49 protein-coding genes, 14 tRNA genes and 1 rRNA gene (1 of these 64 running past the window's edge) are annotated in these 57,671 nt (G+C 46.8%); 46 read left to right on the forward strand and 18 right to left on the reverse strand.

Going from position 1 to position 57,671, the window contains the following annotated elements; genetic code table 11:
* Positions 1-10 precede the first annotated feature (10 nt).
* From rrf to E4665_RS04795, 18 genes are all read left to right on the forward strand, one after another.
* A 5S ribosomal RNA gene (rrf, locus tag E4665_RS04710) occupies positions 11-127 on the forward strand.
* Between the two features lie 115 nt (positions 128-242).
* Positions 243-334: transfer RNA gene (locus E4665_RS04715), tRNA-Ser, on the forward strand.
* 15 nt (positions 335-349) lie between these two features.
* Positions 350-424, forward strand: a tRNA-Glu gene (locus tag E4665_RS04720).
* 74 nt (positions 425-498) lie between these two features.
* A tRNA-Val gene (locus E4665_RS04725) sits at positions 499-574 on the forward strand.
* 19 nt (positions 575-593) lie between these two features.
* Positions 594-670 (forward strand) — tRNA-Met (locus E4665_RS04730).
* A gap of 4 nt (positions 671-674) precedes the next feature.
* Positions 675-750 (forward strand) — tRNA-Asp (locus E4665_RS04735).
* 76 nt (positions 751-826) lie between these two features.
* Positions 827-902 (forward strand) — tRNA-Phe (locus E4665_RS04740).
* A 9-nt stretch (positions 903-911) separates the two neighbouring features.
* Positions 912-987 (forward strand) — tRNA-Thr (locus tag E4665_RS04745).
* Between the two features lie 40 nt (positions 988-1,027).
* Positions 1,028-1,109: transfer RNA gene (locus E4665_RS04750), tRNA-Tyr, on the forward strand.
* A gap of 11 nt (positions 1,110-1,120) precedes the next feature.
* Positions 1,121-1,191, forward strand: a tRNA-Trp gene (locus tag E4665_RS04755).
* Positions 1,192-1,205: 14 nt separating this feature from the next.
* Positions 1,206-1,281: transfer RNA gene (locus E4665_RS04760), tRNA-His, on the forward strand.
* 5 nt (positions 1,282-1,286) lie between these two features.
* Positions 1,287-1,358: transfer RNA gene (locus E4665_RS04765), tRNA-Gln, on the forward strand.
* Between the two features lie 6 nt (positions 1,359-1,364).
* A tRNA-Gly gene (locus E4665_RS04770) sits at positions 1,365-1,439 on the forward strand.
* Between the two features lie 7 nt (positions 1,440-1,446).
* Positions 1,447-1,520: transfer RNA gene (locus tag E4665_RS04775), tRNA-Cys, on the forward strand.
* Positions 1,521-1,537: 17 nt separating this feature from the next.
* Positions 1,538-1,619, forward strand: a tRNA-Leu gene (locus E4665_RS04780).
* Positions 1,620-1,992: 373 nt separating this feature from the next.
* Complete coding sequence (locus tag E4665_RS04785; protein WP_135347662.1) at positions 1,993-3,405, forward strand: FAD-binding oxidoreductase; 1,413 nt, start codon at positions 1,993-1,995, stop codon at positions 3,403-3,405.
* Positions 3,402-4,697, forward strand: coding sequence for a (Fe-S)-binding protein (locus E4665_RS04790; RefSeq protein ID WP_135347844.1), 1,296 nt, complete (start codon positions 3,402-3,404; stop codon positions 4,695-4,697). The genes E4665_RS04785 and E4665_RS04790 overlap by 4 nt, the downstream gene beginning before the upstream one ends.
* Positions 4,698-4,865: 168 nt before the next feature.
* Positions 4,866-6,056, forward strand: coding sequence for an MFS transporter (locus tag E4665_RS04795; RefSeq protein ID WP_167815116.1), 1,191 nt, complete (start codon positions 4,866-4,868; stop codon positions 6,054-6,056).
* 454 nt (positions 6,057-6,510) lie between these two features.
* Here the strand turns inward: E4665_RS04795 and E4665_RS04805 are convergent, their stop codons facing one another.
* On the reverse strand, positions 6,511-8,493 hold the full coding sequence (locus E4665_RS04805) for an ABC transporter ATP-binding protein/permease (protein ID WP_135347664.1): 1,983 nt from the start codon (positions 8,491-8,493) through the stop codon (positions 6,511-6,513).
* Between the two features lie 350 nt (positions 8,494-8,843).
* Between E4665_RS04805 and E4665_RS04810 the strand changes: the two genes are divergently transcribed.
* The 7 genes from E4665_RS04810 (at position 8,844) to E4665_RS04840 (ending at position 16,604) form a co-directional block, all read left to right on the forward strand.
* Entirely contained in the window at positions 8,844-9,641 is a 798-nt protein-coding gene (locus E4665_RS04810; protein WP_135347665.1) for a sulfite exporter TauE/SafE family protein, read from the forward strand.
* 208 nt (positions 9,642-9,849) lie between these two features.
* Positions 9,850-10,317: a MarR family winged helix-turn-helix transcriptional regulator gene (locus tag E4665_RS04815; RefSeq protein ID WP_135347666.1), complete on the forward strand. Its 468-nt coding sequence runs from the start codon at positions 9,850-9,852 to the stop codon at positions 10,315-10,317.
* Positions 10,314-11,561, forward strand: a complete 1,248-nt coding sequence (locus tag E4665_RS04820) for an MFS transporter (RefSeq protein ID WP_135347667.1) — start codon at positions 10,314-10,316, stop codon at positions 11,559-11,561. The genes E4665_RS04815 and E4665_RS04820 overlap by 4 nt, the downstream gene beginning before the upstream one ends.
* A 368-nt stretch (positions 11,562-11,929) precedes the next feature.
* Positions 11,930-12,922 (forward strand): Gfo/Idh/MocA family protein, encoded by a 993-nt coding sequence (locus E4665_RS04825; RefSeq protein WP_135347668.1) that lies wholly within the window; start codon positions 11,930-11,932, stop codon positions 12,920-12,922.
* 255 nt (positions 12,923-13,177) lie between these two features.
* Positions 13,178-15,100 (forward strand): PTS fructose transporter subunit IIABC, encoded by a 1,923-nt coding sequence (locus tag E4665_RS04830; protein ID WP_135347669.1) that lies wholly within the window; start codon positions 13,178-13,180, stop codon positions 15,098-15,100.
* A gap of 437 nt (positions 15,101-15,537) precedes the next feature.
* Positions 15,538-15,741: a hypothetical protein gene (locus tag E4665_RS04835; protein WP_241654685.1), complete on the forward strand. Its 204-nt coding sequence runs from the start codon at positions 15,538-15,540 to the stop codon at positions 15,739-15,741.
* Positions 15,742-16,088: 347 nt separating this feature from the next.
* A complete protein-coding gene (locus tag E4665_RS04840) occupies positions 16,089-16,604 on the forward strand; it encodes a YcxB family protein (protein WP_167815117.1) in 516 nt (171 codons plus the stop codon).
* 82 nt (positions 16,605-16,686) lie between these two features.
* Here the strand turns inward: E4665_RS04840 and E4665_RS04845 are convergent, their stop codons facing one another.
* From E4665_RS04845 to E4665_RS04860, 4 genes are all read right to left on the reverse strand, one after another.
* On the reverse strand, positions 16,687-17,625 hold the full coding sequence (locus E4665_RS04845; RefSeq protein WP_135347672.1) for a sensor histidine kinase: 939 nt from the start codon (positions 17,623-17,625) through the stop codon (positions 16,687-16,689).
* Complete coding sequence (locus E4665_RS04850) at positions 17,612-18,262, reverse strand: response regulator transcription factor (protein WP_135347673.1); 651 nt, start codon at positions 18,260-18,262, stop codon at positions 17,612-17,614. The genes E4665_RS04845 and E4665_RS04850 overlap by 14 nt, the downstream gene beginning before the upstream one ends.
* A 103-nt stretch (positions 18,263-18,365) precedes the next feature.
* On the reverse strand, positions 18,366-20,264 hold the full coding sequence (locus tag E4665_RS04855) for an FtsX-like permease family protein (protein WP_241654686.1): 1,899 nt from the start codon (positions 20,262-20,264) through the stop codon (positions 18,366-18,368).
* Positions 20,265-20,355: 91 nt separating this feature from the next.
* Entirely contained in the window at positions 20,356-21,114 is a 759-nt protein-coding gene (locus E4665_RS04860; RefSeq protein ID WP_135347675.1) for an ABC transporter ATP-binding protein, read from the reverse strand.
* Positions 21,115-21,350: 236 nt separating this feature from the next.
* Between E4665_RS04860 and E4665_RS04865 the strand changes: the two genes are divergently transcribed.
* Positions 21,351-21,587 (forward strand): hypothetical protein, encoded by a 237-nt coding sequence (locus E4665_RS04865; RefSeq protein ID WP_135347676.1) that lies wholly within the window; start codon positions 21,351-21,353, stop codon positions 21,585-21,587.
* Positions 21,588-21,687: 100 nt separating this feature from the next.
* Here the strand turns inward: E4665_RS04865 and trpA are convergent, their stop codons facing one another.
* Genes trpA through trpD form a run of 5 tightly spaced genes read right to left on the reverse strand, consistent with a single transcriptional unit; the run spans position 21,688 to position 26,192 of the window.
* Positions 21,688-22,518: a tryptophan synthase subunit alpha gene (gene trpA, locus E4665_RS04870; protein ID WP_135347677.1), complete on the reverse strand. Its 831-nt coding sequence runs from the start codon at positions 22,516-22,518 to the stop codon at positions 21,688-21,690.
* Positions 22,515-23,750 carry a tryptophan synthase subunit beta gene (trpB, locus tag E4665_RS04875; RefSeq protein WP_135347678.1) on the reverse strand — a complete coding sequence of 412 codons (1,236 nt, stop codon included), beginning with the start codon at positions 23,748-23,750 and terminating at the stop codon, positions 22,515-22,517. Before trpB ends, trpA begins: the two co-directional genes overlap by 4 nt.
* Entirely contained in the window at positions 23,722-24,393 is a 672-nt protein-coding gene (locus tag E4665_RS04880; protein WP_174845453.1) for a phosphoribosylanthranilate isomerase, read from the reverse strand. Before E4665_RS04880 ends, trpB begins: the two co-directional genes overlap by 29 nt.
* Complete coding sequence (trpC, locus tag E4665_RS04885; protein WP_135347680.1) at positions 24,377-25,174, reverse strand: indole-3-glycerol phosphate synthase TrpC; 798 nt, start codon at positions 25,172-25,174, stop codon at positions 24,377-24,379. The genes E4665_RS04880 and trpC overlap by 17 nt, the downstream gene beginning before the upstream one ends.
* On the reverse strand, positions 25,167-26,192 hold the full coding sequence (gene trpD / locus E4665_RS04890; RefSeq protein ID WP_135347681.1) for an anthranilate phosphoribosyltransferase: 1,026 nt from the start codon (positions 26,190-26,192) through the stop codon (positions 25,167-25,169). The genes trpC and trpD overlap by 8 nt, the downstream gene beginning before the upstream one ends.
* A gap of 467 nt (positions 26,193-26,659) precedes the next feature.
* Between trpD and E4665_RS04895 the strand changes: the two genes are divergently transcribed.
* A complete protein-coding gene (locus tag E4665_RS04895; RefSeq protein WP_135347682.1) occupies positions 26,660-27,052 on the forward strand; it encodes a hypothetical protein in 393 nt (130 codons plus the stop codon).
* A 20-nt stretch (positions 27,053-27,072) separates the two neighbouring features.
* Positions 27,073-27,636 carry a hypothetical protein gene (locus E4665_RS04900; protein WP_135347683.1) on the forward strand — a complete coding sequence of 188 codons (564 nt, stop codon included), beginning with the start codon at positions 27,073-27,075 and terminating at the stop codon, positions 27,634-27,636.
* Positions 27,637-27,687: 51 nt separating this feature from the next.
* On the opposite strand, the gene E4665_RS04905 is transcribed toward E4665_RS04900, so the two are convergent.
* Together E4665_RS04905 and E4665_RS04910 are read right to left on the reverse strand one after the other, a co-directional pair.
* Positions 27,688-28,563, reverse strand: a complete 876-nt coding sequence (locus E4665_RS04905) for a polysaccharide deacetylase family protein (RefSeq protein ID WP_135347684.1) — start codon at positions 28,561-28,563, stop codon at positions 27,688-27,690.
* Positions 28,564-28,602: 39 nt separating this feature from the next.
* Positions 28,603-28,791, reverse strand: coding sequence for a hypothetical protein (locus E4665_RS04910; RefSeq protein ID WP_135347685.1), 189 nt, complete (start codon positions 28,789-28,791; stop codon positions 28,603-28,605).
* Between the two features lie 213 nt (positions 28,792-29,004).
* Here E4665_RS04910 and E4665_RS04915 point away from each other — a divergent pair, with 213 nt between their 5' ends.
* On the forward strand, positions 29,005-29,919 hold the full coding sequence (locus E4665_RS04915) for a class I SAM-dependent methyltransferase (RefSeq protein WP_135347686.1): 915 nt from the start codon (positions 29,005-29,007) through the stop codon (positions 29,917-29,919).
* A 338-nt stretch (positions 29,920-30,257) separates the two neighbouring features.
* Here E4665_RS04915 and rpiB read toward each other — a convergent pair whose 3' ends face one another.
* Positions 30,258-30,728, reverse strand: coding sequence for a ribose 5-phosphate isomerase B (gene rpiB, locus E4665_RS04920; RefSeq protein ID WP_135347687.1), 471 nt, complete (start codon positions 30,726-30,728; stop codon positions 30,258-30,260).
* Positions 30,729-30,955: 227 nt separating this feature from the next.
* Between rpiB and E4665_RS04925 the strand changes: the two genes are divergently transcribed.
* The 3 genes from E4665_RS04925 (at position 30,956) to E4665_RS04935 (ending at position 33,682) form a co-directional block, all read left to right on the forward strand.
* Positions 30,956-31,858, forward strand: a complete 903-nt coding sequence (locus tag E4665_RS04925; RefSeq protein WP_135347688.1) for a metal ABC transporter solute-binding protein — start codon at positions 30,956-30,958, stop codon at positions 31,856-31,858.
* Between the two features lie 166 nt (positions 31,859-32,024).
* The gene (locus E4665_RS04930) at positions 32,025-32,795 is read left to right on the forward strand and encodes a metal ABC transporter ATP-binding protein (RefSeq protein WP_135347689.1); all 771 of its coding nucleotides are present in this window, start codon (positions 32,025-32,027) and stop codon (positions 32,793-32,795) included.
* Between the two features lie 71 nt (positions 32,796-32,866).
* A complete protein-coding gene (locus tag E4665_RS04935; RefSeq protein WP_135347690.1) occupies positions 32,867-33,682 on the forward strand; it encodes a metal ABC transporter permease in 816 nt (271 codons plus the stop codon).
* A 61-nt stretch (positions 33,683-33,743) separates the two neighbouring features.
* Here the strand turns inward: E4665_RS04935 and E4665_RS04940 are convergent, their stop codons facing one another.
* A complete protein-coding gene (locus E4665_RS04940) occupies positions 33,744-34,610 on the reverse strand; it encodes a CvfB family protein (RefSeq protein ID WP_135347691.1) in 867 nt (288 codons plus the stop codon).
* Between the two features lie 314 nt (positions 34,611-34,924).
* Here E4665_RS04940 and E4665_RS04945 point away from each other — a divergent pair, with 314 nt between their 5' ends.
* The 3 genes from E4665_RS04945 (at position 34,925) to E4665_RS04955 (ending at position 39,994) form a co-directional block, all read left to right on the forward strand.
* Positions 34,925-37,822 (forward strand): 2-oxoglutarate dehydrogenase E1 component, encoded by a 2,898-nt coding sequence (locus E4665_RS04945; protein WP_135347692.1) that lies wholly within the window; start codon positions 34,925-34,927, stop codon positions 37,820-37,822.
* Between the two features lie 34 nt (positions 37,823-37,856).
* Positions 37,857-39,080, forward strand: coding sequence for a 2-oxoglutarate dehydrogenase complex dihydrolipoyllysine-residue succinyltransferase (gene odhB, locus E4665_RS04950; RefSeq protein WP_135347693.1), 1,224 nt, complete (start codon positions 37,857-37,859; stop codon positions 39,078-39,080).
* Between the two features lie 191 nt (positions 39,081-39,271).
* Positions 39,272-39,994 carry a Crp/Fnr family transcriptional regulator gene (locus tag E4665_RS04955; RefSeq protein WP_241654688.1) on the forward strand — a complete coding sequence of 241 codons (723 nt, stop codon included), beginning with the start codon at positions 39,272-39,274 and terminating at the stop codon, positions 39,992-39,994.
* 274 nt (positions 39,995-40,268) lie between these two features.
* Here E4665_RS04955 and yvfG read toward each other — a convergent pair whose 3' ends face one another.
* Both yvfG and E4665_RS04965 read right to left on the reverse strand, forming a co-directional pair.
* Positions 40,269-40,514, reverse strand: a complete 246-nt coding sequence (gene yvfG / locus E4665_RS04960; RefSeq protein ID WP_135347694.1) for a protein YvfG — start codon at positions 40,512-40,514, stop codon at positions 40,269-40,271.
* A 42-nt stretch (positions 40,515-40,556) separates the two neighbouring features.
* Entirely contained in the window at positions 40,557-41,225 is a 669-nt protein-coding gene (locus tag E4665_RS04965; protein WP_135347695.1) for a B3/B4 domain-containing protein, read from the reverse strand.
* Positions 41,226-41,396: 171 nt separating this feature from the next.
* On the opposite strand from E4665_RS04965, the gene E4665_RS04970 reads away from it, so the two are divergent.
* The 6 genes from E4665_RS04970 to lepB (E4665_RS04995) all read left to right on the forward strand — a co-directional run bounded on the left by E4665_RS04970 (position 41,397) and on the right by lepB (E4665_RS04995) (position 47,007).
* Positions 41,397-41,927, forward strand: a complete 531-nt coding sequence (locus E4665_RS04970; protein WP_135347696.1) for a methylated-DNA--[protein]-cysteine S-methyltransferase — start codon at positions 41,397-41,399, stop codon at positions 41,925-41,927.
* Between the two features lie 99 nt (positions 41,928-42,026).
* Positions 42,027-42,929: an amidase domain-containing protein gene (locus E4665_RS04975; RefSeq protein WP_135347697.1), complete on the forward strand. Its 903-nt coding sequence runs from the start codon at positions 42,027-42,029 to the stop codon at positions 42,927-42,929.
* Between the two features lie 160 nt (positions 42,930-43,089).
* The gene (trmL, locus tag E4665_RS04980; RefSeq protein ID WP_135347698.1) at positions 43,090-43,563 is read left to right on the forward strand and encodes a tRNA (uridine(34)/cytosine(34)/5-carboxymethylaminomethyluridine(34)-2'-O)-methyltransferase TrmL; all 474 of its coding nucleotides are present in this window, start codon (positions 43,090-43,092) and stop codon (positions 43,561-43,563) included.
* Between the two features lie 177 nt (positions 43,564-43,740).
* Positions 43,741-45,636: a PrkA family serine protein kinase gene (locus E4665_RS04985; RefSeq protein ID WP_135347699.1), complete on the forward strand. Its 1,896-nt coding sequence runs from the start codon at positions 43,741-43,743 to the stop codon at positions 45,634-45,636.
* A gap of 87 nt (positions 45,637-45,723) precedes the next feature.
* Positions 45,724-46,284, forward strand: coding sequence for a signal peptidase I (lepB, locus tag E4665_RS04990; RefSeq protein WP_135347846.1), 561 nt, complete (start codon positions 45,724-45,726; stop codon positions 46,282-46,284).
* A 156-nt stretch (positions 46,285-46,440) separates the two neighbouring features.
* A complete protein-coding gene (gene lepB, locus E4665_RS04995) occupies positions 46,441-47,007 on the forward strand; it encodes a signal peptidase I (RefSeq protein ID WP_135347700.1) in 567 nt (188 codons plus the stop codon).
* Between the two features lie 47 nt (positions 47,008-47,054).
* Here the strand turns inward: lepB (E4665_RS04995) and yhbH are convergent, their stop codons facing one another.
* Complete coding sequence (gene yhbH, locus E4665_RS05000; RefSeq protein ID WP_135347701.1) at positions 47,055-48,218, reverse strand: sporulation protein YhbH; 1,164 nt, start codon at positions 48,216-48,218, stop codon at positions 47,055-47,057.
* A 236-nt stretch (positions 48,219-48,454) separates the two neighbouring features.
* Here yhbH and E4665_RS05005 point away from each other — a divergent pair, with 236 nt between their 5' ends.
* From E4665_RS05005 to E4665_RS05025, 5 genes are all read left to right on the forward strand, one after another.
* A complete protein-coding gene (locus E4665_RS05005; protein ID WP_135347702.1) occupies positions 48,455-49,123 on the forward strand; it encodes an HAD family hydrolase in 669 nt (222 codons plus the stop codon).
* A gap of 105 nt (positions 49,124-49,228) precedes the next feature.
* The gene (locus E4665_RS05010; protein WP_135347703.1) at positions 49,229-50,971 is read left to right on the forward strand and encodes a phospho-sugar mutase; all 1,743 of its coding nucleotides are present in this window, start codon (positions 49,229-49,231) and stop codon (positions 50,969-50,971) included.
* Between the two features lie 217 nt (positions 50,972-51,188).
* Positions 51,189-52,766 carry a peptide chain release factor 3 gene (locus tag E4665_RS05015; protein ID WP_135347704.1) on the forward strand — a complete coding sequence of 526 codons (1,578 nt, stop codon included), beginning with the start codon at positions 51,189-51,191 and terminating at the stop codon, positions 52,764-52,766.
* 204 nt (positions 52,767-52,970) lie between these two features.
* Entirely contained in the window at positions 52,971-53,951 is a 981-nt protein-coding gene (locus tag E4665_RS05020; RefSeq protein ID WP_135347705.1) for a LacI family DNA-binding transcriptional regulator, read from the forward strand.
* 648 nt (positions 53,952-54,599) lie between these two features.
* Complete coding sequence (locus E4665_RS05025; protein ID WP_135347706.1) at positions 54,600-56,033, forward strand: glycoside hydrolase family 68 protein; 1,434 nt, start codon at positions 54,600-54,602, stop codon at positions 56,031-56,033.
* A gap of 629 nt (positions 56,034-56,662) precedes the next feature.
* Here E4665_RS05025 and metE read toward each other — a convergent pair.
* Positions 56,663-57,671, reverse strand: the end of a protein-coding gene (gene metE, locus E4665_RS05030) for a 5-methyltetrahydropteroyltriglutamate--homocysteine S-methyltransferase (RefSeq protein ID WP_135347707.1). It continues 1,298 nt past the right edge of the window; the window shows 1,009 of its 2,307 coding nt (coding positions 1,299-2,307); its start codon lies beyond the right edge, outside the window; its stop codon occupies positions 56,663-56,665.

A 57,671-nucleotide genomic window follows, 5' to 3' on the forward strand; every position in this document is an offset into this window, starting at 1 on the left:
CGGGTTTTAGTCTGGCGGTCATAGCGAAGAGGTCACACCCGTTCCCATCCCGAACACGGCCGTTAAGCTCTTCTGTGCCGATGGTAGTTGGGGGCTGTCCCCCTGTGAGAGTAGGTCACTGCCAGGCAATAGACAAATAAATACTGTGCTTCATAAGCAGTTTATCAGACTTTCAGCTGCATCCGGTTTAAAGAATGATGGAACAGGCTGAAGCGGTCTGGGAAGCCGCCGCGAAGCCTTTTGGAGAGCTGTCCGAGAGGCCGAAGGAGCACGATTGGAAATCGTGTAGACGGTTAAGGCCGTCTCGAGGGTTCGAATCCCTCGCTCTCCGCCATTATTTTTCTTTTATGGCCCGTTCGTCAAGCGGTTAAGACACCACCCTTTCACGGTGGGTTCATGGGTTCGAATCCCGTACGGGTCACCATTTTATCTTGATTTTTTGTTTTTCATATAATAAAATATAATGGTGTTTCTGACCAGTATGTTTTTATTATGTATGGAGGATTAGCTCAGCTGGGAGAGCGTCTGCCTTACAAGCAGAGGGTCATAGGTTCGAGCCCTATATCCTCCACCATTATTGTTTTTTATATTATCGCGGGGTGGAGCAGTCTGGTAGCTCGTCGGGCTCATAACCCGAAGGCCGCAGGTTCAAATCCTGCCCCCGCAACCAATATGGGTCCGTGGTGTAGTGGTTAACATGCCTGCCTGTCACGCAGGAGATCGGCGGTTCAAGTCCGCTCGGACCCGCCATTATTTTTAATTTGTATATAATCAGTGTGTTTTAATTACATAAGGAATCACAAGCATACTGTTTTTATTATATTATGGCTCGATAGCTCAGTCGGTAGAGCAGAGGACTGAAAATCCTCGTGTCGGTGGTTCGATTCCGCCTCGAGCCACCATTATGGTGTGCCGGTCTAGCTCAATTGGTAGAGCAACTGACTTGTAATCAGTAGGTTGGGGGTTCAAGTCCTCTGGCCGGCACCATTTTTTTATAGTTTGTTATCTATCCCAAACTTATTACTATGGAGGGATAGCGAAGAGGCTAAACGCGGCGGACTGTAAATCCGCTCCCATCGGGTTCGAAGGTTCGAAACCTTCTCCCTCCATTTATTATTATAGGGGTATAGTTTAAAGGTAGAACTGAGGTCTCCAAAACCTCCAGTGTGGGTTCAATTCCTACTACCCCTGTTTTTCTTATTATGGCGGTTATGGTGAAGTGGTTAACACACCGGATTGTGGTTCCGGCACGCGTGGGTTCGATCCCCACTAACCGCCCCATGTTTTGGCCCATAGCCAAGCGGTAAGGCAACGGTTTTTGGTGCCGTCATGCGCTGGTTCGAATCCAGCTGGGCCAATTTTTTGCGGAAGTAGTTCAGTGGTAGAACATCACCTTGCCATGGTGGGGGTCGCGGGTTCGAATCCCGTCTTCCGCTCCATTATGGTGGCGGCATAGCCAAGCGGTAAGGCGCGGGTCTGCAAAACCCTTATCCCCGGTTCGATTCCGGGTGTCGCCTCCATTTTTTATGTTTATTGTGCCGGTGTGGCGGAATTGGCAGACGCGCACGACTCAAAATCGTGTTCCGCAAGGAGTGTCGGTTCGACCCCGACCACCGGTATTTTGAGATGAATTTTGGTGAAGTTATAAACTTCCGATAAGCTTGTAAATCCTTGATTTAATGGGATTTGCAAGCTTTTTTCGCTTTGGGAGAATTTGATGAAAACGATATAGAGATAGGGAATTTGTTAAGTAGACTAACACATTTAGTTTAAGAGCAGGAGGGATGTTGAAGTGAACTTTCAAAAGTATTTGAAGCGTCATTTCCAAAAAGGAAAATCATTGCCGCACATTCCTGAGCATCAAGTCATATCATTTGCATGACGAGCATAAATTGGATAAAAGTATAATTAAACAAATAAAAAATTACCGCAAAATGTAAACGGTTCCATATTTGTGTTAAGCAAATAGGTAATCTGAGGAGAGGGGACAAAATGGTGCAGAAAGAAAAAATCACAGAGCCATTACATCGGATTGTTTCTGATCCTGGAAGAATTCTGACCAAAGAGACAGATCTTGTCAGCTATGGTTATGATGCATCGTTTGGTTTCTACAAACCGGATGTTGTGGTGCAGGTTAAATCTGAGGAGGAAGTTGCCGGTATCCTGAAGATGGCGAATAAATTGCGTGTTCCGGTTACACCGCGTGGACAGGCGTCAAGTCTGAGCGGGGGACCGCTTCCCGTAGAGGGAGGTATCGTGCTCGATTTTTCACAGTGGAGGGAGAAGCTGGTGATCGACAGTGAAGACATGGTCGCCGTGGTTTCTCCCGGCGTCATTACGGCGGATCTCGATCAGGAAGCAGCAAAATATGGGCTGCTTTACGCTCCGGATCCGGGCAGCTCACATTTTTCAACGATCGGTGGGAATCTGGCAGAGAATTCCGGTGGACCGAGATGTCTGAAATACGGGGTTACCAAAGATTATGTGCTCGGTCTTCGGGTGGTGAGTCCTCAGGGAGAGATCATCCGTACCGGCGGCCGGACAGTGAAAAACGTCACCGGCTATGATCTGACGAAACTGATCGTTGGCTCGGAAGGGACACTTGGCGTGATTACCGAAGCGACGCTGAGGTTGATCCCCCGACCGCTTTCCTCCCATACCGTAATGCTCATTTTTGACCATTTTGTTGAAGCCGCAGAAACGGTAACGAAAATTCTAACCTCAAGAATCCAGCCAGCCAAGATTGAAATGATGGATCAGGCATCCATTCAGGCCGTTGAAGCTTTTAAGCCGCAGGGATTGCCCGTGGATGCGGAAGCGATCCTTCTTGTTGGACTTGACGGTCACCCAGCGGCGGTTGCCGACGACACAGCTCGAATCAGCGAAATCGCAAGCCAGATGCATGTCCGTTCCGTCAGGGTCGACCATTCCGAATCCGAGGCCCGTGAACTCTGGATGGCGCGTAAACTGGTTTCACCGGCAATCGCCGCCAAGAAACCGACAAAAATATCTGAGGATGCCACCGTACCGAGAAGTAAAATTCCTGCTTTTTGTAAGAAGCTTCAGGATATCAAGAAGAAATATCAGATCGACCTGGTCGTGTTCGGGCATATCGGTGATGGAAATCTTCACCCGAATATCATTTGTGATAAACGGGACCGTGAAGAAATGAAAAGGGTTTGGCAGGCGGTCGAAGCGATTTTCAAGGCAGCGATCGAATTGGGTGGAACACTTTCCGGTGAGCATGGGATTGGCACCATGAAACGTGCTTATATGCCGTGGGAACTGACCCCTCAGGAACTGGATCTGATGAAGCGGATCAAGACGGCATGGGATCCGAACAACATCCTGAATCCATCGAAAATCTTTCCCTCAGTCCGGCCGAAGCTGGTGCACTCGCGATGAATGAGGATCCGAGAGAGAAGCTGAATTATGACGCGACCTTCAGCTGTATCCAGTGCGGGAGCTGCCTGCCGGCCTGTCCGACATACAAAACGATGGGGACCGAAACACAGTCACCGAGAGGAAGGATCAATCTGGTAAAAATGGCGGCAGAAGGCAAGATCACGCTTGATGAATTGAAAGAACCAATTGACCTTTGTCTCGGATGCCGGGCCTGTGAAAGGGTCTGCCCGACTAATGTTGCTTATGGTAAAATTCTTGACTCTGCCAAAGTGGCACTCAATGAACACGAGCAAGTGTCGGTGAAAAAGTTTCAGGAAGATATCTATTACAATCAGGTCTTCTCGAAGAAAAACGTAATGGGTGCAGGCGCCAATCTCTTGTGGTTTTATCAGAAGTCGGGTCTGAGAAGTCTTGCAGAAAAAACCCATTTGAACCACTTACTTCCGGAAAGCATAGCGACTTTCGAAGAAATTCTTCCTTCCGTCTCCAGTCCCTTGCACCGCCACCATCGTCCGGACAGAATAGAGCCGAAGCAGACACCACGTTATAAAGTCGGCTTTTTCAAAGGCTGCATCATGGATGCGCTTTTCGACCGGATCAATGATCTCGGTATGCGCCTGCTCGCGGCAGGGGGATGCACGGTTGTGGCTGTGGACGGGCAGACATGCTGCGGCGCTCTCCATCATCATGGCGGTCGGACGCAGCAGGCAAAGGAACTGGCGAAACAGAATATCGAAGCGTTTGAGACTGAAGCGTTTGACTACGTGATCAACACGGCGGGGGGCTGCGGTGCGATGCTGCATGAATATCCCGAACTGTTCGCGGATGATCCTTCATGGGAAAAGCGTGCGGAGGCTTTCGCCGCCCGTTCCATCGACATCAGTGAACTTCTGGCCCGGCTTGACCTGCCGGTGGAAAAAGAAATTCGCAAGCGTGTGACCTATCAGCCTTCCTGTCACATGACCAATGTCCAGAAAGTGGTGGATGAACCGAAGCAGTTGATCCACAGCGTCAGAGGGATTGATTTCCGGGAGCTGGACAATCCCGATTTCTGCTGCGGGTCCGCCGGCATCTATAATGTCGTCCATTTTGACGAATCGATGAAGATCCTTGACGTGAAAATGGGCGATGTGAAGGCACGGAACCCTGAACTCATCGTCACAACCAATCCCGGCTGCCTGCTGCAGATGAAAGCGGGTATAGAGCGCGAAGGCCTTCAGGACCATGTCCGAGCCATTCATCTGGTTGAACTGCTGGCGGCTGCCTGCGGATTGGAGGATGAGGATAAGTAGGTGAACGTACTGACGCACCATTTTTTTAAAGATCAGAGGATTTGATCGATTCACCATTTGACTGTAATGGTGGTCAAGGATATGTGTTGCTGTGTGACCGACCTGCTGCTTTATCCTATTTTGATTAAGGCAGAATATCTTTTACTGCCCGAAAGGAGATTAGCCCACATGCATGTATTCCAAAGTCACAACAGACACATCACGCTTGCCGTTCTTTTTATTGCCTGGTTTGTCGGCTACTTTGACCGAATGGCTATTAATATTGCGATCATCCCTATAGGGAAAGAATTTTCTCTGACAGATTCTGAAGAAGGTTTGATACTGAGCAGCTTTTTTATCGGTTACGCGATTATCCAGCTTTTCGGAGGATGGTTTGCCGATAAATTTGGCTCAAAAGCAGTCCTGATCACTTGTGTTCTCGCCTGGTCGGTATTTACCGGCTTAACAGGTTTTGCGTTCGGATTTCTTGCGCTGTTTCTTGTCCGTTTTCTGTTCGGTCTTGGAGAAGGAAGTTTTTCTCCGGCAAGTTCGGTTACTGTTGCTGAAAATTTCGCACTGGAGAATCGTGCCCGAGCAAAATCGGTTCTGCTGTCTTCGTACCAGCTGGCAGGCATTGTCGGGGCATTTGGTGTCGCCTCATTGATGGCGATCTATAACTGGCGATTACCTTTCCACGTTCTGGCAGTACTCGGTTTGATCATCACGTTGCTGCTCGCCCTGTTCCTTCCTCAGAGGCGTACGAAAAGTGAAGATAGGAAAAGAAGGAAAATTCCCATCAAAGATCTTCTCAAAGATGATCATATATGGAAAGTTTTCATTATCTGGTTCGGCATCAGTATTGTGAATTGGGGCCTAGCAACGTGGATGCCATCCTATCTCGTCGACATTCGTCACTTGAATCTGATTAACATGGGCCTCTTATCCTCAGTTCCTGCGGCAGCAGGCTTTGTCTGTACCCTTCTGACCGGATGGTTGCTTGATAAAATGACTGGTTATGAAAAACATTTCATGGTCATTGGATCAATCCTGACGGCATTGTTTTTATATATGATGTTCACGGCTCCGACAACGGCACTTGCAATTGTTTTCTGGTCGCTTTGCCAGGCATCCTATTGCGTCGTCTTTGTCACGGTTTTTGCTATTCCGTTAAAGAATTTCCCGAAACATTTGATTGGCACTGCCACCGGTTTTATTAATTTCGGTGGCCAGATTGCCGGAATTGTGGCACCTTCCCTGATTGGCATCATGGTCAGCCTGTTTCACGGTTCTTTTAATGCAGCCTTCTGGGCTCTGGTCATTGCAGCGCTCATTTCTGTAGCCGTCGGTACGACACTGACGCTGAGGAAAAGGATCGTTTGAGAAATGAAACGAAAACAATTCCTTCAAGTAAGAGAAGGCCATGCTCAGGAAGCCGCGTCACCGGCAGAGGGTATGGCGTACGCCGCAGAAATGATTAATTGCTGAACAAAGTAATCGGATCAACGACACAGCGTGAGCGCCGGCGTGTTGGAAACACGATCTGCGGTCACGCTGACCGTCTGACAAGGGGACAAACTTGTTTCACTGCTGACAATATCTATCTCAACGAATTGGACAAGCGGTATACAGCCAGACATTCTGTTACGCCCTGACTAATGAAAAACTGGAGCGCCTTGGATTGATTAATCTTTCCAAGACACTCCAGCGTATTCAAAATGCTTAAGTTATTGAACCGCAGTATACGAATTTGTACGTACGGTGGTAGGGAGAACGGAAATCAAAGATTTCCTCCTACTCGATCTGATCTCGGGACAGCTTCGTTGTTTTGGGCAGTTTATTCGGAAGCTAATGCATCAATAGGGTTCAGTCCAGCCGCACGCCGCGCCGGTAACAGGGCAGCGATAAAAGCAATAATCAGAGCGATGATAAAGGCAAATAGCACATTGTTAAACGTGACTTGCACAAGGTTATATTTGGCCAAGTGATAGAGTACACGGTTAAGAGCACTGCCGACTCCGTAGGCGAGCGCTGTGGCAAACACAGAACTTAACAAACCAATGAGGATCGATTCGCTCGTAAAGAGCCGGCGAATATCGCGTTTGCTTTCACCCATTGCACGTAAAATACCGATTTCTTTTACTCGGTCATTCACGGACATAAACATGGTGACGATGATCATCAGCGCCGAGACCAGCAGTGAAATTCCAGCAATAGCAGACAGTACATTGGATGCCAGATTGATAAATGTGTTGATGGTATCCAATGTATCAGAAATGACGATCGCGTTGAATATACGCTTGCTGTTTGTTTTTATCTTATTAATTGTATTTCCCAGGGCTTTAACGTGGGTCATTTTATCGACATTAACCGTGGCAAATGTGGCTTGAGTCGAAGCATTTGCATTCTTTAATGAATCATACATAGTGGTATAATTCATAGCATTGATCCCGCCGTTCTGGGCGGCGGTGCTGTTCGTAATTCCGGAAACGGTTAGTTTCTTTTGAATCTGGATCGGTTTGCCATGAGAATTATAGGCTGTGTAAGTCACAGTGACTTTCTTACCGATGATGTTCTTCCAGTTTGTGGATGACCATTCTTTTGCGACTGCTGTTTCATCAACCATAATCTCGTTATTCCTAGCCGCGTGCCCAGCTTTAATAATTGAACTTTGCAGACTGTGCGTCCATGTTTGAATGGACGACAGAGTCAGTGTTTTGCTGTCAATCGTCATTGTGGGATTACTGATTCTATAGCCTGGTTCAACACTTACAACGTGTTTTAAATCTTTCAGCTGCTGAATTTGGGACGCGCTCAGGGTGTTACCCGTATTGGTCGTGGCCATTGCCGTTCGTGCCGCACCTCGGGGAGAGCTGGCAGCCGAATTGCTGTATCTGGATACAGTGATCGCCTGCGGATTGACCAATGAATTGACTTGCTCGTTGATGTATCCTTTAACTCCGTTGCCTAAACCGCTGAACAGCATGACGGCAGAGAGTCCGATGGCTGTACCAAGTATAATCAGCGAATTGCGCCAAAAATGGAACTTAAGGTGTTTAAATGCTGTAATATAGCTCGCCCAGGCCGGAAGCGGACGCGACTGGATCTGCGCGGTATCCGCAGGTATCGGATAAGCATCTTTCAAGAATTCTTCCTGATCTATTTTCCCGTCTTTCAAGTGAACAATACGCGTGCCATAATCGGCAACAGCCTGAGAGTGGGTGACGGCAATAACGAGCCGCCCCTCTTTGGCGATTTGGTTTAAAATGCGCAGGACTTCTTCGGTGTTCTGTGAGTCCAATGCCCCGGTAGGCTCGTCCGCAATGATAATTTTCGGATCACTGGCCAAAGCCCTGGCAATGGCCACACGCTGTTTCTGACCACCGGACAGCTGGCCCGGATATTTTCGGATATGATCCAGCAACCCGACTTTTTTTAACAATGCCTTGGCCCGTTCTTCGCGTTCACTTTTGGACAGTGTCGTCATATCCAGTGAAATGATGACGTTATCAAGTACATTCAAATGGCTGATCAAATTATAAGATTGATAAATATAACCGACCGTTTCCCGGCGAAACCGGTCCAATGCTTTAGACTTCGAGTGATCTAATCGTTGGCCATTGATCAATACTTCACCGCTGAAATTTCGGTCAAGCCCACCGATAATATTCATCAGCGTTGTTTTTCCGCCACCGGATTCACCCAGTATAGATACAAATTCACCGCGTTCAAAACTGAGATTAATACCTTTTAAAACGGGTTGTTCCTCTTTGTTTAAATAATATGATTTGTGGATGTTCTTGAGCTCTAAAAAATGCACTGATACTGCCCCCTCGTATGTAGGCGAATCTGAGTTTCTGTTCCTGATACCCATTATTCGTTAAGAAAAACCTTTTTATTACCACCGTGAAATCATTGTTATAAAAGAGTGTAACATGGAAAAATTAACTGAATATGAACTGGGAGAACTATTTTTTACAGTGGTGCAAAAGAGAATTTGATCTATGAAACTCAATGACTCATCGTTTTATGCAAAAACTGCGTGGAGACTATATTAAAATATACATCTTACAAAATTTCTATAATGTATAGACTTATAATGAGCTGTGGATACGCAGCTTTACTTTAGAAATTGAGCGAACTTTTTAATGGAAAGGTGAAATACGATTCATGTTATATCACTATTTGTTGACTCTTTTTCCGGTTGGCGTTTTAGCAGGGATAATCAGTTCGTCTGTAGGACTTGCCTCACTCGTTTCCTACCCTGCATTGCTCGCCTTAGGGATACCGCCAGTTTTTGCAAATGTTACAAATACAGCCGCACTCATATTTACAGGAGTGGGGTCGGGAATAGCGTCAAAGCGCGAGTTGCGCGGTCAGGGCCGCAAGCTTTTCAAACTGTTACCGCTTACTATAATTGGCAGCATTTGCGGAGGTATACTCTTATTAGTAGCACCGGCGACAACATTTGAACATGTTGTCCCTTTTTTCATTTTGGCTGCGGCGTTACTGATTTTACGTCCGAAACAAACGGGTCATGATAAGGACGGGCAGCAAAGCGCCATCAGCGATGAAAATAAGAGAGACATGCTTCGCCTGAAAGCGGCAGAAGTCGCTTATAGTATAGCCATTCTCATTGTTGGGGCTTATACGGGATACTTCGGTGCGGCGGGCGGCGTGATTATGCTGGCCATCTTATCGGCAACAAGCCATGCAAAGTTTGCGGAGTATAACGCACTGAAAAACGTATCGTTAGGCGCATCAAATCTTGTAGCCACGTTACTCTATGCCGTTCGCTCACATATCTATTGGCTGGCGGTGGCCCCTCTAGCTGCCGGACTTTTCATCGGCGGATATATCGGTCCCTATATTGTGCGTCTTATTCCTTCTAAAGTGATGAAAATCGTCATAGCCATTGGGGCGATAGGGCTCGCCACGTCTTTATTCATACAAACCTATTTTTGGTAAGCCAATTCTATAGGGGGCACCGGTGATCCAACTCAGTATCCGGAGAATTTTCAATGTCCTACAAGCGCTAGACTGTTTTCTAACGCGTGTAGGGCATTTTGCGTTTGTTGCCCTTTTTTCGATAGGTTTATTTAATCATAAACTTTGGGTTGCAACTTTAGTTGGTTCGTTTTAAAATGTACATACATTCTAAAACCGAGGTAATCAAATGGCAATAAACCAACCCACATTTATGAGCAATTGTATCTATTTCACTGCGAGTCACTTACTGCGTGAACTTGAACGCCTGGCTAATGAAAGTTTTGCTCCGACGGGTATGGCTCCAGCCTACACCTACATGATGCTCATGATCAGCAGAAATGATGGATTGACCATGACGGAGTTAGCCGATGCATTCGATTATGAGCAATCAACCCTTTCGCGGATGGTGCAAAAACTGGTGTCACGCGGCTGGTTGGAGAAAAAGCGTCAGGGCCATCAAACCCGCTTATTCATCACGACACGTGCAGCGGCTATCTTACCTGTGATGGAAGAGTCACTCAACGTTTTTCGGGAGCTAAGCGATGAGATGATGGGCGGGCGTTCAGAGAAGTTGCAAACGTCTCACACCATGTTGGCAGCGACGCAAAGAGCACGGACACATCTTAACACAGTAAAACGGGGTCACTTATTATGAGTCAAGAACATCGATCTTGGTACGGTACCATTCTTTTCATTGGATTCTTGGTGTTGCTGGTATCTTCCGGCGTCAGAGCTTTTCCGTCAACGTTGGTTTTGCCCTGGCAACAGGAGTTTGGCTGGAGTCGCGGCGGCATTTCTGCAGTCATTGCGACAGGAACACTATTGTTTGGTCTCATTGGGCCATTTTCCGCTGCTTTTCTGCAGCGCTATGGTGCACGACGCGTCGGTAGTGTGGCATTGCTTATTCTGGCAATGGTAACCCTTGTTTTACCTTTTATGAAAACGATCTGGCAGGCAGAAATCTTAGTCGGATTGATATCGGGAACAATGACCGGAGCACTGGCAGATGTGTACGGTATCTATATCGCAAACAACTGGTTCGTTAAAAATCGTGGACTTGTGCTCGGAATGTTCACTGCCAGCTCATCAGTGGGGCAATTAATCGTATTGCCAATCATTGCGTTAATGATTGAAACTCAAGGGTGGCACAAAGCTGCGCTCGCCGTGGCTCTTTTTATTGTCATTGTCTTTATTCTGATCATTTGGCTGATGCGTGACTATCCACATCAGGTCGGTTTGTCACCCTATGGCAGTCGCACTCCAGTGGCTCCCGTTTATCCAAAAATAAATGTTCAGGCTGTTTTATCACAGCCATTGCAAGCATTGCGTGCGGCATCTAAAAGCAAGGTATTTTGGCTATTGGCATTGCCCTTTTTTGTTTGCGGTGCCTCAACATCCGGTTTAATTGGTGTCCATTTTATTGCAGCCGGTCAGGATTATGGCATGTCGGAAGTGCATGTATCTGATGTTATGGCGTTGATGGGCATATTTGATATTATTGGTTCGCTGATCGCCGGATTCTTAACGGAAAAATTTGATTCACGCTATATTCTCATTTCCATGTATGGACTAAGAGGATTGGATTTATTTTTATTACCCCTTGCGCTCTCGCAGGGAGGCGCTCTATTAATTGCTTATGCGATTTTGTTCGGCTTTAGCTGGAATGCCACAGTATCGCCAACCATCAAATTAATCGCTGAAAATTTTGGTATCGAAAAATCTGGAATGCTCTTTGGCTGGGTATTTGTCCTCCACCAGATTGGCGGTGCCTTAATGGCTTATGTGAGTGGTGCGATGCATGATATGGTGCACAACTACGTGATGGCTTTCGGCATGGCTGGTGTCATGTGTCTGGTAGCAGCTTTAATGGTTGTGGTTGTTCCAAAACCTGCTAAGTAGAAATAATAAGGTAAGATAGTCATCCATCTTCAAATACCTTCTTCCTTCAAATCGATGATTAGTCAGTGCTTCGAGTGAATCAAGGCGCTGGCTTTTTTGTTATATTCAGAGGTTTTCCATTTTGCTCAACCGCGTATGGTGCCCCATGTTGCGATCATGCGGAAACTTTAAGACGAATTTTCTTATTGACAAAAAAGATTCGAGTGGTTATATTGAAATCAGTTACAGAATGAATTTAATTGTTGAAATTATTTTCATTTTGAATAGCGAGGAGGTGAGGCTCTCGATCGTTCATTCTTTAAAGATGAAGTATCGCAAATCGTTGGGGCAGACTCAGAAAAAAAACAATGAATGAGAGGATGAATAAAATGAAAACGTTTAACTGGGGAATGATTGGTACTGGATGGATTGCACATGAAATGGCGGACGCACTAAATGCTGTGAATGGAGAAATTTATGCCGTAGCCGATGTGAATGAAGCGGCTTTACAGGCATTTAGCAAAGAAAAGAATATTCAGCACACGTTCTCAAATCCGGACGATCTGCTTAAAGATCCCAATGTCGATGTGATCTATATCGCTACCCCTCATAATTTTCACTATAGTTACATCATGAAAGCTCTGGAAGCAGGCAAGAATGTTTTTGCTGAAAAAGCGATTACGGTCAATTCGCAACAGTTAAATAAAGTAAAGGAACTGGCTGATCAAAAAGGATTGATTGTAACCGAGGGACTCACATTATTCCACATGCCGCTTTATAAACAAGTCAAGCATCTCGTTCAATCCGGAGAACTCGGCGATGTCAATCTCGTTCAGGTGAACTTTGGTAGTCTGAAAGATTACGATGTCAAAAACCGCTTCTTTAACAAAGACTTAGCAGGCGGTGCACTATTAGACATTGGCGGTTATGCTACAGCTTTTGCACGCTCATTCCTGAAAACGCAACCAACGAATATTCTGACCACCGTCAAATATTTTGAAACAGGGGTTGATGAACAATCAGGGATTATCTTAAAAAACCTGGATGATCAATTAGCGGTTATGTCCTTGTCAATGCGTGCGAAGCAGCCGAAACGCGGAGTGATTTCAGGCACTAAGGGATACATCGAAATATCTAACTATCCACGAGCCACAAAAGCCGAGATCACCTATACGAAAGATGCGCACACGGAATCACATGAAGTGCTGACCGCAGGAGACGAATCCCTTGCCCTGCAATACGAAGTTCAGGATATGCAAAGATATATTGAACAGGGCCATGATGACGGCGAGTTTGCCTTATCCGTAGACATTATGGATATATTGACCAACGTGCGAAACCAGTGGGGCATGAAGTACCCGTTTGATCGCACGGATATTTAAAGGGAAAGAACAGCGTAGATCTTCAACAAAAGAAAAAGGAAACTTTCAATGTGCGCTCAATTCCTGTTATTAAGGGAGCACTGAGAAAGTTCATTAAAAGCTTGTGTTTCTAACGGCATCAAATGTAACCGGTTCCATAAATGGCTATGTCCCGCACTTGAAGGCCTTTCCGAAAGAAACGGACCGACAGACGAACGGTTCTGTACCGGTCTGAACGACTCGATGTCTTATAAGAACATAAAGGGTGAGTACAAAATGAAGATTACCGATCTGATGATTGAGCGTGCAATGGTCATGGATATGCAGGCGACAACAAAAGACGAAGCCATGGACGAACTCATCGCCAGCCTGGAGAAGAACGGAAGAATCAATGATCCAAAGCTCTTCAAAGAAATGATTCTGAAGAGAGAGGCGGAATCAAGTACCGGAATCGATAATGGAATTGCCATGCCGCATGCGAAGACCAAAGCGGTCAACAAGGCGACGGTTGTGTTCGGACGCAGCAAGAAGGGCATTGATTACAAAGCGCTCGACGGAAAACCCTCTTATCTCTTCTTTATGATTGCAGCACCGGAGGGGGCAGCTAATGTTCATTTGCAAACATTGGCAGCGCTTTCTAAATTGCTGATTGATCCGAAGTTTGTCACTAAACTGAAAAAAGCTAAATCTTCTGAAGAGATTGCTCGGTTATTTGATGACAAGCAGGTTGAAAAAGAAGAGGAGGAGAAGAAAGAGGCGCTTCACAACGCTCCAGGAGTAACGGACAATAAAAAATTTGTCGTGGCAGTGACCGCATGCCCCACAGGGATCGCCCACACCTATATGGCAGAAGACGCCTTGAAGAAAAAAGCCGAAGAGATGGGTGTTTCGATCCGAGTTGAAACAGATGGTTCTGAAGGGGCAAAGCACGTACTCACACGGGGCGAGATTGCCCGCGCGGCCGGCGTCATTGTGGCGGCGGACAAAAAAGTTGAAATGGCCCGCTTCGATGGTAAAAAGGTGCTCCAGACACCGGTCAGTGACGGTATCCGCAAGCCTGAAGAACTGATCACCAAAGCGCTTCGCGGAGAGGCACCGATGTACCATGCGGAAGGCGGCCCGGACCTTTCTGGAACAGAAAGCACAAACGGTATCTGGAACAGAATCTATAAAGATCTTATGAACGGCATTTCGCATATGCTTCCCTTTGTTGTGGGGGGTGGTATTTTACTGGCCATCTCCTTCATGTTTGAACACTTGGGCAAGAACAATCCCATTTTTCAGATGCTGAGCACGATTGCCGGTGGCCAAACCGGTGCCTTCCACTTCCTGATTGCGATTCTGGCCGGCTATATCGCCGTAAGCATTGGTGACCGTCCGGCATTAATGCCTGGTGTTGTCGGAGGATTTATGGCCTATTCATCGAACGCAGGATTCCTTGGCGGTCTTGCCGCCGGGTTTCTGGCCGGATGGGTGATTATTCTACTGAAAAAAGTATTCGCCGGACTTCCCAAAACACTCAACGGCCTGAAACCGATTCTACTTTATCCGGTATTTGGCCTATTGATTACCAGCGGACTCATGTATTACATTCTCGATCCGATTTTTACATGGATTAATACCGGTCTGATCGGCGCGCTGAGTCATCTGGGTACCGGGAACGCCATATTGCTCGGACTCGTTCTCGGCGGGATGCAGGCTGTGGACATGGGCGGTCCTGTCAACAAAGCGGCCTATACTTTCGCGATCGGCGTATTCGCCAGCGGCGCGTCAAACGGCGGGCTGATGATGGCCGCAGTAATGGCCGGCGGCATGGTTCCGCCGCTTGCGATCGCTTTGGCCACAACCTTCTTCAGAGCGAAATTCAATGAAGAAGAGCGCAAAGCAGGCATCACGAATTATATTCTCGGGCTATCGTTTATTACGGAAGGCGCCATTCCGTTCGCTGCCGCCGATCCGCTGCGGATTATCTGCTCAAGCATTATCGGTTCGGCAACCGCGGGCGCTCTGACTCAATTATGGAAAGTCAACATTCCGGCACCACACGGTGGTATCTTTGTTGTTGCCCTGAGCAATCAGCCCTTCTTGTTTCTCGCTGCGATTCTGATCGGCGCCGTGATCGCCGGTCTGATTATCGGCTTTTGGAAGAAACCACTGGCAAAGCAGGAAAAGGCATCACAGAGCGTGAGTATCCTGTGAGGATAAAAATGAAAGCGAATCACGATTGAATGTCCGCTTAATGAGTCAGATGAAACGTTCAGCTAAAATGTTCATTTCACGGACATGATAGCCGGCAATCGTTGGAGAGACAATCGACAGCTTTTGATCGAAACTAAATACTTATAACAAAACGGAAAAACTGCTTCCTGAATTAGGAGGCAGTTTTTCATTTGGTAAAAAGTTGGAGCGATCAACATAGTAGATCAGAGATTTCCCAATAAATTTGCCTTTAACTGAGATACTTTTGGACGAATCACTTCTGAACAATCTGAATTACCGGACAACCCTTATTACAGATGGGGTATTGTCTTCCCCTGATCACAAAGACTCAATCGATCGTCACCCTTCTGGTGGTTCTGTTTCATTTCTTATAAATATACTCCAGACAGGAAATAATAAGGCATAAAAGTCTGGAGATGGTATTCGTGAAAATAAAAATTTTTACTGACTCGAACCTAAGCACCCTGGAAAAGTCAGTGAATGAATTTTTAGATCAAAATGATCTGATTAAAACCATTCAATTCACCACATCATTGAAAGATGCTGATGATATGGTTCCGGGTCTTGACGCGAGGTTATTTTATTCAGTCATGATCCTTTACACGGAAGCAAAAGGTTAAAGAAGAGCACCCGCCGAGGTGCTTTTCTTTTGCTTCAAAACAGATCAATCAGATGCCGCTCACCGCTGCCTAAATGACTGAAAAGTTTGGATATCAAGCATCTATACTTTTCAGTCTGACACCTTACATACTTGAAACTGAGCATGCGTTTGAAATAACGCAAAGGCCAGTGATTTTTTCCTTTCAGATTCTGTCAACCAAATGCGGATCTGAAGATAGATCCGGCAACAATGAAACTGAATATTGATATAATGAGAATATATTTAATGTAAAAGGAAAAGTGAGTTTCACAGATTTGCCTGAGCATGATGAGACACCGGGTGCCACTTATCAAGGGAGTTGGAGAAATGGAAAATGAAGAGGTCCAATTTTGGGGAACGTTAACCAAGAAAGAATTTTATAAGTTGAATTCTTATGTAAACAGAAAACGTTTTTTCATTGCAATTGCAACGTATTTTACGCTTCTATTTTTGCTGTATTTGATTCTTTTTCGCCATCTTTTTATTTCAATAGTGATGGCAGTGGTTTTTACACTAGTACTTTGGCTGGTATTGATGATCATCGTCCCTCTTAGAGTGAGAAAAGAATATTCGAGTAATCAGTTAATAAAACAAGAAGTTCACTATGATGTGAATAGCAATGAAATAATACAAATGCGTGGAAAATCAAAGGTTTATTACAAGTGGGAGGATTTAAATTCTGCTTACGAATATAAAGATATGTTTCGGATTCACATTTCAAAACATCAAGCATTAGTTATTCCAAAGCGATTCTTTGAAAGTGATGAAGATATTCGTAAATTTCAAAGTTTGATCAGACTATCAATGCCGGAAAAGAAAGTGCATTTAAGCAAGCAACAGTGAGAGAAAAGAATGGAGCTCGCAATCCTTGGTATATAGGGGGTTATGAGCTTTTTTATCCTGGAAGTAGCCAACTGTTCATTTTTCAAAGTTCGTGCGTGCGCTTGATCGTCACAGTTGTTCCTTTGTCTATTTCAGAATCAACATGGAGGATCAATGAAAGCCGGTCGGCGACTTCTTTGGCCAAGAAAAAACCCAGACCTGTCGCTTTTTTATCACGTCGGCCGTTGTAGCCGGTAAAACCGTGCTCGAACAGGCGTGGCAGGTCTTCCTTTAAAATGCCGATACCCGTGTCGCTGATTTGGATGGACTGCGCGGTAATGCGGATGGTGACCTTGCCTTTCTGGGTATACTTGACGGCATTGCCGATGATTTGTTCCAGTGCGAAGGAAAGCCATTTTTCGTCTGTAGTCCATGCTTCTTCGCCATCAACGGTGACGCTGAGACCTTTTTTAATAAACAGCGGGGCGAACTTGCGCACGATTGCCTGTAGCAGGGGCTTCAAGGGTACTTTTGTAAAGCGGTAATCCGTCTGTTCGTGGTTCAATCGCAGATAATAGAGCAGCATGTCGAGATAATTCTCCAATTGAAAGGTCTGCTCTTTCAATTCATCAACTGTGAAATCTCCGGTTTGTCCCATCAAGTCAAGGACGGACAGGGGGACTTTCATTTGGTGGCTCCATATGCTGACCACATCGGTTAAGTTCTCATCAAATTTTTTGATCCCAGCGATTTTATTTTCGTAGTATTCTTTCTGCTCCTCGAGCAGTTTTAGCAGATCGTGTTCTGCCTGAGACTGTGGTTTTAAGTCAACCTGTGGAACGACTTGCCGGAGCCGTTCGTGATGGCGACGCTGAAACCGGTAATAATCATAGCTGCTGAAAACGATCAGAACGGTCATGCCAAATAATAAGCTCGCCCAAAACGTCCGCATCGGCAGACCGCGCAGATAAAAGGTCAGACTCATGACGATAATGATCGCGAGGACAGCGTAAATATAATGCTTTCGCTCACGCCAGAACATAGCCGACACCTCGCACTGTTCCAATATAATCAAAACCGATGGCATTCAGTTTCTTACGCATCCGCGCAATATTGACTTGCAGGGCGTTGGCATCGATGTATTCATCCGATTCCCAGAGCTTCGCAAGCAGCACATCTTTGTTTACCGTTTGATTGGGGTGTTCAAAGAGTGTGCGGAGCAGTTTTGCCTCCGTGGGCGTCAGATCGACTTTGTCGGCGCCTTTCTTCAGCTCTGTTCCTTCCAATACAAACCCCAGGTAGGATAATTGCGACTGAGAAAAGTTATAGGTTCTGCGGAGCAGCGCATTGATCTTGGCTTTCAGCAGCTCGATCGAAAACGGCTTTGTGATATAATCGTCCGCCCCCATGTTCATCGCCATCACCTGATTCATCTCATCATCCGCTGAACTCAGGAAGATGATCGGTGTCGTTGACCGTTTCCGAATCTCTGTTGTCCAGTAAAAACCGTTAAAATAGGGCAGAGTAATATCCATCAAAATCAAATCAGGTGCCGCCTCATCAATTTCCTGACGGACGCAGCGAAAATTTTGTACGGAAACAACCGTGTATTCATTCAGCGCAGATGTTAGTTGTTTCACAATCGCTGCGTCGTCTTCCACAATAAATACTTTTGTCATCAAAATTTCTCCCATAGTGATTGGCTATCTTCATTCTACTGATTTTTATGGATAGGGACAAATGCGAAAAGGGCAACTCGAATTCGAGATGCCCTTTTGAAGTTCACCGCTCAACGATCCGATAATACGCGCGGCTCGTCTGCTTGTAGATGATGTAGTAAATCGCAGCAACAACGGCGATCGTTCCCGCGCTGGTTAGCAGAAGCAGGCTGAATCGTGTGGCCCCGAACAAACTGATCAGTTTCTGGATCATGATGAAGGCGAAACCGAAGTGGACAATCGCGACGGCAATCGGCAAGAAGAACATGAGCAATACCTGGGAGCGAATCGTTTGCCGCACTTCCTCACCGCTTAAACCGACTTCCTGGAGGATTTCGAAACTGCGCTTATCCTGTTCCCCTTCAGAAATTTGCTTGTAGTAAATGATTAATGCGGTACCGAGAATAAAGGTAAAGCCTAAGACCAGACCGATGAACAGGAAGCCGCCGGCAAAAGCAAGAAACTGCTGGTGCATTTCATCATAACTTCGCAGGGACGGGGCAGTGCCGCTAATCATTTTTCCTTCGTCAATGCGCTGAATCGGTTTATTTCCATCCACGAGGTAATCGGACAACACTAGATTGAGTTTCTTTGCGTCCTTTGCCGTCACGTCGGCGCTAATGGTTGTCTCAAAACCAAGCGCATATTGTCTGCCCGACGCCTTGGATGCAGCGTCTAAGACCGGTTGAATCTGTGATTTCGAGTTGACGATCAGAATCAGCCAGTTTGACGCCGTCAGGCTGATGGAAGGAAAATTTCGGATTCCATTAATCTTGTCTTTAATGTTAAAAGTATGATGACCAAATTGTACGCTCGATTCATTGAAGCTGCCGACAGCAGGGAACACGATCGCTTCATTATCTTTTAGATGAACGCTTTTGCCTGTTAGCTGCTTATAAGTGTCTGCAGTCATGAAGTTGACGGCTGTTAGACTGGAGAGCTTTTGTTTGTTTTCGAATTTGCCATGGCTCATCGCTCCGATTATGCTGTTCGACATTTCGTAAACAATTTTGTGCTTCAGGGGGATTCCGTTTTTTTCTGCCACTTGATCAATGAACGCGTTACTTTGCTGCTGCGTCGTATTGACATTAATGATCGTGTTGCGAACGAAGTAGTCGTCCAGAAATCCATTGATGCTGGAGTAGAGTCCGACGGTTGTCGCCAAGGTCACGAACGTCATCGTGACTAAAATCGTTATATTTGCCAGTCCAACCGCATTTTGCTTCATGCGGTAAAGCAGGCTTGAGACAATGATAAAGTGCTTGGGCTGATAGTAATAGTCTTTATTCTTTTTCTGCCGTTTGAGCAGCCAAATCGTAAAGCTCAGGTAGAACAAGAGCGTACCCAAGATGACAAACAACACGGCGATAAAGAATTTGGTTAAAGCATCGAGAGGAGAGGTGACCGTTACGGCAAGGTAGTAACCGATCGCGAGTGATACGATGCCAAGCAAGGCCAGAATGCCGCGTGACTTGGGTTCTTTTTCTCCTTTACTCGCATTTTTAAGCAGTTCAAGACTGGACTGACGGCGGATGGAAAAGCTGCTGATGATCATGAGCAGCAGATAGATACACGCAAAAATCACGGTCACGATCATCACCGCAAGCGGGCTCCACTGCAGGTCAAAATAATTTTCGCCAAGCAGATGAATGAAGATGAGATAGAAAAACTTAGCCAGGATAATCCCCAAAACGGTTCCTGCAATCACGGTCGCAAGGAACATCATGAACAGTTCTAGAATGGAGATGCGGACAATGTGCCGCTTTTTCAGACCGAGAATATTGTAGAGCCCAAATTCTTTTGTCCGCCGTTTCAGTAAAAAGCGATAACTGTAAATCATAAAGATGGTGGCAAAGATCGTCAAAACGATTAAGCCTAGACCCAGCAGCACCGCAAAACTTGATCCCCCTTGCAGCTTTTTCAAACTTGGACTGAATAAAATGGTTGTGATGATCAGATTCATGATGAACATCACCACGCTTGAGAGGCAGAAAGGAAGAAAATTGGACATCGATTGGCGGATGTTGCGGCTCGCTAATTTGATGTAAAACATCTTACCGCACCTCAGTTCCCAGCAGGTTGGTCATCGTCATGCTGATCTCTTGCATGAAGGTGGCTGCTTCCCGATTGGCGCGGTAGAGCTGATGGAAGATATGGCCGTCTTTAATAAACAACACGCGTTTGGCGTGGCTGGCCGCAATCGCCGAGTGCGTCACCATCAGGATGGTCTGGCCGGTTTCATTAATTTCTTCAAGCAGGGCAAGCAAGTTTTCACTGTTTTTGAAGTCAAGCGCTGCCGTCGGCTCATCGGCAAGTACAAGTTCCGGCTCGGTAATCAGGGCGCGGGCGATTGCCACGCGTTGTTTTTGACCGCCGGACAATTCAAACGGCTGCTTGTTTAGAAGATCGGCAATGTTTAATTTGGGGGCCAACTGATCTAAACGCTGTTCCATCACGCGCACCTTCTCCCGGCCAAGAACGAGCGGCAAGAAAATATTGTCGCGGACCGACAGCGTATCAAGCAGATTGAAGTCCTGAAAAATAAAACCCAAATGGGTGCGGCGAAATTCGGCCAGTTTGTTTTCTTTAATTTTCGTTACATCCTGGCTGTTCAGGATCACGGATCCTGACGTCGGTTTATCAAGAGTAGCCAAAATATTAAGCAGTGTCGTTTTTCCCGAGCCGCTTTCACCCATTATGGCGATGTACTCCCCTTCCTCGACACTGAAACTCACATCCTGCAGCGCGACCGTTTTTTCTTTACTGAATCGTGTTTGGAAAATTTTTTGTAAATGATTGACTTGTAAGAACATTGTTTTCGCTCCTCGCGTATCGTCGATGAGTTTAGTATACAAGGGATTGAGCGAGTGTTCCCTTACATTTCTGATGTCCAGTCTTACAAATTTGTCAGATTGAAGCAAGCCTGTCTTCTGCGGGTCGCGGGCTCCTGAATCTTTCATAGCGTCATGAAACATTTTCAGACAGTTTACTGCTTTAAAGGAGTATAATGAAACAAATCATGTAGTCCAATTTTTTGGGGGGGATAAAGATGACCAGCCGCGACTGGGAAATGTTGAGTGAAGTAGGATTTGATAAGTACGATCAGATGGTTCTGCCTTTGGCTCTCGTACAACCTTATTATGTTGAAGACGGAAGGGTCTATTTCTCCTGTAGCGACGAGTTGCTGAATAAGGAAAACATCGAGATGATTCAAAGAGATTTTTCCTGTGACATTTTTATTGATGAGGAAAATAGGACAGTGACGCTCGAAGAAAACAAAGAATAATAGAAGCTGATTTCTCAAAACCATAGCCACACTAAAAAGAGCAGGCTGCCCACGGGGAGTCTGCTCTTAGCGTTTGATTGATTTTTTCAAAGTGTACGATTTAGATGTGAGGCAAAGGCTTTTCAGATGGCGTGCCGAATTTTTCCAGCAGGGTTTCCTTTAGTTCATCAAGCGCTGTCGCTCGGGTTGCTGCCTTCTTTAGCTGGTCGGCGCGCTTTTCGATCTCTGAAACAATGGCACTGCCGACAATGAACCCGTCGGCGGACCCCTTCAGCTCAGCAGTCTGTTCGCGTGATGATATGCCGAAACCGACAGCGATTGGCAATGAGGTTGCCTGCCGGACACGTTCCAGAAATGGGAAGATATCCGGATGGAATTTCTTTCGCACACCTGTCACGCCGAGGGATGAGACGCAATAGATAAAACCTTGGGCGGAGGCGCAAATCTTCTCCAGCCGTTCGTCCGAAGTTGTCGGGGCGACAAGAGAGATCAGGCGCACGTTTTCCTGCACGCAGCGCTTGGCAAGCGGACGACTTTCTTCATAAGGAATATCCGGAACGAGCAGGCCGTCGATGCCATTGACGGCCGCTTCATGAAAAAATGTTTCCAATCCAAGTTGGAGCAGCGGGTTCGCGTAGGTGAAGATCACGACGGGAATGTTCAGACCCTTTTGACGCATGGTATTGACGAGCCGCATGGCACGGAGCAGCGTCATGCCGCCGGCCAATGCGCGTTTGGACGCCCTCTGGATCACAGGGCCGTCCGCCAGCGGATCGGAGTAAGGGATACCTAATTCCAGCGCACTGGCGCCGCATTTTTGCATGGTCAGAGCCAGATCGACAGTGGCTTCTTCATTCGGATCACCGGCTACGATAAACGGGATGAACAGCATCCCGTGATTTTTTTGTACATAGTGTTCGAAACCGTTCATTGCTCATCGCTCCCATCACTGTTGTCTTTTTTCAGTACGTGGAGGACCGTCTGAACATCCTTGTCGCCCCGGCCGGACAGGCAGACGAGCACGGATTGATCCGGCTTCATTTTTGTGGCGATTCTCATGGCCAGCGCGAGCCCATGGGCGCTTTCAAGCGCGGGAAGAATCCCTTCCAGTTTTGAAAGACGGACAAGGGCGTCGAGCGCTTCATCATCTGTAATCGCGCGGTAGACTGCTCTTCCTGTCTTGAATAAATAAGCATGCTCAGGTCCGATGCCCGGATAATCCAGTCCGGCGGAAATGGAATAAGGCTCCGTAATCTGGCCGGCAGCATCCTGGAGCAAGTACGTTTTCATGCCATGGACAATGCCGACCGATCCCTTGGTCAGCGTCGCCGCGTGCTGGCCGGTGTCAGTGCCTTTTCCTCCTGCCTCCGCACCGTACAGCTGCACTGGATCGTCCAGAAAGGCGGTGAAGAGGCCAATGGAGTTGCTGCCTCCGCCGACACAGGCGACCGCCGCATCCGGCAGTTTCCCGGTCTGCTGAAGCATTTGTTCGCGCGCTTCATCACCGATGATCCGCTGAAAATCGCGGACGATCATCGGATAGGGATGAGGACCGACCGCCGATCCATCAATATAAGCGGTATCTTCAATGTGAGCGGCCCAATAGCGGAGCACTTCATTGACGGCATCTTTCAGAGTTCCGTTACCGGAGTGAACGGGCACCACTTCAGCACCCAGAAGCTTCATTCGGAAAACGTTCAGTGCCTGGCGCTCGACGTCAACGGCGCCCATGAATATCTTGCAGGGCATCCCAAAATAGGCGGCGATGGTGGCTGTTGCGACGCCATGCTGTCCCGCGCCGGTTTCAGCGATCAGTTTTTTCTTGCCCATTCGTTTCGCGAGCAGGGCCTGACCGACGGCATTATTGATTTTGTGGGCACCTGTGTGGTTCAGATCTTCTCTTTTGAGATAAATCTGAGCACCACCGACGGCCTCGCTCAGCCGCCGGCAATAGGTGACGGGTGTCGGACGACCCGAGTAGTCATGAAGAATTTTGTGGTAATCATTTAGAAAAGCGGTGTCGGTCATGGCTTCTTTGAATCCCTGCTCCAGTTCGAGCAGGGCATGCATCATGGTCTCCGGAACATACCGACCGCCGAAGTCGCCGTATCGCCCGGTTTCATCTGTTCGAAACTTATCTTCCAGTTGCGGCTGTCTGATCATTTTCGTTCCACACTCTTTTCTCAATTCTGAAAATTTTAGTACGGTCCTTCTGAAAGTCCTGCTCAATGCCTGAAGCAATATCGATGCCCATTGGATCGTAATGAAGCAGATCGGCAATGTTCTCCGGAGTGATCCCCCCGGCAATCAGGCAACTGGCATTCTGATGTCTCGCTTCCGCCTGATAATCGGGGATAGCTGCCCAGTCAAAAGCAACGCCTGTGCCGCCAAGCTGTCCTTTCACCTGGGTATCAATGATAAATCCGTCGGCAATGCCTGAAAAAGTACGCATTTTTTCAAGTGCACCCGGTGCATGATGGATGGCTTTCCAGACTTGCAGGCCCGTTGCCTTTTTTATTTCAGCGAGTGTCCGGGGCGTCTCGCTTCCGTGAAACTGCAAAATATCCAGCGGTACCGAACGCAGAACTGAAAAAATATGCTCCGGCGGATCATCCGCGAACACGCCGACGAGCTTCTTACTACCTAACGGAGCAAGCTGTTTGATCCATAAGGCTGCCTGTTCCGGCTGAACTGTGCGCCGGCTCTTTGGCGTGAAAATTAAGCCAATGAAATCCGCACGACTGCTGAAAGTACGCTCGAGGTCGGTATATGAATGATTCCCGCAGTATTTAATTAGGGGTCGCATCACGTATCACGACCTTCCCATACAGAGCCTCGATTTTCTTTTCCGGAGCGTCGGAGCGGATCAAAGTTTCACCGATCAGTGCGGCATCCGCGCCGCTTTTCTGTAAGAACTGGATATCCGTTGGGGTCTGAACACCCGATTCGCTGACGATCAGAACACTTTGCGGGATGAGCGGACGGATTCTTTCAATGACATGCAGATCCGTGCGGAATGTTTTCAGATCGCGGTTATTGATCCCGACAATCTCCGGTGTAAAACGATCAAGGACAGCTTCCGCTTCCTGTCTGCTGTGCACTTCGACCAGGGCTTCCAGACCGAATCCCTTTACTGTTAAGTAGAGGTGGTGAAGCCGCTTTGTATCCATGGCTCCTGCGATGAGCAAGACGGCATCCGCACCGCACAGGTAAGCTTCTTCAATCTGCCGTTCATCGATGATGAAATCTTTGCGCAGAATGGGCAGCCTGACTTCCCGACGGACAGACCGCAGACGTTCGATGGATCCGTGAAAATAGACACGATCCGTCAGGACGCTGATCGCATCGGCTCCGGACGCGGCATAGGTGCGGGCCAGATGCTCCGCATTGAAGTCCGGACGGAACACCCCTTTGGAGGGTGAGGCCTCCTTGATTTCCGCAATCAGTCCGAATCGGTGCTTGGGGCGGGATAGGGCTTTTTTTAAGGAATAGATCTCTGGCTGCTCTCGATCGAATGTGGGCCTCCGAAATTCTTCCAATTCATTAGCTTTTGTCCGGAGAATCTGGTCAAGGATGGTCTCAGACATGGGCAGGCCTCTTTGTCACCTGTTGCAGAAGCTGAAGCTGGCGCAGTGCACGTCCGCTTTCAATGGCTTCACGGGCTTCATGCACGCCCTCGCCGATCGAAGACGTATGCCCCGCAACGAACAAACCGGCACCTGCATTCAGAAGAATTGCATTTAGTGCCGACGGATTTCCCTTATCTCCGGAAAATACGGAATGAATCAACGCCGCGCTCTCCTGTGGATTTTTTACCTGAATCGCCTTCAAAATTCCGATGCCTAATCCGACATCTTCAGGTCTGATGCTGAATGTTGAAGTCCGGCCATTTTCGATAAGAATCGCGTCGCTTCGTCCGCAGATGGTGAATTCGTCCATGCCATCCTCACCGGTCACGACCAATGTCCGATCCGTTCCGAGGCGGAGCAGTGTTTCCGCGTACATCTCAGCCAGTTTGCGGCTGTAGACACCAAGCATCTGCCTCCTGGCATGGGCGGGATTGGTCAGTGGGCCAAGCATGTTGAAAATGGTACGGAATCCAAGGGCCTTACGGGGTTCAACGGCGTATTTCATGGATGCATGATACAGTGGGGCGAATAAGAAACACATATGAGTTCGGTCAAGAAGCTGGCAGGCGGACTCAGGAGTCGACTGAATCCCAATATCAAGTGCCTCTAGAGCGTCCGCCGCTCCGCTGGTCGACGATACGGAACGATTGCCGTGTTTGGCCACGTTGACGCCAAGTGAAGAGATAACGATTGCTGATGCCGTGGAAATATTAAATGTGTGGTTGCCGTCACCGCCCGTGCCGACAATATCAAGGAGCGGCTCTGAATACTCAAGCGACTTGGCATGCGCGCTCATACTTCGCGCGCAGCCGGCGAGTTCCTCGACCGTTTCCCCTCTTGCACTTAGTAGCGCAAGGAAAGCGGCGATCTGGCTTGGGGAAGCATTTCCTTCCATAATTTCGTCCATAATGGCTGAGGCTTCAGTTTCCGATAAGGTCTGTCCTTGCACAAGCTGGGCTAGTTTTTCCTGAAACATGATCGACACTCCTCTTTTTTTGAGGAGTGAGTGATTTGGTGAGATGAAGAAGGATGGTGGTGTTATGCGGGAGACGCAACACGTTGTGTGCGCAAAAAAGTAAAAGTATCCTCGGCTCTTCTCAACTCTACTCACTCACTGCTCTATTCTCATCTTGTACAGCTGACTGCTCCCTGTGGAACAATCCAGCCGGTCAATAAAGCCCTCCGGCTCCATTGATGGTAGCTACATCATAGACAACGGCGGTGGCTTTGTCAATTCATTGTGTCAGGCAATTCTCTTTTTTGTGTACACTGAAAAATCTCTAAAAAGATTTAATTATTTCAGCCATAATGCTTACTTTTTATTTCAGAGAGAAATGTGCACGAACTTGGATACCTGAAAAAAGGTTGACAAATAGTTGAAATTCGCATAAATTAAACGCGTTTAATAATTGTTTAATTTATGTGGAAAGGCAGGGGAACGTAATGAAAAAAGAAAGTCCCAGAATGGTTCAAATTTTAAGCGGATTTGGTTGTTTTGTCGGTTTAGTTATTGATGGCATTATTTTTCTTCTTTTTCAACTGCAGGATAAAAATTGGATCCATGAAACTCCTACAGATGTCCGTTGGGTGACGGTCGGAACGATCCTGCTATTTTTTATCACAGCGGGTACAGGTGCCGGTTGGATTATGATGAACAAAAGAGGATATAAAACAGCATTAATGCACGCCTCACAGTCATTCGGAATTACCGCAGGATCATGCATTGGCCTCTTTACCCTAAATATGGGTTACGGTTATATTATATTTATCGTCGTTTTAGGTGCGTGTTCCGTAATGGGAGGAACCGTTGGACGATTATTAACAAGAACGGAATAGAATCAATGTGCGGAGGATATATGTCAAAGACAGATGCGAAGCAAAAACTTATCCAGGGCACGATCGATCTGTTGCTGGAAAGTGGACACTCAGAGGAAATTACTTCGAGACAAATAGCTGAGAAGACAAAAATCAATTTGGCGATGATAAATTACTATTTTAGCTCAAAAGATGAATTAATCAGTATTGCTGTGAATCAGTTAATAAAAAGTGCTGCTGATGACTGGATAAGCATTGAAAATAAAAATCACTCTTCTTACGATCGACTTTTACAAATGCTCTTACACTTAAGTCAGCTAACCATGCAGTACTATTCATTAACGAAATCAACGGCAATTTATGAGCTCACAAAAGCGGACATATATCTACCCTATTACATTATCCCACTCTTGGAAGAGCACTTCAGTGGGGAAAAAAACGAGTTCGAAATAAAGCTGATGGCTTTTGAGATTATTTCATTTTTACAGACACTGATGATTAAAGCGGAAGACTTTTTTAAATACTCAGGCAAGGATATTCGTGATGACCACCAGCGGGAGTTTGTGATTGAAACTTATTTAAAGTCAATTCTTAAAAATGTGTGAAAGTGTATTAATGAAATCGGTCTTTGCCAGTTTTGCCGTGTAATCGAAAAATCAGTTCGCACGGTCCAGTATTCTTCCGAAACCGATCAATGACATGCCCGGGACAATACGGATTCTGTGGAGCGCAAACATCCCCTGTGTTCTCGAAGCGGCGCCGGGTTCAGTCGTCACGGCCATTTTATAGCCCGCCTGTTCAGAAAGTTTCAGCGTTTCGGGGTTATAGCGGCCTGAAGGATAGCTGATCATTAGCGTTTTCTGGTGGAGTATCCGGTCAAATAACTGTTTTGATTGAACGAGTTCCGCCTGTTGATTCGCATTGGAAAGCAGGCTCAGCTCCAGATGGTGGATGGTGTGGCTCTGAATGGAGATGCCGTTTTCAGCCATTTGAAGCATTTCCGGCTTAGTCAGGTGATTGTGCCGGCCAATCGATTTTCCGATCATGAATATCGTTGCGTGCATGTGATATTTTTTCAGAATCGGGAAAGCGGTGGTGTAGTTGTCCTGATACCCATCGTCCAACGTGATCAGAACACACTTCTTTTTCGGTTTCATATCCTTGGTCAGTATTAAGTCGGCCTCTTCCGGGGTCAGGGTTTCATAGCCGTGATCCTTGATCCACTTCATTTCTGAGCTGAATTCTGCCGCAGAAACATGCAGGCTGTTGCCTCCGGTAGAGATGCTGTGATACATCAGAATCGGAATTTGTGCGGGATGCGCTACATGGATCCAACCTGTAGTATTGACTGTTTCAGATTGATGAGTATTGGGCACAGCTGTCTTATTTTTATCAGCTGGAGCAGCTGCTTTAACCGTTGAATGACTGTTCTGCGTCTTTTCCATCTTGGTGTTTCCAGTGGGAAATGAACACCCGGAAAGAATTAGAGAGAGGCAGAGGATGAGCGTTAAAAATAGAAAGATTTTTTTCATAGACGTCAATCCCTTTCTGTTCTGAAGGAACCTGAAGCTTTAATGATTCTTATCCAGTTTCTCACTAATCTCGGTCAACTTCTTCAGAATTTCTTCATTCTGTTTTTTACTTTCTCTTGGGTGTACGGTAAAAAAGATGATTCCCCTGATGACGAAGTAAACAAGCGCGAGAAGTAAAGCAAACGTAACAAGTTGAAAGATGATTGTTCCTAAGCTGAACGTTGCCATGATCGACCGCCTCCATTTTGTTAGATTCATTATAAGTGGATTTGAACCAAAAAAACATAGCCAGTCAGGATTGTTGATTGACAACAAAGTTTTTGCACGTAAAAATTGACAAAATATTTTATTTATGCTACAATTGATTATTTATAATAATAGATATAAAATAAGGCTCTCCTGGCCAGGGGAATCTTATTTTTATAGAAGGAGGACACTTGCATGAAGCAAGATGAGTCCAGTTTAACTTCATTAATATCTGCTTTTGGTCGTGCTTACCATAGTCAATTTGATACGCCAAAAATCTTCGATGACTTTATCGCTAAAGATTTAATCTCACAAAATGAATTTAATGACATTAAAAAGAACATGGTTCAGGGGATCGAGTTCTTCAATAAAGAAATCGCTCAAAAGTTCAACGGAAATTCAGAAGAAATACTAAAATGGGTGACACAAGTTCAACTTTCACCGACTCCTTTAGCACGGGCAGCATATTGTGAGAAAGTATTGCTTAACGAAGTAAAATTAGGGTTAAAACAATATGTCATACTCGGAGCTGGACTGGATACTTTTTGTTTCCGTCACCCAGAATTGAAAAATAACATAGAAATATTTGAAGTTGATCATCCATCATCACAAGAGTTTAAGAAGAAGCGATTGGCAGACGCTCATTTGGAGATTCCGGACAATCTTCATTTTGTTTCTATGGACTTCACAAATACAGTTACTTATCAAAATTTGATAACGGAAGGATTTGAGGACAAAAAAACATTCTTTAGCCTTTTAGGTGTTTCTTATTATTTAACTAAAGAAGAAAATGCAAAATTAATTCAAAACCTGTTTGCTAAGATTCCAAAGGGAAGTTCCATAGTTTTTGATTACGCAGATGAAACATTATTTGACACAAAAGGAAGATCGAACAGAGTAGCAAACATGATAAAAGCAGCAAATGGCTGTGGTGAACCAATGAAGTCATGTTTTTCTTATGATGAGGTTGAAAACCTACTAGACAAATCAGGGTTACTCATTTATGAACATCTATCACCAAATGAAATTAATGAGGCTTACTTTGCTAACCGAAACGATTATCTGTCGGCTTTTGAAACGATTCATTATACTCACGCAGTAAAAAATTAACCTATTAAACTGACAGCTCAGTCCTGATAACAGGTCGGGCTGTCGGCTTTTTATGAAATAAATGTTTCTTACTGTTGCGCAGTATCAAATCACTCTTTTTCTTCTTTCTCAATTTTTTTTGGAGCGAGTTCAACCGGATTAGGAGCGAGTTGTGACGAGTTAGGAGCGACAAATGAAGAGTTAAGATCGACTTTTCACGAATTAGGAGCGACTTCCAAGCATATAGGAGCAACTCGAAGATCTGGCGCACACACTTTACTGATCAAAATAATAGCCGGAGAGAAGGGCACGCATCAGCGCTTATCACTCCGGCTATTTCTCAATCCATGATTGGCTGTTCAGATTTCCGAGAGTTTCTTCAGATGTTTCTCTGAGATCTCCTGTACTTTTTTCACGCGGCGGACATATTTATCAACATCCGTGATCGGATCGGTGTGCATCCAGACGTCGACGATTTCAAGGGCGATACCTGAACCGATGATTTTTCCGCCGATACAGAGCACATTGCTGTCGGTGTGCTGCCGGGCAAGCTTGGCGCAGAACGGATCCTGGCAGACAGCGGCGTTCAAGCCATAGATGCGGTTCGCAATCAGCGCGCTGCCGTAGCCGACACCGTCAACGAAAATACCGCGGTCTGCTTCACCTTTGGCGACGGCGAGCGATGCCGGGTAGACATAATCCGACAAGTCACAGGATTCCTTGCTGTCCGTGCCAAAATCGATCACTTCATGCCCTTCCTTTTCAAGCCATGCCTTGATTTCACCTTTGAGTTCAAATCCGGCGTGGTCACTTGCCATTGCGATTTTCAATGAACATTCCTCCATTATAATAATTTGATAATCTGCGGATATGTAAAGCATTACAACATCATTAACTTATAGCTTTGAAACACTTCAGTCAAGATCAGGCTGTGTGAAGGTTCTTGTAAGGTTTTTCTTGACAAGTTAAAACGTAATGGTTACTATTTTTAATTGTAGAAGTTAAATAGGAATTATTACGATTTAAAACGGGATACTGAATTGGAGGCTTTTTAGGAATGGGAATATCTAGGTTTGCTCAACGGTCTGCTTTTTTATTTGGCGCGTTTATTTTATTAATTGGAGTCCTTTCAGGATGTGGCGGCGCAGCCTCAAACAGTGCGGGATCGAAAATTAATGTTGTCGCTGCGGAGGACTTTTATGGGGAAGTAGCCAGGGCGGTAGGCGGAAATCATGTACATGTTACTTCAATCATTAATAGTCCGAACATAGATCCGCATGATTATGAGCCGACGACGGGGACTGCGGAAGCAGTGAGCCAGGCAAAACTGGTTGTGTATAACGGCATCGGCTACGACGGATGGATGGATAATCTAGCCACTGGCCACAGCAATCAGACAGTCGTCCGCGTCGGTGAGGACTTGTTAAATAAAAAGGACGGGGTTAATGAACATCTCTGGTATCAGCCGGAGACCATGCCGAAGCTGGCGGAGGATCTGGCCGGAAAATTGGCGAAAATCGATCCGAAGCATGCCGCTGAATACAGGGAAAACGCCGTCAAATATATTGATAGTATCAAATCGATTAAAGATGAAATTGAAAAGCTGAGCAAAAAGTCGGACGGTAAACGGGTGGATGTTTCCGAACCGGTATTTGACTATGCGCTGACTGCCATGGGCTATAAAGTGGCGAATAACCATTTTGAAGTTGCCGTAGAACAGGGATCGGACCCTTCACCGAAAGACATTGCGGACATGCAGAAGGACATCAAAGAAAAGCGGATCGCGTTCCTGGTCAGCAATACTCAGGCAATCAGTCCGACTGTGAAAAACATGATGACTTTAGCTGAAAAATATGGCGTTCCGGTGATCAAGGTGACTGAGACCCTGCCCACGGGAAAGGACTACAAAAACTGGATGATGGATCAGCTGAAGCAAATTGAATCGATACAGAACAGGTAGTAATGAATGGATCATGCGCCGAAGTATTTCAAGCTTGACAAAGCAAATCGAAATAATTACTATTTATCAAAGTGACATGTTTTTATATCTAGGATACGACTTTGTTGATTTACATATAGATTGCGAGATTCAGAGAAGTTCAAATGCCAGTGAGGGAGGTTTTTCGATGCTTCATAGAGTCCGGGTCAGTCATCTTCAGGTAAGTTTTAATGGGGAAGAAGTACTGAACGATCTTTCTTTTGATGTTTCCGCAGGTGAAATGTTTGCCGTTATCGGACCGAACGGAGCAGGAAAATCCACTTTGCTGAAATCCATTCTAGGATTAATCCAGCCTCAGAATGGAAGAATAGTGCTTGACGACGAGAGTAAGACAGTTGTCGGGTATGTGCCGCAATCGCGTGTTATTGATGATGAAACGCCGATCAGCGCCAGGGATTTTGTTTCACTCGGACAGCTTTCCGGATTCTTCCCGTGGCCTTCCATGCAGGAGAGAAAAGTATTGAGGGAGATCATGAGTTTCACAGATACGGACCGTTTTGCCAGGAAACCCATCGGTAAATTGTCCGGCGGAGAACGCCAACGTGTTTTTCTGGCGCAGGCACTTGTGCGTCATCCGGATTTGCTGCTTCTGGATGAATCCACAGCGAATCTTGATCCGGACGCCCAGGAGCGGATGATGGAGCTTGTTCAGAAAGCAGCAAGCGACTGGGGTGTTTCCGTAATTTTTATCAGCCATGATCTGGAGCTGGTCAGAAAATATGCGGATCGCGTTCTGCTTATGTCGCGTGGCTTTTACAAAACCGGAACGAAGCAGGAGATACTTAACGATCAGGCCATGCTGAAAAACGTTTATCAGTCCATATCCTCTGAAGCGGATGGGGCTCTTCAGCAAAAATCTCCATCGGCGGGGCTGTCTCTTTCGGCTTCTCCAAGGTAATGGTCTTCGGCAATTTAAGAAACCGTTGGGGTCATGACCTATCGGTTGTGTCATTTTTTGGAGGGAAAAAGATGTTTCAATATGATTTCATGCAGCACGCCTTTATAGCTGGAACGCTGATTGCGGTCATGTGCGGGGTGATCGGCGTTTTTATTGTCGCCAGGTCTCTTTCTTTTATCGCACATACTCTTTCACATATTGGCTTTGCCGGCGCAGCTTTTGCCGCTTACGCGGGTATTGATCCGCTGGCCGGGTTGCTCGCTTTTACTCTCCTGGGTGCGCTTGGCGTCGGGCAGATGGGTGTCCGAATGTTCCGCAGGGACGCTTCAATCAGCGTAATTCTCAGTCTCGCGCTTGCTCTCGGAATTTTATTTTTGTCGTTGGGGAACGTCCAGGGCAATTACTCCAGAACCCTGCTTTTTGGCAGTGTTGTCGGCATTGATTTGCAGGATATCTGGCTTATTGTCGTTATTACCATCTTCGTGATCCTTGTTCTCGGCGCCGGATATCGTTGGCTCAAGTTCGACTCGTTTGATCAGGTCGGGGCTGAGGCCGCGGGGCTTCCGATCCGCTGGATTTCCATCGGTTTTCTGCTGCTGATGGCCGTTGCCGTCAGCGCCACAGTCCAGATTGTCGGCGCGCTGCTCGTTTTCGCCTTGATGACCGTCCCCGCTGCTGCGGCAAGGTTCTTTACCCAGTCAATTTTTGGGATGATCCTGCTCTCTTCACTGATTGCCATACTGGGCGTCTGGTTCGGCCTCACCGCCGGTTATTATACCAATGCCCCGGTCAGCTTTTTTATTGTTGCGTTTGATGCGGCCGTCTATTTTATAGGCATGGCTTTTCAAGCGATTATAAGAAGACGCCGTGGCGCTGAAACAGCGTAATCTTTGCTTCAGCTTCTGAATAGAAAAAGAACTCCAATGCGGAGTTCTTTTTCATTATGATTTACTTTTTCACTTCCGTAAAGTAGCTCCAGCCCTCTTCCTGATAGAGTTTTTTCTCCTTCATCAGTTTTCCGAGTGCTTTCTTGAAATCGCCTTTGCTGATTGAAAATTGATTTCTGATGTCCTCGGGCAGGCTTTTGTCTGAAAAAGGCATGGCCCCGCCACGGCCTTCCATGTAGTGAAGGATGGCGGCGGTATGCTCATCAATCAATTCGTAGCTTCTCGGATGCATTGACAGATTGATCGATCCGTCTTCTTTCACATCAATCACCCGGCCGTGTATCACCTGCCCGACGCGAATCCTCCCGTTCGTTTCTTTCTGGTGAAGAAATCCGAGAAACCCGTCATCTGTGATGAAATGCGCGCCTTCGAGCAGTAGCCGATAAACCGTTGCGTCGACATCTTTGTTAAGCATTTCCCCAGATGCGGGAACGGAAATAACATTCATGATCGACTCATCGGCGAGCTTTGCAAAGAGACGGTCCTTTTTATCCAGTTTCAGGCTGACGTAAACCTTGTCGCCCGCTTCCGGCCAGTCTGGCCACTCGTCAGGAAGATCATCCTTCGACAGCAGTATGTCTTTATTGATGCCGATATCGACAAACACACCGTATTTTTTATGCATTGAAACGGCGGTCGCCCAGTTGTACATGCCCAGCCGGACGTCCGGAATGTTCATAGTGGCAGCCAGTCTGCCCTGATGGTCCTGATACAGGAAAACCTTCAAGGGCGCTTGCTCGTCGACAGGTCCGGCGGCATCATTTTCGTGAAGCAGTATCTCCTGTTTGCCATCGGTCAGAAAATAGCCGAATGGCGCTTTATGTGAAAAATTGAGGGTGACTACAGTCCCCGCTTTCAGCTCGTCCAAATTTATGCCTTCTTTCCCCGATCCGGTTTCCCGAGTCAGGGTCCGGAATCAGCGCTTATTCCTTATTATAGCATGCCACACCGGGATTCAAAAAACGCTTCTTGCCTACTCAGATCCCTTTAAAATACATATGATGAGTATGTCAATAGGTGAAGACTTCTAAACGAATGAATACGATTACAAAAAATCATTATTTCATAATATCGTAACAATTTAAACTTCAAATGTGCTGTGTTAAAATGAATCTACAAGAAAACCGTAAGACAATCATTTGTTTTCAGGTCAAACAATCGATTGATGGGGAGCGATGTACAGTGTCAGCCTTTGAACTGAATACGTTAAGTCGAACGAATCCCTGGCAAGGTTTCTCCGGACTGAATCTTGCTTACATTGATGAACAGTATGACAAATATCTTGATGACCCGGCAACAGTGGATAAGACTCTGAAAAAACTTTTTGACAAACTGGGAAGACCAAAAGACAGCAGCGTACCGCCAGATTTCCGAAATGAACAAACATACAGCTCTGCGGAAAGCGAATTTGAGTTGTCCCAGGTTGTTGGCGCCGTACGCCTCGCGGAACGTATTCGGGCATACGGTCATCTGCTTGCCCATGTCAATCCGCTGCGCAATCATCATGTGATTGAAACACATTTAATGGATCTGGCTTCTTTTAATCTTTCGCCCAGAAAAATGAAAGCGATTCCATCAAAGGTCATCTGGCCGGCCGCACCGGATCGTGTGCGAAACGCATTGGATGTGGTCAATTATCTGCGAAATCTCTATTCACGGTCGCTGGCGTATGAGTTTTCCCATGTACAGGATCTGGATGAAAAAAAGTGGCTGAACAGTGCGGTTGAAAGCGAACGTTTCCAGTATGTGTGTACCGACCTTGAAAAAAAGGATCTTTTAAAGGAACTCGTCAAGGTAGAAACCTTTGAACGATTCCTTCATAAAACCTTCGTCGGGCAGAAACGCTTCTCGATCGAAGGGCTGGATGTGCTGGTGCCGATGCTGGATAAGCTGATCCAATACAGCGTGGGAGACGGGGCGAAACGGGTCATGATCAGTATGGCTCACCGCGGCAGGCTGAGTGTTCTCGCACATATTCTGGGCAAACCTTACGAAAAAATTCTTGCGGAATTCGTCCACGCTCCGATCAAAAGCATGGTGCCTTCGGAAGGATCGAAGGGGATCAATTACGGATGGACAGGCGACGTTAAATACCATTTGGGCGCGGCCCGGTCCATTGAAGACAGCCATAAAAAATATTTACTTCAGTACACGGAGGAGAATGAGGGAAAAGAGTCTGAATTTCAGGTGCGCCTGACCTTGGCCAATAACCCGAGCCATCTGGAGGCTGTCGATCCCGTCATTGAAGGCTATGCCCGCGCGGCTCAGGATGACCGGAGGGTGAAAGGCTTTCCTGTCCAGAATACAGAAAAAGCGGTGCCGATTATGATCCATGGCGACGCGGCTTTCCCAGGGGAAGGGGTCGTCGCGGAAACGCTCAATCTGAGCAGACTGAAGGGTTTCAATACGGGGGGCACCATTCACATTATCGCAAACAATCAGCTTGGATTTACTACGGATCAGGAGGACGAGCGTTCGACCGCCTACGCCAGTGATCTCGCCAAGGGATTTGAAATCCCAATCGTCCATGTTAACGCGGACGATCCGGAAGCGTGCCTGAGCGCAATCACGCTTGCTTATGAATATCGGAAAAAATTTGGCAAAGACTTTCTGATCGATTTGTGCGGTTACAGGCGTTACGGGCACAATGAGTCGGATGACCCTTCGGCGACGCAGCCGCTTCTTTATCAGATTATCCGGAATCATCCGACCGTCAGCGATATTTATCTGAAGAAACTGGAGAAAGAAAAGCTAGTCGGGGAAGATGTAGTATCACGGTATAAAATTCACCTGACGGATAAGTTTCAGGCGATCTATAATGCATCACGCGATAAAGAAAAAGATCTTAAAGAAGTGCCCTTTCCCAAAAAGCTGGCCGAACCGCTCAGCCATATTCAGACAAAAGTTCCGGTTGACGAGCTCCGGGAATTGAACGATGAGCTACTTGACTGGCCCGAAGATCTGCGTGTATATCCGAAACTGGCAAAAATTCTGAGGCGTCGGGAAACAGCGCTGAATGCCGGGCATAAAATTGACTGGGGAACAGGGGAATCCCTTGCGTTCGCTTCGATTCTCCACGACGGCACGCCGATCCGCTTTACCGGACAGGACGTGGAGCGCGGGACATTCGCCCACCGTCACGCGGTGCTTCACGATGTGGCGACGGGAGCCCGCTATACGCCATATCATCATATGAAAAATGTGAATGTGTCTTTTGACATTCACAACAGTCCTCTTTCCGAAACAGCGGTGATCGGTTTTGAGTACGGGTACAATGTTTTCGCTCCCGAAACACTGGTTCTCTGGGAAGCACAGTTCGGCGACTTTGCCAATGTCGGCCAGGTCATGTTCGATCAGTTTGTGACGGCGGGCCGCGCCAAATGGGGGCAAAAGTCAGGGCTTGTCATTTTGCTTCCTCATGGCTATGAAGGCATGGGGCCGGAACACTCCAGCGGACGTCTGGAACGATTTTTGCAGCTGTCGGCGGAAAATAACTGGGTGGTGGCCAACCTCACCACTCCCGCCCAGTACTTCCACATTTTGCGCCGGCAGGCGGCCATTCTCAACACGGACCTGGTCCGGCCGCTTGTAATTATGTCGCCCAAGAGCCTGCTCCGGCATCCGAAAGCGACTTCAATTCCGGCAGATCTGTCTGACGGCTGTTTCAAGAGTGTGCTTGAAGAGCCACTGACTTCCGGTGCACCGGAAAAAGTGGAGCGTGTGGCACTCTGCAGTGGAAAAGTCGCCGTGGATCTAGCGGTGGAAATTGAGTCCCTGAATGAGAACCTGGATTGGCTGAAAATCCTGCGTGTCGAGGAACTTTACCCATTTCCGGAACAGGAGATCAAAGGCCTTCTGAGCCGATATCCGCAGCTGAAAGAAATTGTATGGCTGCAGGAAGAACCGAAAAATATGGGTGCGTGGAATTACATCGAGCCTCATATCCGTTCCGCTAGTCCCGAAGGCGTCCGGTTGAATTATATCGGGCGGCCGGAGCGGTCGAGCACGGCGACCGGAGAACCGAAATTTCACAAGCTGGAACAAAAAAGGATTATCGCTGAAACTTTGCATAGAAATTGAAAATAGATTGTTTGCGATTCGGGAGGGGATCAGGATGATTGAAGTCAAAGTGCCGGAACTTGCAGAGTCAATTACAGAAGGAACCATTGTCAGGTGGCTGGTCGATGTCGGAAATCAGGTCAATCAGGGTGACGACATCGCCGAAATTGAAACAGACAAGGTCAATATCCAGATCAGTGCCGAACACGCGGGTGTTTTGAAAAAGATTGAGAAAAATGTGGATGACACGGTCGAAGTCGGTGAAGTCATTGCGCTGCTCGATGATGAGAACGCTGAAAAGGGGGAAGCGGCTGGCGGCGCATCTTCTTCTGAAATTGAAAAAATTGATCCTGCTGAAAAGGTACCGGAGACCCCGGCACCGGCGAGTAAAATTGCTTCCCCCGCCGCGAGAAAACTGGCCAGGGAAAAAGGAATTGATCTGGATACCGTGCAGACAAATGATCCGCTCGGGCGCATCCGTGCAGAGGACATTGCTCGGCAAACTGAAAAGCCAATAACTTATGAAGACACGTCGATTCCGGATGAATTGGCAGAGGCTGATCCGGAAAAACCAGTGGAACGCATCAAAATGACACGCCGCCGCCAGACCATTGCCAGCAAATTGGTCGCTGCGCAGCATGAAGCGGCAATGCTCACCACTTTTAATGAAGTCGATCTGACTGCGATCATGGCCGTGCGCAACCGGCGCAAGGAAGCTTTCGTGCAGGCGCACGATGTCAAGCTGGGTTTCATGTCTTTCTTTACCAAAGCAGTCGTCGGCGCGCTGAAAAATTTTCCACTACTCAATGCGGAAATCAGCGGCACAGACATTCTGGTCAAAAAGTTTTATGATATCGGCATCGCTGTAGCTACCGATCAGGGGCTGGTTGTTCCAGTCGTCCGCGGTGCCGACCGGCTGAACTTCGCGGAAATTGAGCGGTCGATCAAAGACCTTGCTGTCAAAGCGCGGACGAACAAGCTGACACTGAGCGATCTGCAGGGCGGGACTTTCACAATTACAAACGGCGGGACATTTGGATCGCTGCTCTCCACACCGATTATCAACGCACCACAGGTTGGTATTCTCGGGATGCATGGTATCAAAAAGCGTCCGATAGCCGTGGAGACGCCTGAAGGAGATAAAATTGAAATTCGCCCGATGATGTATATCGCGTTGTCCTACGACCACAGGATTGTGGACGGCAGTGAAGCAGTCCGTTTTCTCGTGACAGTCAAGAAGCTGCTGGAAGACCCTGAGACGCTTCTTCTTGAAAGCTGAGGCCAAAAATCAAGTGTTTCAGAAAAAGGCGAAAACATGGGGTTTCTGTCACATTTTCTAATATGTATGATTTTTGTCACACAAATCGTACAAAAATAAGAAATTATCGAGTATAATTAGTTAAGAAAAAATTAAGTGCGAAAAGGCGACATGTCGATTGGCGCTAGCCTTTAAACAAAGGTGTGATTAGTGTGGAAAATGCGGCAGACCTCGAACAGGCACAGATGAACAATACGACGATGTTCTCTGAACAGAACCTGAACGCCATAAAGTCGATCATGAGTGTGACCGACTTTAAGAAAGACTCAAACATTTACTGGGAAGGCGACCCTTCCGACAAACTCTATTATTTGATCAAAGGCCGCGTGAAACTTTACAAATCGGCTTATGACGGAAAAGACCTTGTGCTCCATTACTTTACACCGAATGATCTGTTCGGCGAGCTGGCATGCTTTGGCTTTGAGGAGTACTCATTTACGGCGCACGCGGTGACAAACTGCACGATTGGTGTTGTTGCTGAAAGGGACCTGGAAGCTCTGCTCCTGCCGAACTCAAGCCTGTCCTTCGAATTTATGAAATGGATCGGACTGATGAGCAAGTATACACAGATCAAGCTGCGCGACCTTCTCTTTTACGGGAAAAACGGTGCGCTCGCTTCAACACTTTTGCGCATGGCGCACGGATATGGGAAAAAAGAAGCGGACGGGATCCATTATTCGATCAATCTGACAAACTCCGATCTTGCGCAGCTGATCGGTTCCACACGCGAAACGGTGAATCGTATGCTGCAGGCGTGGAAGAACGACGGGGCGATCAATTATTATCATGGTTCGATCGTGATCAAAGACGTGGATTATATCAAGGCGATCTGCCACTGCGAGGACAAATGCCCGATGAATATCTGCCGTCTGTGATATGTGAAAAGCTTCAGAGCGACTTTCGGGAAACCGGCAAAGCCGCTCTTTTTGTTATTGACTCTGCTAAACGTGTCTGCTCTTTTTCGCTCTATGTGCTTGCTTTCCGCGTGAGTGGCCGGGGACTTCTGAAGACCGATTTCTCTCCCTTAACGACCGATTTTTGCCGCTAAAGACCGATTTCTATCGATCAAGCAAGGAACGATTTTTTAGTGTTGAGCACAAAAAGAACGCTGACAGGGATTTTTTCACTGTCAGCGTTCTTTTTATCTATTCACTGCTGTTGTTGCTGTTGCTGAAAGCCGATTTCTTCTTTGACAGCCTTATAAGCGGCATCCAGATTGCGAATGCGGCGGATCAGCTCGAAATTTTTATTGATCCTGTCCTGAATGATTGCTGAAACGACCGTGTGATAATAGCTGTTCAATGTCTGATTCGGTGAAAAGCGGTCGCTGTTTTTATTGATCTGCAGACGCAGCGTCTCTTTGAAGTAGTCGACACTAAATAAATTTGAATCCATTGATTTCACTCCTTGCGCGATTAGTTATTGTTGAACTATATGCTAACTAATGATTGTCCATTCGTTCTCTCCGCCGTGGACCTGTGTAAACATTTCGGCTATTTTACTGATCAGCTTCCGGACCTCTTCATCAGGCATGGAAGGGCGGAGATAGACGATCTGAAGCGCGTTTTCCGTCTGCTCTGTGACACAGGTGCGTCTGGAGTCGACGATCGGGCTTCCGAATACCCCTACACTGTCTGCCGAAACGATTTTATCTTCCATATTCATCACTCTGCCGTTCAATCCGTCATACTCGTCTTTAGCGGTGCCGACAGTGATTCGGACAGGGGTGCGGACGTGGTCAAGATCATAAATTCCGAGGGGAATGCTGAACTGGACGCTGAAGAAATTGTTCAGGTCCACGGCCGAATGAATCATGTGCGGCTGCCCATCTTTCTTTATCTTTCTCAGCAAGGCCTCCTGAGAGGGGCGGTATCGCGACGGATCGGTCCCCACCTTTTTAAAGACTGACCGCCATTCCTTCACGCCCGGAATCTCGCCGAACGGCTGGCTTTCCAATGACAGTTGTATGCTTTCATAAAAGAGCGGGAGCCTGTCTGCAATCATTGGGGGCATCTCTGAAATAACAATATGATGATAACAGATGACGCCCGCTTTGAAATCCGGGACCAGACTTTTCAGTTTTGTTGAGACAGAAAGATCAAGCATGACGCGCCTCCCGATAATTATTCTACCTACAGTTTACCATATACAGGCCGTCAGGTTCCGATTTCTGTAAGGGGTGATTAAGCGAATTTAAAGTAGCTTTAAACGAACGAATGTTCTATAATAAAAGTAAAGTCATACTGAAAATGAACCGAAAAAAAAGGAGATCGGATAATGATTCAAAGAAACTATCTGTCTGTTTCCGGCATTGATACGCCGGCAGGTCCGCTGACTCTTGCTTCATATGACAAGCAGTTATGCCATATTGATTTCGGAACGCTGAACGAAACGAAGGATCATTTGATACAATGGGCAAAATCCGTCGGTCTTCCGGTTGAAATCAGGGAGAGCGAAGACGATCTGGCGGATGCTGTGGATCAAATCCGTGGCTACTTCTCAGGTGAAAGGACATCATTCGATCTGAATCTGATGATGAAGGGGACCCTGTTTCAGAAAAAAGTCTGGACCGCGCTGGCGCACATCCCTTACGGGGAAACCAAAACTTATAAAGAAATTGCGCTTGCGGTCGGGAATCAGAAGGCTGTTCGGGCAGTGGGCGGAGCCAACAATAAAAATCCGCTTCCGATTGTCATTCCGTGCCATCGGGTCATTGGCTCCGATGGGTCACTGATCGGATACGGCGGAGGGCTGGACAAAAAACGTCTGATGCTGCATCTGGAGAAAGCAGAGACTGTAATGGAATAAAATATTTCCCTGATCCCAAACCCGAAGCCACGCCTGCATGAAACGACCATATCAGGCATACATGTAAAGCAATGGCTGGCTGGAAAGCGGGGGATTGGAATGGATTGGCAGGAAGCCTTCCGGGGGCACGTCCGTGCTCTGGCTGAGTGGTGGGTGAATCAGGAGGAACGCACCGGCCTGATCCTCGCACCTGATGAGCATGCGCGATTTTTGAGAAAAAGCCAGATGTTTCAGGACAACCAGGCGGAAGTTGAAAAAACGGTGGTTCGCGCCAAATTAAAACAGGTGAAAATGAAACGGGAAGACCGCGTGATTGATTATCAGCTGCACTGCCAGTGGCTGATCCGGCAGGAAGGGAAGTTCTACCTTGAAGAAAAGATAGAGGAGAGACAGGCTGTCCTGCGTGGAGAGAATGTTGTTTCCGACCGGATGACTATCATTTTGAACCCTGGGAAACCGGTTGAACCATTGAATTTCGCCGATGACCCCCTTGACGGGCTGCGCGGCAAACAGCGTAGGTACGACAGACGTAAAGCGGTTCGTTATGCAGAACTCTGGTGGAATCAGAGAAATCCGAGCTTTGTTCATGTGGAAAATGACTGCACAAATTTTATTTCGCAATGCCTCTTTGCCGGTGATATTCCGGTTTGGGGGCAGCCGGTCCGCGGTAGAGGCTGGTGGCACGCACCAACCAACTGGAGTTTCAGCTGGGCCGTTGCCAACAGTTTCCGCTGGTATCTGAGCCGGAGCGGCAATATCATCGGTGCGACTGAGGCGGATCATGCCTGGAAGCTGGTTCCCGGAGATGTCATTTGCTATGATTTTGAGGGGGACGGCCACTGGAATCATAACACAATCGTCACCGCTCTGGATCCGTCAGGCCAGCCACTGGTTAATGCGCATACGTATGACGCGCGGAACCGAAACTGGACCTACACCGATTCGCCCGCCTGGACAAAAAAAATCCAGTATAAATTTTTTCATATCGAGGATGAGGCATGAACTATCTTCGAATGTGATATAATGAAGAAGCTTTTTTTTGAGATTTGGAACAAAGACGGCCGCCGTTATGGCCGCTTTTTAGCGCTTAGAACTATTTTAAGGAAATTCTAAAACTTGCCTGATCAGGCAGGGCGGATAAAATTCAGAGGTGCTCAGGATCATGAGTATTCATGTTGTTCTTTACCAGCCACAGATCCCGCCGAATACAGGAAATATTGCCCGGACGTGCGCCGGTACGCACAGTTCGCTGCATCTGATCCGGCCGCTTGGCTTTTCAACGGATGACCGGCATCTGAAACGCGCCGGCCTGGACTACTGGCCATCGGTTGATCTTCACTATTACGATTCGCTGGAAGACTTTTTTGAAAAGCATCCGCAGGGTGAATACTACCTTGTGGAAACAGATGGTAGCCGGCCGTACAGTGACTATGACTATAGTGATCCTGAAAAAGATTATTTCTTCTTTTTCGGGCGCGAGACGACTGGACTTCCTAAAGATTTCATTGCTACATACAGTGACCGCTGCGTCCGCCTGCCTATGACAGATAAGATTCGTTCCCTCAATTTATCAAACTCGGCCGCGATCATGATTTATGAAGCGCTGCGCCAGCAGCAGTTTCCGGACCTTACCTGAGATTTGTCCGGGGCAAGCTTAAATCCGGAGAGAAACCATGATTTTTTTCTGGATCATTTAGTCTAATCTGATCGGTTTTTTGCCTTAAGCGGAACAAGCCTTCAGACATTTCATGAAAGATTGATGGATCCCCGCATACACTTTAGTACTTGGGTTAATCTTTTCTGGGGGGATTTTATGAACTTTCTTGATAAGCTGAAACAATTCCGCGATTACGAGGAACAGTTGAAATGGGACGGAACATTTGCAGACTACCTGGAATTGGTGAAAAAAAACCCGGTGATTGCACAGTCGGCACACTCAAGGGTGTATCAGATGATTGTTTCTGCGGGTGTTTCTGAAAAAGACGGACACAAATGCTATCACTTTTTTGACGGACAGATTTATGGTCTTGAAGACGCAATTGAACGGCTGGTTGAGGAGTACTTTCATCCGGCGGCAAAAAGGCTGGATGTGAAAAAACGTATATTGCTCTTAATGGGGCCGGTCAGCGGCGGGAAATCAACGATTGTAACCATGCTGAAACGCGGGCTTGAAAAGTATTCATGGACGGATGAAGGGGCGATCTACGCGATCAAGGACTGCCCGATGCATGAGGATCCGCTGCATCTGATTCCGCCTCATCTGCGCGAGGATTTCTTTCAGGAAACGGGTATCCGCGTGGAGGGGAACCTTTCGCCGCTGAATGCGATGAAGCTGGAAAAGGAATATGGCGGAAAGATCGAGAGTGTGCCTGTTGAACGTATTTTTTTGTCCGAAGACAAGCGTGTTGGGATCGGGACGTTCAGTCCGTCTGATCCGAAGTCCCAGGACATTGCCGATCTGACCGGCAGCATTGATTTTTCAACAATTGCTGAGTATGGATCGGAATCGGATCCCCGTGCTTACCGATTTGACGGTGAACTGAATAAAGCTAACCGCGGCCTGATGGAGTTTCAGGAAATGCTGAAATGCGATGAGAAATTTCTCTGGCATTTGCTTTCACTGACTCAGGAGGGTAATTTCAAAGCCGGCCGATTCGCACTGATTTCGGCGGATGAACTGATTGTGGCGCATACGAACGAAACAGAATACCGGACATTTATCAGCAATAAAAAAAATGAGGCGCTGCATTCACGTATGATTGTTATGCCGGTTCCTTATAATCTGAGGGTCAGTGATGAAGAAAAGATTTATCAGAAACTGATTTCAGAGAGCGATGTGGCGAAGGTCCATATCGCACCGCATGCGCTCCGGACGGCGGCCGTTTTCTCCATTCTGACACGTTTGAAAGAATCCAAAAGCCGGGGTATTGATCTTGTAAAGAAAATGCGGCTTTATGATGGTGAAATTGTTGAAGGCTATAATGCTGCGGATATCAAAGAACTTCAGAATGAATTTTCTGATGAAGGCATGAGCGGCATTGACCCGCGCTATGTCATCAACAGGATCTCTTCAGCTATTATCAGAAAAGGAGTCCCTTCAATCAACGCGCTGGATATCCTCCGCTCGATAAAAGAGGGCCTGGATCAGCATCCTTCGATTGCCGAAGAGGAACGAGACCGTTATACTGAATTTATCGCCATTGCGCGCAGGGAATATGACGAAATGGCGAAAAGTGAAGTACAGAAGGCCTTTGTTTATTCTTTTGAAGAATCGGCAAAAACATTAATGGATAATTATCTGGATAATGTAGAAGCGTATTGCAACAGCAACAAAATCTTTGATCCGATTACCGGTGACGAAGTAGATCCCGATGAGAAACTGATGCGGTCGATCGAGGAGCAGATCGGTATTTCTGAAAATGCAAAAAAGGCATTCAGAGAAGAAATTCTGATTCGCATCTCGGCGTACGCGCGAAAGGGCAAACGTTTTAATTATCAGTCCCACGAGCGGTTGAGGGAGGCTATTCAGAAGAAGCTGTTTGCCGATCTGAAAGATGTTGTAAAAATTACGACCTCCAGCAAGACACCTGACGAGACTCAGTTAAAACGGATCAATGAGGTGATCGCGCGTCTTGTTGACGAATACGGTTATAATTCTACTTCAGCAAACGAACTATTAAGATATGTAGGCAGTTTGTTAAATCGCTGATTTTCGGATGCTTCCTTTACTTCGGCAGCCGAAAATGAAAGACGGGCGGTTTGCTTCTGCAAAGCAAAGGGGCAGTCGATGAGCATTATGAAAGAGATATGGAGTTGGATCAAGGCTATTGTGATTGCCCTGATTGTCGTGGCGCTTGTCCGTCAGTTTGTTTTCAGTAACTATATTGTTAAGGGTGAGTCGATGATGCCGACGCTTCAGGATGGCAACCGCCTGATCGTCAGTAAAATCGGCTATACATTTGGTCAGCCTCACCGGTTTGACATTATTGTTTTTCATGCGACACCGACAGATGATTATGTCAAACGTGTTATAGGGCTGCCGGGCGACACCATTGTATACAAAAATGATCAGCTTTATGTGAACGGAAAACCGGTTAGCGAACCGTATTTGAATCGCTATAAAAGCAGATTGCCCAAGGGAACGGATTTGACGAATAATTTCAGCCTTCAAAGTCTGACAGGCAGCGTTCGTGTCCCGAAAGGTGAACTGTGGGTGATGGGTGACAACCGGCAAAACAGTGAGGATAGCCGCTATTTCGGTTTCATCAGCGAGAAAAAAGTCGTCGGCAGAGTCGCTTTCAGATACTGGCCCATGGGTGAATGGGGGACGGTAAATCTGGTTGTTCCGGTTCAATAGTAATCTGTAAAGCGCTTTGGGCAAACCGTCCCGGCGCTTTTCATGTTGAAATGCGCAAAAGTTTGTGCAGAAGTGTGACTCGTTGGTGCCTGTAAATATCAGGAACTATTCAAGCCCGCGATTGTGAATTGAGAGACAGGGAGTCCGGAAAAGAAGATGAGCAGAAAGAAAGAGAAAAATGAATTTTTGGCCTGGATCCGGGCCATTGGTCTTGCCGTACTAATTGTCATCATTCTGAGATCATTTATTCTCGGAAATTATATTGTTGACGGCCCGTCCATGATGCCGACGCTCCATAACGGGGACAGGTTGATCGTCAACAAAATTAATTACCGGTTTTCACAGCCCCGGCGCTTTGATGTGGTGATTTTTCACGCGACGCCAACAAATGACTATGTCAAAAGGGTGATCGGGCTGCCGGGTGACACGATCAGATATACAAATGATCAGCTTTACATAAACAATAAACCGGTCAATGAACCGTTTCTTGATTCGCTGAAAAAAGAAAACAAGACGGGCGAACTGACCTGGAATTTTACCCTGAAGGGTCTTACAGGCGAGACAAGGGTACCCAAGGGGAAATTATGGGTGATGGGGGACAACCGGCAGAACAGCGTGGACAGCCGTTTCCCGGAAGTAGGCTTTGTCAGCGAAAGCAAGGTTGTCGGCAAGGTTGATCTTCGTTACTGGCCGTTGAATTCGTTCGGAATCATTCAGAGATAGTGAAAAAGCGCTCCGATTTGGAACGCTTTTTTGTATGATTTAGAAGGTTAAACAGCCGCATTTTCCTGATCCTTTTGAAAAAAATACTTCATCGCGTGGTAGACGTCGCTTTTCTGCTTCAGGATATACGAATGAAAAGCCTCGTTTTTAATGTTCCGATAAGCGCCCATCAATGTGCTGGACCGGTGATAGGGGTTGATTTCCCCGTACCCGAAAAAGTCGGTCATTTCCATGAGTTCGTTAACGAGACGGACACATTTCGGATTATCGGAGGATAGATTGTCGCCATCCGAGAAATGAAAGGGATAGATATTATATTTCGACGGTGGATAGGATTGGTCAATCAGTTCCAGGGCTTTCACATAAGCGGAAGAACAAATGGTTCCTCCGCTTTCCCCTTTGGAGAAAAAATCCTCCTCACTGACCACTGTCGCTTCCGTGTGATGCGCAATAAACTGAATGGACACTTTTTCATATTTAGTTCGGAGGAAACGGGTCATCCAGAAGAAGAAACTGCGTGCGATGTATTTTTCCCAGACGCCCATCGAACCGCTCGTATCCATCATCGCCAGAACGACGGCTTTGCTTTCCGGCCTGACGATCGTTTCCCATGTTTTGAACCGCAAGTCCTCTTCATGAATCGGGTAAATCTGTGCTTTGCCGGAGCTTGCGTTTCTTTTGATTGCGGAAAGGATGGTTCGGCGCTTATCGATATTGCCCATCAGCCCTTTCCGCCGGATATCCCGGTAATCGATACTGTCCACGACAATTTCCGGTTCCTGTTTTCTTTTCAGGTGTGGAAGCTCGAGCTCTTTAAAAAAAAGATTTTCGATCTCCATAATGGATACATTGGCTTCGTAATAGTCAATCCCCGGCCGGTCTCCGGCGCCCTTCCCCTTTCCCGGACCCTGACCCTGGCCGGCTTGCTTGCCCGGCGCTCTGGCAATCACATCACCGACTTTGCTGTCGCCCTTTCCCTGGCCGACATGCTTTGTTTTTTCAAAATTGTACCGAAGCTTATACTCGTCCAATGACCGGATCGGGATACGCGTCATCTTTTGCCCGTCGGACATGATGATGTTTTCGCTGCTTACCAGATCGGGCAGATTGTTTCTGATCGCTTCTTTGACTTTTTCGGCATGCCTGCGCTGATCCTGATCGCCTTTCTGGTGAAGATCCCACTGCTCTTCCGATATCAAAAAGTTTTTCACAGCCGTTCCCTCCCTGAATTTTGTCATCCGCCAATGAGGGTTGATTAATTCAGTCTATGTAAGAAGTGATCGAAACTTGACTTAAAAATCACTTGGAGGAAAAAATGGACTAATCGTTCACGTGCGCGTTTCCGTAATGGCTTTCCAATTTAAAAATATTTATGATATTTGCCCCCTATCAAAAGGATCAACCGTGTTAGAATAATAGCTGAGACCACGCAGAAGGGTTGTAAAAAATGATAAAAGCGATTGTATTTGATTTCGACGGTGTCATTCTCGACAGCGAGAGAATTATGTATCTGGTGATGCAGAAGATGTTCCATAAATACCACGTGGATCTTCCGCTCAGTGTGTGGAGCCAAGCCATCGGCACGCAGCATGGCTTTGATTCCATCCGATATCTGGAAGAAAACGGCCATGTTAAAATTGACAGGGAATCTTTCTTAGAGGAACGCAATCAGCTTTTTAATACACTCGTGGATAGAGAAGATGTTCTGCCAGGTGTCGAGTCGGTCCTCCGCCAGGCATCGGAGCTCGGACTAAAAATCGGGCTCGCTACAAGTTCGAAGGGAGACTGGCCGCGGAGGCATCTGAAACGTCTCGGCCTCGCCGATTATTTTCAAAGCATCAAGTCATGGGATGATGTTCAGAAAGTGAAACCTGATCCGGCCCTTTACATTCAATCCCTTCAGAGCCTGCAGGTGGAGCCGAAGGAAGCGATCGCCATTGAAGATTCCTTTAACGGGTCGCTTGCTGCGAAGAAAGCCGGAATGTACTGCATCGTCGTTCCCAATGCGGTGACCAAGCAGATGCCGTTTGGTCATGTTGACGGTTGTTTTAATTCCCTTCAGGACGTGTCGCTGACTAAGCTGATGCGATTTTTCACGCCTGCCGAAAATAAATAAATGCCGATCCTGCAGGCGAAATGAATGACAGCGCTCTTTTAAATTTTGTTATATAATAGGAATAGACGAGTGGGATAGATCGTTAAGTTAATGGGAGTGAAGATGATGAGCTGGAAAACAGTTTATGAAAAATGGCAGGCTGAAGATAAGCTTGATCCGGACTTGAAAAAACAGCTTAAAGCAATTGCCGATGATCCGGCAAAACTGGAAGACTGTTTTTATAAGAATCTGGAATTCGGCACCGGTGGCATGCGCGGTGAAATCGGACCGGGTACGAACCGGCTCAATATCTATACAGTCAGGAAAGCGACTGAAGGCTTGGCCAGATTCATTCTTAATGCCGGTGAGGAGGCAGTCAAGCGTGGGGTTGTGATTGCGCACGATCCACGGCACTTTTCTGCTGAGTTCACGCTGGAAGCAGCCAAAACACTTGGCGCGCACGGAATCAAAACCTTTATTTTCGATTCGCTTCGGCCGACGCCGGTGCTTTCATTCGCGGTGCGGTATCTTCATACGTTTTCAGGCATTGTGATCACTGCCAGCCATAATCCGCCGCAGTATAACGGCTATAAGGTTTATGACCAGTTCGGTGGTCAGCTTCCTCCCGCTGAAGCGGACGAAGTCATCAGCTTTGTCGCTTCCGTTGAGGATGAGCTGAATGTCAAAGTTGGTGATGAGCAGGCGCTGAAAGAGCAGGGGCTTCTCGAGGTGGTCGGCAAGGACGTTGATGACGCCTATCAGGAAAAACTGAAGACATTGTCATTGAACCCGGACGTGATCAAAAAAGTCGGCTCAGATCTGAAGATCGTCTTTACGCCGTTACACGGCTCAAGCTACCATCCAGTCGTTAATGGTCTGAAAAACTGGGGTTTCACAAATGTCACGGTTGTTCAGGAGCAGGCCGAACCGGATCCGGAATTCTCAACGGTTAAATCTCCGAACCCGGAAGAGCACGCCGCTTTTAAAATCGCGATTGAATACGGCAAGAAGCTTGACGCCGATCTTCTGCTCGGCACTGATCCGGATTCAGATCGGTTGGGCGTCGCGGTTAAGAACGACCAGGGTGAATATACGGTTCTGACCGGTAACCAGACCGGGGCCGTCATTCTGGACTATCTGCTCGAACAGCGGAAGGAAAAGGGATTGCTGCCTGACAACGGCATTGTGGTCAAAACCATTGTGACCTCGGAAATCGGCCGCACGATCGCAGCCGCATATGGCATTCCGACCGTCGACACACTGACCGGTTTTAAATTCATTGGAGAAAAAATCCACGAATACGAGCTGAACGGCGCACATACCTTCCTCTTTGGCTATGAGGAAAGCTATGGCTGCCTGATCGGTTCCTTTGTCCGCGACAAGGACGCGGTGCAGGCATCCGTGTTTGCCGCGGAAGTGGCCGCTTATTATAAATCCAAGGGCAAATCAATTTACGACGCGCTCCAGGATATCTATAAAAAATACGGCTATTTTGAAGAAGGGCTCGAATCGCTGACACTGAAGGGCATTCAGGGCAAGGAAGAAATTGACGCGATACTGAATGACTTCCGCAGCCAGCCACCTGCCGAGGTTGCCGGCGTGCCGGTTGCTGTGATTGAAGATTATGAGCAATCCGTCACTACAGATGTTAAAACCGGTAGCCAATCCGCGATCACTTTGCCGGTTTCAAATGTTTTGAAATATAAACTCGAAGACGGTTCCTGGTTCTGCCTGCGTCCGTCAGGTACAGAGCCGAAAATCAAGTTCTATTTCGGCGTTCAGGGCGTGGACGAAGCAGAGCGCGACAAGAAATTCACCGCATTGAAAACAGAAGTCATGAGTCGCGTGCATGGATTAGTAAGCAAATAACTTACTTCCACGGGATGGATCGACGGACCTCTTAACATTATCTTTTATTTTTGTTTATAATATGAATAGACTTTAAGAAGGGCATTCGCGTGTGACTATGGCTCAGTTGTCCGGCAGAATTTTTATTCTGCCCGGTGACAAGCAGCGGGTGCCCTTTTCTTGGCTAAAATGATCATTTAAGGTTCATTTGTTTTTAGAGCAGGTTCAGGAGGAAAAAATGAATAAGTTACAGCAGGAAATTAAGCGACGGCGCACATTTGCGATCATCTCCCACCCGGACGCGGGAAAAACAACATTGACTGAAAAATTGCTTGTGCTGGGCGGGGCCATTCGGACAGCCGGTGCCGTTAAGTCAAGAAAAGCGGAAAAGTTTGCCACCTCGGACTGGATGGAGCTGGAGAAAAAAAGGGGAATCTCAGTCACTTCCAGTGTGATGCAGTTTGAATATGATGGCTATAAAATTAATATCCTGGATACTCCCGGGCACCAGGATTTTAGCGAGGACACCTACCGGACACTGATGGCCGTAGACAGCGTGGTCATGATCATTGACGCGGCGAAGGGTGTGGAACCCCAGACGATTAAATTATTCAAAGTCTGCCGTGACCGCGGCATTCCGATTTTTACGTTCATCAATAAGCTTGACCGTCAGGGGCGCGATCCGCTGGAGCTGTTCGAAGAGATTGAAAATGTGCTCGGTATCGAATCCTATCCGATTAATTATCCGATCGGCATGGGGCAGTCCTTCCGCGGTGTTTATGACCGACAGGAGCACAAGATTGAATGGTACAATGAAAAACGCGAACGCCAGGTTCAGGATCTTGGGGAGGTTGACGAACTTTCCGACATTTTGAAGGGTCAGGTTGATGATTACACCCTCAGCCAGCTGGAGGAAAACCTGATGCTGCTTGATGAAGCGGGAAGCTCCTATGATTTTGAGGCGGTCAAGGCAGGCAAGCAGACACCGGTATTCTTTGGCAGCGCCATTTCAAGCTTCGGTGTGCCAACCTTTTTGGAGCATTATCTGAAAATGGCGCCGGATCCGCAGCCGAGAACATCGAGTGCGGAAATGATTCAGCCGGATGATCCGCGTTTTTCAGGCTTTATTTTTAAAATTCAGGCCAACATGAATCCATCCCATCGCGACCGTATCGCTTTTCTGAGGATCGTTTCCGGAGCCTTTGAAAAAGGGATGACCGTATATCTTGATAGAACCGGTAAGCAACTGAAGCTTGCCCAGCCGCAGCAATTCTTTGCGGACAGCCGTGAACTGATTGATGAGGCTTATCCGGGCGACATTGTCGGGCTTTATGATACAGGCTTTTACCAAATTGGTGATACTGTTTGCGATGAAAAAGATACATTCAACTTTGGTGCTCTGCCGCAATTCTCGCCGGAACATTTTGCTAAAGTCCGGGCCAAAAACGCGATGAAGCAGAAGCATTTCCTGAAAGGTGTCAGCCAGCTCGCCCAGGAAGGCGCGATCCAGGTTTACAAGACACCGTATGAGGAAACGATTCTCGGTGTCGTCGGCACACTGCAGTTCGATGTGTTTGTTTACCGGATGCAGGCGGAATATGGTGTGGATCTGGACATTGAGCGGATGCCGCATCAGGTGGCCAAATGGATCGCAAATCCAGCTGACGCCGAAGAGCTGCGCCGTAATTCGAATAACCTTGTTGTCGTCGATTACAAGGATCGGCCGGTGATTATTTTTGAGAATGATTTCTCACTGCGCTGGTTTCAGCAGAAAAATCCGAAGATTGAATTGCGGGATTCAAGTCATAATATGTGAAAATAATAACAGGAGACGGAGCAGTGCTGCTTCGTCTCTTCTGTTTTAGTCTTTTTTTTTTTAGATTCGTGAAAAAGCATGTTTTTTCACGTCTTCCAGCTCGCTGAAAACGATTTAAAATCGCAGGAGAATAAGGAATTACCTCTGAAACGTGTATTTCTTATGATAAAATGAGAAAAATAAGTCTTTCAAAAGGGTGTTAGCGTGGCAAATATCAAAGACGTCGCAAAAAAGGCGGGTGTTTCAGTAACAACCGTTTCCAGAACAATGAACAACAGGGGTTACATTAGCAAAGACACTCGAAAAAAAATTGAAGAAGCCATAAAAGAGTTAGATTATCAGCCGAATCAGATCGCTCGCGCGCTTTTTAAAAAACATTCCTACGTTCTGGGAGTCATTGTTCCCGATCTCAGCCACCCTTTTTTTGCAGAATTGATCAATTTTATTGAAGCCTTCGCCAGTGACAGAAATTATAAAATTCTTGTGTGTAATTCCCTTCAGGATGCAGAGAAAGAAAAAGAATATCTGGATATGCTCAGACAGCACAGAGCCGATGGATTGATCATGTGCAGCCATTCCCTGAATGTCGATGCCTACCGGAAAGTCCAAATGCCTATTGTTTCGTTTGACCGAATCATTTCGTCCTCGATTCCTTATGTCGCGAGTGACAATTATCGGGGAGGAGTTATGGCAACAAAGCATCTGATTAACAAAAATTGTCACAGATTACTCCATATTTCTGGCCCGCTCACTTCTGATCTACTGGCGAACAGGCGAGCCGATGCTTTTCGGGAGACTTGCGCCAAGTTCGGAATCGATTACAAGATCATTGAAGGGGCCTATGTTAAAGCAACTTTTGAAGACAATTGGAATTTTATAAAAAATGAAGTCGCACCGCACTTAAGAGAATTTGACGGTGTTTTTTGCAGTAACGACATCATCGCTTATACGCTCTATGTCTTTGCCTCAAAAGCCAAGATAAGAATCCCGGAACAATTAAAGATTGTGGGTTATGACTATCACAACTTTACACGAATGCTTAAATACCCCATCCTGACGACCATAAAACAGCCCATAGACCAAATTGGAAAAAAGCTGTGCGCGTTATTAATCGATCAAATTGAAAATGTGAGCGCGGACAATTATGTTTTTGACGTGCAATTGATTGAGGGGGAAACAACTTAAGGTTAATTTGGATTCGTGGGAACAGAGTGCTTATTGCATTTTTCTTGACTTACTCTTTAATTCGAAATTGAACGATTATTTCGAAAAAATTTGAAGTGTTTATTGAATCCCCTTTTTTTAATCATTTCATGTCTTACCCCGATCTAATCTGCAACATTGATCCACCGAACAGATCAATCGTTTATTCTGTACCATCAGAATGTTCTTTTATAGGTGCATCAGTATCGGTTCTGTTCATAGGTCGGAAGGCCAAGGACTCTCTGCATGCCCTCATCTACCTGAATGCTGATTTTCTCCTGTTTTTTATTAACCTGCATGCCAATAGTGGGATAAATTCATTTGTGACAATAGACCTGTTTGTGTGTGAATATAATATACATTTTGAAATAGTAGGGTGAATTTCTTTTATTCTTAGTATGTCAACCGGTTGCATATGTTTCTATGTTCATTCGAGGCAGGAAAATCCAAACAAAAACATTCATTATTCCGCATTTTCGAATGCTGAAAACCGCAGATGGAGGTGATTTAAGCGGATTTCGATTCTGCTCCGATTGCTGTTCTTTTCAGCAACAGAATGCAGGGGACAAGTGTGGACACATTAACTCTTTGTTTTAACCCTAGTAAATATCAATGAGAGAGGCGAATAGGATGAATATCAATAAGATTGTCAAACATGCAATGGCGGCAACTTTTACTGTGTCGTTGCTGCTGGGCGGAGCTACCCAGACATTTGCCAAAGAGAGCACAGACTATAATAACGCATATGGGATTTCCCATATTACTCGTTATGACATGTTGAAAATACCTTCACAACAAAATAGCGCCCAATTTAGTATACCTAAATTTGATCCGTCATCGATACAAAATATCCCTGCCGCAGGAGGCCTTGACGTGTGGGACAGCTGGCCTCTGCAAAATGCGGACGGTACTGTAGCCAATTATCGCGGATATCATATTGTCTTTGCCCTGGCGGGTGACCCAAGCAATGGAAATGATACACATATTTATCTATTTTACCAAAAAGCCGGGGATACATCGCTTGCCAGCTGGAAAAACGCCGGTAGAGTATTTACAGATGCGGATAAGCTGGTACCCGGCGATCCGTACCTGAAGTATCAGACTCAGGAATGGTCGGGTTCAGCTACTTTAACGAGTGATGGCAAGGTCCGCCTGTTCTATACAGATTTCTCCGGTGCCCCTGAAGACGGGGGAACGGGTGACAGCGACCAGGTATTGACAACGTCACAAGTTAACCTGTCACAGCCAGATGCAGATACGCTTAAAGTTGATGGTGTAGAGGATCATAAGTCGATCTTTAATGGTGGAGACGGTTCAATCTATCAAAATATTGAGCAGTTCCATGAAGAAGGCATGTTCAGCTCTGGTGATAATCATACGCTGAGAGATCCTCACTACGTCGAAGATAATGGGCACAAATACATTGTTTTTGAATCCAACACGGGAACAGCCGACGGATATCAAGGCGATAACTCCCTATACAATAAAGCGTACTATGGCGGAAGTGAAGCCTTCTACCAAGTCGAGAAAAATAGCCTGCTCCAAAGTCCTGCAAAACAGCTTGCTTCGCTGGCAAACGGCGCGTTAGGCATTGTCGAACTGAACAATGACTATACAGTTAAAAAAGTGCTGCCGCCACTGATTACTTCGAATACCGTAACCGATGAAATTGAACGTGCCAATGTGTTTAAATTGAATGGTAAATGGTATCTGTTCACGGATTCCAGAGGAGCGAAAATGACGATTAACGGCATAGGGGCCGGGGACGTCTATATGTTAGGATTCTGGTCCAATTCACTGACCGGACCGTACAAGCCATTAAACGGAACCGGACTTGTGCTTCACCAGAATATTGATCCAAATGACATTACCTGGACCTATTCACACTTCGCCATTCCTCAGGCGAACAGTAACGAAGCCGTCGTCACCAGTTATATGACGAACAGGGGATTCTTCGCGGATCACCATTCGACCTTTGCACCAAGCTTCTTGCTGAAAATCCAGGGACCGAAAACATCGGTTGTACCGAATGGCATCCTCACGCAAGGGCAACTGACAAAATAATCAATAAGAGCTAAGATTTGAATTAATAAAAAGAATGTCGACTCAGCGTCGGCATTCTTTTTAGCTTAAGTATAAGTTTTTCGCTACAGCATGAGGTAAAAATACGATAGGTTGTTAGGAACAAAGAAGACGGGAACAGCGCAATAGTTGAGTAAGAACGAGTCGTACTGAATTGCAGTAAATTTGCACTGAAATTTTAATCAATCACACTGAATCAAGATGAAATGGAACAGGGAGTTTGAAATTTTGTACAGATCAAGGTAAATACCGCCTTGAGTACAGCTCATGAAATGGCTTACCAGCCGAATTCGGTACTTTACCGGCCGCAACCGCCAATTTACCAGCCGGATTCGGTACTTTACCAGCCGCAATCGCCAATTTACCAGCCGGATTCGAGATTTTACCGGCCAGCGGTTTAAATGCTTTATCTTTTTGCTACATCACAATGTCACAATCCATGTTTGCTGCGGAATTGCTTAGTTTAGAATTTCCTCTAAACAATAAAGAACCTGGATATTTTTTCCGGGTTCTTTATTAAATTCCCTGTTTTATCAAGATTGTTTTCAATTGCTAGAAAGGGCCGCAGTTTTAAAACCAGCCGCGGCCCTTTCTGTGTTACCTTAACTCTTTTATCTGCCGACTTTGTCTCCGAGTTCCGCCCGGACTTCCTGAGCGGCTTCGACCATATTTTTTAATGCTGGGATGGCTTCTTCCGGCCGACGGGTCTTCAGGCCGCAGTCCGGGTTGATCCAGAAAATTTTCGGATCGAGCACTTGAAGCGCCCGTTCGGCGTAGGATTTCATTTCATCGACACTTGGAATGCGCGGGCTGTGGATGTCATAGACGCCCAAGCCAATGCCCTTTTTATATTTAAAGTCTTCAAAAGTCGAGATAATTTCGCCGTGGCTGCGGGCAGCCTCAATTGAAATGACATCGGTATCCAGTGCGTCGATCGCTTCAATAATTTCATCAAATTCCGAGTAACACATATGCGTGTGAATCTGGGTGTCATTATTAACGAATGACGTCGCCAGGCGAAAAGCGTAGACAGCACGGTGAAGGTAATTGGCTTTCTTTTCCTCCTTCAGAGGAAGCCCTTCGCGCAGCGCCGGTTCATCGACCTGAATCATCCGAATATCCGCTTCCTCAAGCGCGTGAATTTCTTTTCTCAGGGCGAGTGCGATCTGGTTGAAGACATCAGCCTGACTGATATCATTGCGGACAAAAGACCAGTTGTAAATTGTAACCGGCCCCGTCAGCATGCCCTTGACCGGCTTTCTGGTCAACGACTGGGCATAGGCGCTTTCTTCAACGGTCAGAGGTGCGGTCCACGCAACGTCTCCGAAGATCAGCGGTGGTTTGACGCAGCGCGAGCCATACGACTGTACCCAGCCGAAGCGCGTAAAGGCGAATCCGGCCAGCTTTTCACCGAAGTATTCGACCATGTCGTTCCGTTCGAATTCTCCATGAACAAGTACATCAATTCCGATGTCCTCCTGAATGTTGATCCATTTGGCCGTCTCATTCCTGATAAACTGATCGTACTGTTCTTTCGTCCATTCACCTCTCCGCAGATTACGGCGTGCCTGCCGGACCTCCTGAGTCTGAGGGAAGCTCCCGATGGTGGTTGTCGGAAGA

The organism is Sporolactobacillus shoreae, from assembly GCF_004684935.1.
GTDB lineage: Bacteria > Bacillota > Bacilli > Bacillales > Sporolactobacillaceae > Sporolactobacillus > Sporolactobacillus shoreae.

Excerpts from the sequence above, each read along its gene's own strand:
- E4665_RS04785 (WP_135347662.1), top strand. The coding sequence starts at position 1,993 with ATGGTGCAGAAAGAAAAAATCACAGAGCCATTACATCGGATTGTTTCT.
- E4665_RS04790 (WP_135347844.1), top strand. The coding sequence starts at position 3,402 with ATGAATGAGGATCCGAGAGAGAAGCTGAATTATGACGCGACCTTCAGC.
- E4665_RS04795 (WP_167815116.1), top strand. The coding sequence starts at position 4,866 with ATGCATGTATTCCAAAGTCACAACAGACACATCACGCTTGCCGTTCTT.
- E4665_RS04810 (WP_135347665.1), top strand. The coding sequence starts at position 8,844 with ATGTTATATCACTATTTGTTGACTCTTTTTCCGGTTGGCGTTTTAGCA.
- E4665_RS04815 (WP_135347666.1), top strand. The coding sequence starts at position 9,850 with ATGGCAATAAACCAACCCACATTTATGAGCAATTGTATCTATTTCACT.
- E4665_RS04820 (WP_135347667.1), top strand. The coding sequence starts at position 10,314 with ATGAGTCAAGAACATCGATCTTGGTACGGTACCATTCTTTTCATTGGA.
- E4665_RS04825 (WP_135347668.1), top strand. The coding sequence starts at position 11,930 with ATGAAAACGTTTAACTGGGGAATGATTGGTACTGGATGGATTGCACAT.
- E4665_RS04830 (WP_135347669.1), top strand. The coding sequence starts at position 13,178 with ATGAAGATTACCGATCTGATGATTGAGCGTGCAATGGTCATGGATATG.
- E4665_RS04835 (WP_241654685.1), top strand. The coding sequence starts at position 15,538 with ATGGTATTCGTGAAAATAAAAATTTTTACTGACTCGAACCTAAGCACC.
- E4665_RS04840 (WP_167815117.1), top strand. The coding sequence starts at position 16,089 with ATGGAAAATGAAGAGGTCCAATTTTGGGGAACGTTAACCAAGAAAGAA.
- E4665_RS04845 (WP_135347672.1), bottom strand. The coding sequence starts at position 17,625 with ATGTTCTGGCGTGAGCGAAAGCATTATATTTACGCTGTCCTCGCGATC.
- E4665_RS04850 (WP_135347673.1), bottom strand. The coding sequence starts at position 18,262 with ATGACAAAAGTATTTATTGTGGAAGACGACGCAGCGATTGTGAAACAA.
- E4665_RS04855 (WP_241654686.1), bottom strand. The coding sequence starts at position 20,264 with ATGAATCTGATCATCACAACCATTTTATTCAGTCCAAGTTTGAAAAAG.
- E4665_RS04860 (WP_135347675.1), bottom strand. The coding sequence starts at position 21,114 with ATGTTCTTACAAGTCAATCATTTACAAAAAATTTTCCAAACACGATTC.
- E4665_RS04865 (WP_135347676.1), top strand. The coding sequence starts at position 21,351 with ATGACCAGCCGCGACTGGGAAATGTTGAGTGAAGTAGGATTTGATAAG.
- trpA (WP_135347677.1), bottom strand. The coding sequence starts at position 22,518 with ATGAACGGTTTCGAACACTATGTACAAAAAAATCACGGGATGCTGTTC.
- trpB (WP_135347678.1), bottom strand. The coding sequence starts at position 23,750 with ATGATCAGACAGCCGCAACTGGAAGATAAGTTTCGAACAGATGAAACC.
- E4665_RS04880 (WP_174845453.1), bottom strand. The coding sequence starts at position 24,393 with ATGCGACCCCTAATTAAATACTGCGGGAATCATTCATATACCGACCTC.
- trpC (WP_135347680.1), bottom strand. The coding sequence starts at position 25,174 with ATGTCTGAGACCATCCTTGACCAGATTCTCCGGACAAAAGCTAATGAA.
- trpD (WP_135347681.1), bottom strand. The coding sequence starts at position 26,192 with ATGTTTCAGGAAAAACTAGCCCAGCTTGTGCAAGGACAGACCTTATCG.
- E4665_RS04895 (WP_135347682.1), top strand. The coding sequence starts at position 26,660 with ATGAAAAAAGAAAGTCCCAGAATGGTTCAAATTTTAAGCGGATTTGGT.
- E4665_RS04900 (WP_135347683.1), top strand. The coding sequence starts at position 27,073 with ATGTCAAAGACAGATGCGAAGCAAAAACTTATCCAGGGCACGATCGAT.
- E4665_RS04905 (WP_135347684.1), bottom strand. The coding sequence starts at position 28,563 with ATGAAAAAAATCTTTCTATTTTTAACGCTCATCCTCTGCCTCTCTCTA.
- E4665_RS04910 (WP_135347685.1), bottom strand. The coding sequence starts at position 28,791 with ATGGCAACGTTCAGCTTAGGAACAATCATCTTTCAACTTGTTACGTTT.
- E4665_RS04915 (WP_135347686.1), top strand. The coding sequence starts at position 29,005 with ATGAAGCAAGATGAGTCCAGTTTAACTTCATTAATATCTGCTTTTGGT.
- E4665_RS04925 (WP_135347688.1), top strand. The coding sequence starts at position 30,956 with ATGGGAATATCTAGGTTTGCTCAACGGTCTGCTTTTTTATTTGGCGCG.
- E4665_RS04930 (WP_135347689.1), top strand. The coding sequence starts at position 32,025 with ATGCTTCATAGAGTCCGGGTCAGTCATCTTCAGGTAAGTTTTAATGGG.
- E4665_RS04935 (WP_135347690.1), top strand. The coding sequence starts at position 32,867 with ATGTTTCAATATGATTTCATGCAGCACGCCTTTATAGCTGGAACGCTG.
- odhB (WP_135347693.1), top strand. The coding sequence starts at position 37,857 with ATGATTGAAGTCAAAGTGCCGGAACTTGCAGAGTCAATTACAGAAGGA.
- yvfG (WP_135347694.1), bottom strand. The coding sequence starts at position 40,514 with ATGGATTCAAATTTATTTAGTGTCGACTACTTCAAAGAGACGCTGCGT.
- E4665_RS04965 (WP_135347695.1), bottom strand. The coding sequence starts at position 41,225 with ATGCTTGATCTTTCTGTCTCAACAAAACTGAAAAGTCTGGTCCCGGAT.
- E4665_RS04970 (WP_135347696.1), top strand. The coding sequence starts at position 41,397 with ATGATTCAAAGAAACTATCTGTCTGTTTCCGGCATTGATACGCCGGCA.
- E4665_RS04975 (WP_135347697.1), top strand. The coding sequence starts at position 42,027 with ATGGATTGGCAGGAAGCCTTCCGGGGGCACGTCCGTGCTCTGGCTGAG.
- trmL (WP_135347698.1), top strand. The coding sequence starts at position 43,090 with ATGAGTATTCATGTTGTTCTTTACCAGCCACAGATCCCGCCGAATACA.
- E4665_RS04985 (WP_135347699.1), top strand. The coding sequence starts at position 43,741 with ATGAACTTTCTTGATAAGCTGAAACAATTCCGCGATTACGAGGAACAG.
- lepB (WP_135347846.1), top strand. The coding sequence starts at position 45,724 with ATGAAAGAGATATGGAGTTGGATCAAGGCTATTGTGATTGCCCTGATT.
- lepB (WP_135347700.1), top strand. The coding sequence starts at position 46,441 with ATGAGCAGAAAGAAAGAGAAAAATGAATTTTTGGCCTGGATCCGGGCC.
- E4665_RS05005 (WP_135347702.1), top strand. The coding sequence starts at position 48,455 with ATGATAAAAGCGATTGTATTTGATTTCGACGGTGTCATTCTCGACAGC.
- E4665_RS05010 (WP_135347703.1), top strand. The coding sequence starts at position 49,229 with ATGAGCTGGAAAACAGTTTATGAAAAATGGCAGGCTGAAGATAAGCTT.
- E4665_RS05015 (WP_135347704.1), top strand. The coding sequence starts at position 51,189 with ATGAATAAGTTACAGCAGGAAATTAAGCGACGGCGCACATTTGCGATC.
- E4665_RS05025 (WP_135347706.1), top strand. The coding sequence starts at position 54,600 with ATGAATATCAATAAGATTGTCAAACATGCAATGGCGGCAACTTTTACT.